Source organism: Desulfospira joergensenii DSM 10085, from assembly GCF_000420085.1.
In the GTDB taxonomy this organism is placed as follows: Bacteria; Desulfobacterota; Desulfobacteria; order Desulfobacterales; family Desulfobacteraceae; genus Desulfospira; species Desulfospira joergensenii.
This window is the reverse complement of the sequence record NZ_ATUG01000003.1, coordinates 57672-115342: the sequence shown is the minus strand read 5'-3', so window position 1 is coordinate 115342 and position 57671 is coordinate 57672. Positions and strand designations below refer to the sequence as shown.

50 protein-coding genes, 3 tRNA genes and 1 other RNA gene (2 of these 54 cut by a window edge) are annotated in these 57671 nt (G+C 48.6%); 25 read left to right on the top strand and 29 right to left on the bottom strand.

Annotation, left to right across the window (positions count from 1 at the left end; all coding sequences use genetic code 11):
* The 3 genes in view from F608_RS0124715 to F608_RS0124705 are tightly spaced (at most 42 nt apart) and all read right to left on the bottom strand, a layout consistent with a single transcriptional unit that may run on beyond the window.
* Positions 1-971, bottom strand: partial view of a SpoVR family protein gene (locus F608_RS0124715; protein WP_027363094.1) — the 5' portion only. 676 nt of this gene lie to the left of the window's left edge; 971 of the gene's 1647 nt are visible here — the first part of the coding sequence; it begins with the start codon at positions 969-971; its stop codon lies beyond the left edge, outside the window.
* 42 nt (positions 972-1013) lie between these two features.
* Entirely contained in the window at positions 1014-2192 is a 1179-nt protein-coding gene (locus F608_RS0124710) for a DUF444 family protein (RefSeq protein ID WP_022668418.1), read from the bottom strand.
* 11 nt (positions 2193-2203) lie between these two features.
* On the bottom strand, positions 2204-4267 hold the full coding sequence (locus F608_RS0124705) for a protein serine/threonine kinase PrkA (RefSeq protein ID WP_022668416.1): 2064 nt from the start codon (positions 4265-4267) through the stop codon (positions 2204-2206).
* A gap of 363 nt (positions 4268-4630) precedes the next feature.
* Here F608_RS0124705 and F608_RS0124700 point away from each other — a divergent pair, with 363 nt between their 5' ends.
* Together F608_RS0124700 and F608_RS0124695 are read left to right on the top strand one after the other, a co-directional pair.
* The gene (locus F608_RS0124700) at positions 4631-5536 is read left to right on the top strand and encodes a nitroreductase family protein (RefSeq protein ID WP_022668415.1); all 906 of its coding nucleotides are present in this window, start codon (positions 4631-4633) and stop codon (positions 5534-5536) included.
* 69 nt (positions 5537-5605) lie between these two features.
* A complete protein-coding gene (locus F608_RS0124695; RefSeq protein WP_022668414.1) occupies positions 5606-7054 on the top strand; it encodes a MerR family transcriptional regulator in 1449 nt (482 codons plus the stop codon).
* 147 nt (positions 7055-7201) lie between these two features.
* Here the strand turns inward: F608_RS0124695 and F608_RS0124690 are convergent, their stop codons facing one another.
* The 11 genes from F608_RS0124690 to hisB form a co-directional block, all read right to left on the bottom strand.
* Positions 7202-8140: an ABC transporter substrate-binding protein gene (locus F608_RS0124690; RefSeq protein ID WP_022668413.1), complete on the bottom strand. Its 939-nt coding sequence runs from the start codon at positions 8138-8140 to the stop codon at positions 7202-7204.
* A gap of 314 nt (positions 8141-8454) precedes the next feature.
* Positions 8455-9183 carry a 2-C-methyl-D-erythritol 4-phosphate cytidylyltransferase gene (gene ispD, locus F608_RS0124680; RefSeq protein WP_022668411.1) on the bottom strand — a complete coding sequence of 243 codons (729 nt, stop codon included), beginning with the start codon at positions 9181-9183 and terminating at the stop codon, positions 8455-8457.
* Positions 9184-9220: 37 nt separating this feature from the next.
* A complete protein-coding gene (locus F608_RS0124675; RefSeq protein ID WP_022668410.1) occupies positions 9221-10528 on the bottom strand; it encodes an HPr family phosphocarrier protein in 1308 nt (435 codons plus the stop codon).
* A 26-nt stretch (positions 10529-10554) separates the two neighbouring features.
* Positions 10555-10929: RNase P RNA component class A (rnpB, locus tag F608_RS35495), an RNA gene on the bottom strand.
* Between the two features lie 22 nt (positions 10930-10951).
* A complete protein-coding gene (locus F608_RS0124670) occupies positions 10952-11674 on the bottom strand; it encodes a zinc ribbon domain-containing protein (RefSeq protein ID WP_022668409.1) in 723 nt (240 codons plus the stop codon).
* A 9-nt stretch (positions 11675-11683) separates the two neighbouring features.
* The gene (locus F608_RS0124665; RefSeq protein ID WP_022668408.1) at positions 11684-12502 is read right to left on the bottom strand and encodes a Nif3-like dinuclear metal center hexameric protein; all 819 of its coding nucleotides are present in this window, start codon (positions 12500-12502) and stop codon (positions 11684-11686) included.
* A 217-nt stretch (positions 12503-12719) separates the two neighbouring features.
* Positions 12720-12796: transfer RNA gene (locus tag F608_RS0124660), tRNA-Ile, on the bottom strand.
* A gap of 55 nt (positions 12797-12851) precedes the next feature.
* Complete coding sequence (rpoD, locus tag F608_RS0124655) at positions 12852-14660, bottom strand: RNA polymerase sigma factor RpoD (protein ID WP_022668407.1); 1809 nt, start codon at positions 14658-14660, stop codon at positions 12852-12854.
* A gap of 23 nt (positions 14661-14683) precedes the next feature.
* Positions 14684-16459: a DNA primase gene (gene dnaG, locus F608_RS0124650; RefSeq protein WP_022668406.1), complete on the bottom strand. Its 1776-nt coding sequence runs from the start codon at positions 16457-16459 to the stop codon at positions 14684-14686.
* Positions 16460-16534: 75 nt separating this feature from the next.
* Positions 16535-17257 carry a 1-(5-phosphoribosyl)-5-[(5-phosphoribosylamino)methylideneamino]imidazole-4-carboxamide isomerase gene (hisA, locus tag F608_RS0124645; RefSeq protein ID WP_022668405.1) on the bottom strand — a complete coding sequence of 241 codons (723 nt, stop codon included), beginning with the start codon at positions 17255-17257 and terminating at the stop codon, positions 16535-16537.
* 44 nt (positions 17258-17301) lie between these two features.
* Positions 17302-17889 carry an imidazoleglycerol-phosphate dehydratase HisB gene (gene hisB / locus F608_RS0124640; RefSeq protein ID WP_022668404.1) on the bottom strand — a complete coding sequence of 196 codons (588 nt, stop codon included), beginning with the start codon at positions 17887-17889 and terminating at the stop codon, positions 17302-17304.
* 254 nt (positions 17890-18143) lie between these two features.
* Here hisB and F608_RS0124635 point away from each other — a divergent pair, with 254 nt between their 5' ends.
* Positions 18144-18845: a putative metalloprotease CJM1_0395 family protein gene (locus F608_RS0124635; protein WP_022668403.1), complete on the top strand. Its 702-nt coding sequence runs from the start codon at positions 18144-18146 to the stop codon at positions 18843-18845.
* Between the two features lie 8 nt (positions 18846-18853).
* On the opposite strand, the gene F608_RS0124630 is transcribed toward F608_RS0124635, so the two are convergent.
* Positions 18854-19393: a hydrolase gene (locus F608_RS0124630; RefSeq protein WP_022668402.1), complete on the bottom strand. Its 540-nt coding sequence runs from the start codon at positions 19391-19393 to the stop codon at positions 18854-18856.
* 328 nt (positions 19394-19721) lie between these two features.
* On the opposite strand from F608_RS0124630, the gene F608_RS0124620 reads away from it, so the two are divergent.
* The 4 genes from F608_RS0124620 (at position 19722) to F608_RS0124605 (ending at position 21931) form a co-directional block, all read left to right on the top strand.
* Complete coding sequence (locus tag F608_RS0124620; RefSeq protein WP_022668400.1) at positions 19722-20075, top strand: flagellar basal body rod C-terminal domain-containing protein; 354 nt, start codon at positions 19722-19724, stop codon at positions 20073-20075.
* Positions 20072-20569 (top strand): LEA/WHy family protein, encoded by a 498-nt coding sequence (locus tag F608_RS33290; protein WP_022668399.1) that lies wholly within the window; start codon positions 20072-20074, stop codon positions 20567-20569. The genes F608_RS0124620 and F608_RS33290 overlap by 4 nt, the downstream gene beginning before the upstream one ends.
* A 19-nt stretch (positions 20570-20588) precedes the next feature.
* The gene (locus F608_RS0124610; protein ID WP_022668398.1) at positions 20589-21128 is read left to right on the top strand and encodes a C40 family peptidase; all 540 of its coding nucleotides are present in this window, start codon (positions 20589-20591) and stop codon (positions 21126-21128) included.
* 140 nt (positions 21129-21268) lie between these two features.
* Entirely contained in the window at positions 21269-21931 is a 663-nt protein-coding gene (locus tag F608_RS0124605; protein WP_022668397.1) for a YajG family lipoprotein, read from the top strand.
* 261 nt (positions 21932-22192) lie between these two features.
* Here F608_RS0124605 and F608_RS35330 read toward each other — a convergent pair whose 3' ends face one another.
* Together F608_RS35330 and F608_RS0124595 are read right to left on the bottom strand one after the other, a co-directional pair.
* Entirely contained in the window at positions 22193-23404 is a 1212-nt protein-coding gene (locus F608_RS35330) for a GGDEF domain-containing protein (protein WP_022668396.1), read from the bottom strand.
* 209 nt (positions 23405-23613) lie between these two features.
* Positions 23614-23698: transfer RNA gene (locus tag F608_RS0124595), tRNA-Leu, on the bottom strand.
* Positions 23699-23992: 294 nt separating this feature from the next.
* On the opposite strand from F608_RS0124595, the gene F608_RS0124590 reads away from it, so the two are divergent.
* Both F608_RS0124590 and F608_RS0124585 read left to right on the top strand, forming a co-directional pair.
* The gene (locus tag F608_RS0124590; protein WP_022668395.1) at positions 23993-24259 is read left to right on the top strand and encodes a DUF6812 domain-containing protein; all 267 of its coding nucleotides are present in this window, start codon (positions 23993-23995) and stop codon (positions 24257-24259) included.
* 111 nt (positions 24260-24370) lie between these two features.
* Positions 24371-25048 (top strand): uracil-DNA glycosylase, encoded by a 678-nt coding sequence (locus tag F608_RS0124585; RefSeq protein WP_022668394.1) that lies wholly within the window; start codon positions 24371-24373, stop codon positions 25046-25048.
* Positions 25049-25234: 186 nt separating this feature from the next.
* Here the strand turns inward: F608_RS0124585 and F608_RS0124580 are convergent, their stop codons facing one another.
* Entirely contained in the window at positions 25235-25669 is a 435-nt protein-coding gene (locus tag F608_RS0124580) for a Cif family virulence factor (RefSeq protein ID WP_022668393.1), read from the bottom strand.
* 711 nt (positions 25670-26380) lie between these two features.
* Positions 26381-26467, bottom strand: a tRNA-Leu gene (locus tag F608_RS0124570).
* 114 nt (positions 26468-26581) lie between these two features.
* Here F608_RS0124570 and F608_RS0124565 point away from each other — a divergent pair.
* The 10 genes from F608_RS0124565 to F608_RS0124520 all read left to right on the top strand — a co-directional run bounded on the left by F608_RS0124565 (position 26582) and on the right by F608_RS0124520 (position 37004).
* Positions 26582-27526 (top strand): bifunctional riboflavin kinase/FAD synthetase, encoded by a 945-nt coding sequence (locus tag F608_RS0124565; RefSeq protein WP_027363093.1) that lies wholly within the window; start codon positions 26582-26584, stop codon positions 27524-27526.
* A complete protein-coding gene (def, locus tag F608_RS0124560) occupies positions 27513-28046 on the top strand; it encodes a peptide deformylase (protein ID WP_022668390.1) in 534 nt (177 codons plus the stop codon). Before F608_RS0124565 ends, def begins: the two co-directional genes overlap by 14 nt.
* Positions 28043-28987 carry a methionyl-tRNA formyltransferase gene (gene fmt / locus F608_RS0124555; protein ID WP_022668389.1) on the top strand — a complete coding sequence of 315 codons (945 nt, stop codon included), beginning with the start codon at positions 28043-28045 and terminating at the stop codon, positions 28985-28987. The genes def and fmt overlap by 4 nt, the downstream gene beginning before the upstream one ends.
* Entirely contained in the window at positions 28984-30351 is a 1368-nt protein-coding gene (rsmB, locus tag F608_RS0124550; RefSeq protein ID WP_022668388.1) for a 16S rRNA (cytosine(967)-C(5))-methyltransferase RsmB, read from the top strand. The genes fmt and rsmB overlap by 4 nt, the downstream gene beginning before the upstream one ends.
* Positions 30348-31400, top strand: coding sequence for a PASTA domain-containing protein (locus F608_RS0124545; protein WP_022668387.1), 1053 nt, complete (start codon positions 30348-30350; stop codon positions 31398-31400). The genes rsmB and F608_RS0124545 overlap by 4 nt, the downstream gene beginning before the upstream one ends.
* Positions 31391-32041: a ribulose-phosphate 3-epimerase gene (gene rpe, locus F608_RS0124540; protein ID WP_022668386.1), complete on the top strand. Its 651-nt coding sequence runs from the start codon at positions 31391-31393 to the stop codon at positions 32039-32041. The genes F608_RS0124545 and rpe overlap by 10 nt, the downstream gene beginning before the upstream one ends.
* Positions 32042-32048: 7 nt before the next feature.
* A complete protein-coding gene (locus tag F608_RS0124535) occupies positions 32049-32603 on the top strand; it encodes a glycine cleavage system transcriptional repressor (RefSeq protein WP_022668385.1) in 555 nt (184 codons plus the stop codon).
* A 63-nt stretch (positions 32604-32666) separates the two neighbouring features.
* Positions 32667-34037 carry a PFL family protein gene (locus tag F608_RS0124530; protein ID WP_022668384.1) on the top strand — a complete coding sequence of 457 codons (1371 nt, stop codon included), beginning with the start codon at positions 32667-32669 and terminating at the stop codon, positions 34035-34037.
* A gap of 118 nt (positions 34038-34155) precedes the next feature.
* Complete coding sequence (locus F608_RS0124525; RefSeq protein WP_022668383.1) at positions 34156-35322, top strand: MFS transporter; 1167 nt, start codon at positions 34156-34158, stop codon at positions 35320-35322.
* Positions 35323-35372: 50 nt separating this feature from the next.
* Positions 35373-37004 (top strand): B12-binding domain-containing radical SAM protein, encoded by a 1632-nt coding sequence (locus F608_RS0124520; RefSeq protein ID WP_022668382.1) that lies wholly within the window; start codon positions 35373-35375, stop codon positions 37002-37004.
* A 239-nt stretch (positions 37005-37243) separates the two neighbouring features.
* Here the strand turns inward: F608_RS0124520 and F608_RS0124515 are convergent, their stop codons facing one another.
* The 4 genes from F608_RS0124515 to F608_RS33270 all read right to left on the bottom strand — a co-directional run bounded on the left by F608_RS0124515 (position 37244) and on the right by F608_RS33270 (position 41824).
* A complete protein-coding gene (locus tag F608_RS0124515) occupies positions 37244-38032 on the bottom strand; it encodes a hypothetical protein (RefSeq protein WP_153307602.1) in 789 nt (262 codons plus the stop codon).
* A gap of 43 nt (positions 38033-38075) precedes the next feature.
* The gene (locus tag F608_RS35325; RefSeq protein WP_022668380.1) at positions 38076-39497 is read right to left on the bottom strand and encodes an inorganic diphosphatase; all 1422 of its coding nucleotides are present in this window, start codon (positions 39495-39497) and stop codon (positions 38076-38078) included.
* 99 nt (positions 39498-39596) lie between these two features.
* Complete coding sequence (locus F608_RS0124505; RefSeq protein WP_022668379.1) at positions 39597-40637, bottom strand: hypothetical protein; 1041 nt, start codon at positions 40635-40637, stop codon at positions 39597-39599.
* Between the two features lie 362 nt (positions 40638-40999).
* Positions 41000-41824 carry a hypothetical protein gene (locus tag F608_RS33270; RefSeq protein WP_022668378.1) on the bottom strand — a complete coding sequence of 275 codons (825 nt, stop codon included), beginning with the start codon at positions 41822-41824 and terminating at the stop codon, positions 41000-41002.
* Positions 41825-42293: 469 nt separating this feature from the next.
* Between F608_RS33270 and F608_RS0124495 the strand changes: the two genes are divergently transcribed.
* Both F608_RS0124495 and F608_RS35320 read left to right on the top strand, forming a co-directional pair.
* Positions 42294-43637 (top strand): OprO/OprP family phosphate-selective porin, encoded by a 1344-nt coding sequence (locus tag F608_RS0124495; RefSeq protein WP_022668377.1) that lies wholly within the window; start codon positions 42294-42296, stop codon positions 43635-43637.
* Positions 43638-43957: 320 nt separating this feature from the next.
* Positions 43958-45889 (top strand): methyl-accepting chemotaxis protein, encoded by a 1932-nt coding sequence (locus F608_RS35320; RefSeq protein ID WP_051148653.1) that lies wholly within the window; start codon positions 43958-43960, stop codon positions 45887-45889.
* Positions 45890-46190: 301 nt separating this feature from the next.
* Here the strand turns inward: F608_RS35320 and F608_RS0124485 are convergent, their stop codons facing one another.
* The 3 genes from F608_RS0124485 to F608_RS0124475 are packed head-to-tail and all read right to left on the bottom strand — an operon-like array spanning position 46191 to position 48634.
* Complete coding sequence (locus F608_RS0124485) at positions 46191-46823, bottom strand: hypothetical protein (protein ID WP_022668375.1); 633 nt, start codon at positions 46821-46823, stop codon at positions 46191-46193.
* The gene (locus tag F608_RS33260; protein WP_022668374.1) at positions 46817-47974 is read right to left on the bottom strand and encodes an inorganic phosphate transporter; all 1158 of its coding nucleotides are present in this window, start codon (positions 47972-47974) and stop codon (positions 46817-46819) included. Before F608_RS33260 ends, F608_RS0124485 begins: the two co-directional genes overlap by 7 nt.
* A 9-nt stretch (positions 47975-47983) precedes the next feature.
* Positions 47984-48634 carry a DUF47 domain-containing protein gene (locus tag F608_RS0124475; protein WP_027363092.1) on the bottom strand — a complete coding sequence of 217 codons (651 nt, stop codon included), beginning with the start codon at positions 48632-48634 and terminating at the stop codon, positions 47984-47986.
* 155 nt (positions 48635-48789) lie between these two features.
* Between F608_RS0124475 and F608_RS0124470 the strand changes: the two genes are divergently transcribed.
* From F608_RS0124470 to F608_RS0124455, 4 genes are all read left to right on the top strand, one after another.
* Complete coding sequence (locus F608_RS0124470) at positions 48790-49734, top strand: LysR family transcriptional regulator (RefSeq protein WP_022668372.1); 945 nt, start codon at positions 48790-48792, stop codon at positions 49732-49734.
* A gap of 274 nt (positions 49735-50008) precedes the next feature.
* Positions 50009-51097, top strand: a complete 1089-nt coding sequence (locus tag F608_RS33255) for a DHH family phosphoesterase (RefSeq protein WP_022668371.1) — start codon at positions 50009-50011, stop codon at positions 51095-51097.
* A gap of 341 nt (positions 51098-51438) precedes the next feature.
* Complete coding sequence (locus tag F608_RS0124460; RefSeq protein ID WP_153307600.1) at positions 51439-52659, top strand: hypothetical protein; 1221 nt, start codon at positions 51439-51441, stop codon at positions 52657-52659.
* Positions 52660-52826: 167 nt separating this feature from the next.
* Positions 52827-54410: an SLC13 family permease gene (locus tag F608_RS0124455; protein WP_022668369.1), complete on the top strand. Its 1584-nt coding sequence runs from the start codon at positions 52827-52829 to the stop codon at positions 54408-54410.
* An 890-nt stretch (positions 54411-55300) separates the two neighbouring features.
* Here F608_RS0124455 and F608_RS0124450 read toward each other — a convergent pair.
* The 3 genes in view from F608_RS0124450 to miaB are tightly spaced (each overlapping or abutting the next) and all read right to left on the bottom strand, a layout consistent with a single transcriptional unit that may run on beyond the window.
* Positions 55301-56047, bottom strand: a complete 747-nt coding sequence (locus F608_RS0124450; RefSeq protein WP_022668367.1) for a lysophospholipid acyltransferase family protein — start codon at positions 56045-56047, stop codon at positions 55301-55303.
* Positions 56037-56918: a type I methionyl aminopeptidase gene (gene map / locus F608_RS0124445; RefSeq protein WP_022668366.1), complete on the bottom strand. Its 882-nt coding sequence runs from the start codon at positions 56916-56918 to the stop codon at positions 56037-56039. Before map ends, F608_RS0124450 begins: the two co-directional genes overlap by 11 nt.
* Positions 56915-57671, bottom strand: the 3' portion of a protein-coding gene (gene miaB / locus F608_RS33250; protein WP_022668365.1) for a tRNA (N6-isopentenyl adenosine(37)-C2)-methylthiotransferase MiaB. It continues 629 nt past the right edge of the window; only the last 757 of its 1386 coding nucleotides appear in the window; its start codon lies off the right edge, out of view; its stop codon occupies positions 56915-56917. Before miaB ends, map begins: the two co-directional genes overlap by 4 nt.

The following is a 57671-nucleotide window of genomic DNA, read 5'->3' as shown; positions in this document are numbered from 1 at the left end:
ACGGCGGCATTGACCTTGGCGTAATCCGACTCGTGCCCGCTGATTCTGTCGTCCCTCATGAAAAGGGTGTCATGCCAGTAGCTGGCCCATCCCTCGTTCATGATCTTGCTGCGGACCTGGGGCTGGAAGTAGAGGGAGGTGTTTCGGACAATCTGAATAACAGACTTTATCCATTCATTCTCCTCCTGTTTGAGAAAAGAGGAGTATCTTAAGATATACTCCATCACATCAAGTTCAGGCTCGATCTTGGACTCGCTTTCTTTTTTATACAACTCCTCAAATTCCGGATAAAGGCCCTTGATCAGATCAAAAAAATCTTCATCGGTTTCCCGGCAACGATTGTACCGGGTGATCTCCTTGAGATAGGTGTTGTGGGGAACCTTTTTTATCCTCTGGAGAAAAATATCAAAATAAAAATCAATCCGGCTGATCCGCCTTTGTTTCTCTTCTGAAAAGATCCGATTCAAGTGGTGATGGTATCCCACCAGGTTGTCCACCGACCTTGAGAATTCAATGGCATAATCGACCCATCTACCCTTTTCAGACCGCAGCCTGGCAATCATGCGCTTGTCGGCCAGGGCCTGGCCCGTAATATCCACATCCCAGGTGTTTTTAAAAAAAATATTGTTCTGGAAGAAATCGATGTGTCCCAGGACATGGTAAAAGATCATGACGTTGAGCCAGTCCGGGTTGTTGTCGTTGTAATAGGAGATGGCCGGCCGGGTGTTGATGACGGTCTCATAGGGATTGGAGGGATATGCCTCGTACATCCCCTTGCCGGACAGCACTTTTACGTCATGGACCCAGTAGTCGTAGAGGGTGGGAATCATGACCTTGGGGGAAAGCTCGATCATATCCCGGTTGGTCACGATGTACTCAAGGGTCTCATCGTCAAAGCGCAAGCCCGCATCCCTGGCCCGGAGTTTACACTCTTCCATTATGCCTTTGACATGCTGACTGACAAGTTCCATTTCCAACTCTCTTTCCGGGCCGGGTGCCGGGTTAGGGAATCATCAGGAAATCAGATGTTTTATTCCCTGGATAATTCTGGAATCATCCACATCCTCTTCCATGACATCCATTTTAATCAGGTTCTCATGCTTGGTTAATATGTTCGAGGCCCTCAGATATTTTTCCACTTCAGTCTTTTTTTTCCCTACATACCTGTGCTTGACAATGGTGATGCCCACCCTTGCGGCATAGCTGAGCATCCTCTCCATTTCCTCAAGGGTCTGTTTTCCGTCCTTGTCCCAGTCATCCCCGTCCGTACCGTGGAACACATAGATGTTATAATCCCGGGCCAGGCTTTCCCTTTCCACGATGTCGTTGACCAGCTTAAACGCGGTAAAGACCTTGGTTCCGCCGGCCACCTTATAGGAGTAGTACTTGTAAAAATCCGGGACCTCCCTGGCTTCGGTATCATGGAGGACAAACCGGGTCTCCACCTGTTTGTCATATTGATAGACCAGCCAGGAGTAGAGCATGACATGCTGGGACACGACAGCCTCGGTAACCTTCCCGCTCATGGACCCGGAATAGTCCCTCAGGAAGAAGACCAGGGCCTGGGACTCGTACTCCTTTTCCCGGGAGAGTATCCTGTAGATCATATCCCGGGGAGAGATGATGAACCTTGTGGTATCGATGTTTGAGACATCGGGAATATTGCCCAGGGTGATATTGGTTTCCACAATTTTCTTTAAAGTGGCCTTCTTGTCCAGGACCTGGCCGACTCCCTGGTTCCGGTCGGTGAGGTCATATATATATCTTGCCAGGGCTCTTTTTTTCCCCTTGTCTTTTAAATTGGGGAGTTGAAAATCCTGGGACAGGACCTTGCCCAGTTCATAGGCATTGGCTTCGAATTCATGTTCTCCGCCCTGGCCTTCCCCAGGGCCTTCTCCCTGGCCTTCCCCATCTTCATCTCCTTCCCCCTGCTCCGGGCGGACCGGCTGCTCTCCGATGACATCGCCCTCCTCCCCCTCTCCGGTGCCTCCGGTGGGCTCTCCCTCCCCCGGTTCCTGGTCGGGATCAAATTCATCATGGACAAATTTCTCCTCCACCGTGGTGGGCACAACAATGATCTTTTCCTTGCCCCCGGTTCCGGGTTTGACAATCCTTCCGATACGGATCTTGCGTTTAAATCCGTCTTCCTCTCTTTTCCGGTCCCGTTCAAGGAGTTCATCCAGGGTAATCATACCGCGCCTCCCTATTTGTCATCTTCCTGGGAACAAAAATACTCGATGGTCTTCTGGGCACAGGTACGGCAATATCCCAGTTTGTCGTGCATGGTGGAGATCATCCGGTCATACAGCTTCTGGTTTTCCTCGTTGGTCCGGTTGGCCAGGGCTCCGATCAAAGATCCGGCCCCGGCAATATCAGACTTGAGGCGGACATCGGTGATGGCCTTGACCAGCTCCAGATTGTCCATGAAATCATAGTTGGCATCCACGGACAATTTCTGCCCGTAGATCTTTCTAATGGAATTTCTGAAAGAGGCCTTCTGCTCCTCGGTTTTCAGACCCAGTCTTTCTTCCACGTTCTTGATATACCGTTCGTCGATTTTAAGGGCCTTGAGTTCACCGGTCTGGGGATCCTTGTACTTCCACATCATGTCCGGCCCCAGATGTTCGGCATCCACCCCGATGATCATGTTTACGTAATTGAGAACGTCTTTTTTAATGGCCAGGGGCTCATCCATATAGGCGTTGAACATCTCCGTCATGATCCTTTCCCGGTAGAGGCCCCGGGCGATCTTAAGGTCCTCCATAAACTTGGCCCGGTCTGCCGGTTCATGGACATAGTCCAGAACCGTGCGCTCCAGGGCATTGAATATATCCAGGGCAAACATGCACCGGCCCTCGTTGGTTTCCGAGCTTTCCAGCAGCAGCTGGACCGCCCGGCCCAGATTCCTCTGGCCCAGGCCTTTCTGGCCGAACCGCTTGGTGATGTCCGTATCCTGGTTCAGGGAATCAATGAGCTCGGCCAGGGTCTTGAGGCTCTTTTCCCCGGCCACTTCACCGGCGGCCAGTTTCATGGTTTCCACCGGTGTCAGCTTCTCCGACCTGGGCAGCCGGGTCAGCACCACGCCCACGGAGGTGGCATAGTTGAGGTTGGGGTCCTGGTGGAGCACCTCATGGTCCAGGGACCGCTTGATATCGGCGCCAATGGCGTATTCGGTCAGGGTTTTCTGGATTTTGTAATCCGTGTTATGGGCCACATAACAGATCCTGCACCGGTCCACAATGGGCGCCTCTTCTCTTTCCGACAAAAAGGTGTCAAATTCCGAATTGTTGCTGGTGGCGATGATCAGGGTGTCAATGGGCCATTTGAAGCCGTCCAGTTCGATCATCCGGTTCTGGATCACCCCGAGATAGACCTGGACCAGATCTTTTTTATTTTTATAGATCTCGTCGCTGAAATGGATCCCGCCTCCGGCCACCCGGGCCAGGGCCCCCCTCCTGAGATCAAACCGGTAGGGGTTGTTGGAGTCTGAGATATGAAGCAGTCTCTGGATGGACTCTTCTCCCATGAGGTCCACGGCCGAAGAGGTGATCTTGTCCTTGGCCGGATATTTCCCGGTGATGGTGCCCAGACTTTCGATCAGGGGAACCGGAGTCACCTCGATAAAGGAGAGCATTTTCGTGACATCGCCGTCACACACCTCCCGAATCTGGTCCCAGATATAGGCGGAACAGGCGCCTAGGGGACGGTAACTGGCGTAAAGGCTTTCCAGTTGGGCTTCCGTGAATCGGTGTTTCTTGGCAAGATAGGCCATGGATTTTTCCCGGGTTTCTTCCATGTTCATGGCCAGGATCATGGGATCTTCATAGGTCTGGGACTCGATGAATTCGATTTTACCGTATCCGCCCAGTTTCTTGAGATTGATGAATTTAAATGTGTATTTTCTGTTTTCCGGAATGCTTAAAAATTCCCGGTAGCGCGCGCACAGGTATTCCACAAAAAAGGTCTTCCCGTTTCCGGGCTCCCCCACCAGGACAAAGGCCATTTCCCTTGACGATCCCCCTTCTGAGGCGTCCTTGACAAAGGAAACAAAGGAGTTGATTTCGTCATACATGCCCACCAGATGTTTTTTCCCCTGGCTGAACAGATCAAACCGGTAGGTGGTTTTGCCCTTTACCGTGATCTTGCGAATTCCGGCATCCAAAATCATTCGCGACACGCCCTGAAAGGCATCCTCAAACATTCGCTGCCCTTTTTTGACTCCGTTAACGTGGTCTGCCAAACTCTTTGGGTTTGTTTTCACTGCCATTTTCCCCTCCTATGGGCAGCAAAAGAGGTGAATGCTGCCGGTCAAGATTATACTAAGGCTAGCTTGTGCTGTATGATTGAATTCAGGCTGTTTAAAAGGGTATTGGTTGTATGATCCGTTTGTAAGAATGAACAGCCTGCTAAAGTTAAAAGTAACAATTAAAAAATAGGGTGTCAAATTCTTTTGATCCTTTAATCGCCTTATCCAAGAGAAGGCAAAAGGATTGCATCTGAGCCGAAGGACGATTCTAAAACCTATAAAATCCTCTTTTCGGTTCTTTTGATTTAAGAAATTTCTATTAATGGATATTTACTTTGGGCCATGATATTTTGGGATAAAAAACATCGGACAAGGAAATTCTCCATGGCCTCCAGAACGGTTACAACGATTATCGATCCTGAAAAATGCACCGGGTGCGGCCTGTGCATAAAGGTGTGCCCCTGCCATACCCTTACCCTGAAAGACGACATTGCCATGGTCACGGGCAATCAATCCCTGGGCTGCGGCCACTGCATGGCAATCTGCCCCACCGGGGCCGTTCAGGTCAAATCCCTTGATCCGGACATGACCTGTTTTGAGACCTTCACACTTGACCGGGCCTGGGTCGGTTTCAAGGATTTTCCCGTTACAAAAATTGCCGGGCTCATGGCATCCAGGCGCTCCTGCCGGAATTTTAGGGACAGGCCCCTGGAACCTGAACGCTTAAGGGACCTGATCAAACTGGCAGCCCTGGCCCCTTCCGGAACAAACAGCCAGGACTGGCGGTTTTCCGTTCTGGGTTCGAGACAGGAAGTTCTCCGGCTCGGGGGATGGATTCAAGAATTTTTCCAAAATTTAAATTCAAAGGCTGAGAATCCGATCCTAAGAAAAGGGCTTCGGCTTTTGGGGATGAAAAAACTTGACGCCTATTTCAGAGAGTATTATGAATCGGTAAGGGAAGCGATCCAGGACATGGAAACCAGAGGAATTGACCGGCTCTTCCATGGGGCCACGGCATGTATACTGATCGGGTCAGGTCCGGATGCCAGCTGTCCTGTGGAGGATGCAATCCTGGCAGCGGGAAATCTCATACTGGGAGCCCATGCCATGGGCCTGGGCTCATGCCTCATCGGTTTTGCCGTCCAGGCCATGAAACAGGACCGGTCCATTCAAAGGAAACTGAACCTTCCTGAAGAGGAGGAGATTCATGCGGTTATTGCCCTGGGCGTTCCCGACGAAAAATACAGGACCATTACCGGCAGGAAAAAGCCCATTGTCAGATTTTTCTAAAATTCTTTGCAATCCTGGCCGGAAACCATTAATTAAGATGAAAAGGTCTGAAACAATAAAGAGGGTAACATGATCCAGGAAAAGGCGTTGACCATAATTGAGATCTCCCGGGAATTAAATGCCGGAACTGCATTCACTAAATTTCTTCTCAAGCGTTTTGGCAGGTTCCTCTCCCCGGAAACCTCGAGTGGACGGCAGGTTTACCCCCAAAAGGATGTTCATCTCCTGCTGAAAATCAAACATGGGCTCGACTCGGGTATTCTTCCCTCACAGATCGATGAGGACCTGGACCGGGCAGTTTCCGAACCAGGGACCGGAACGGGTTCCGGCGATGAGGCCCCGGATCTTCTGGGCATTGCAGAACAATTTCTCACCGGTCCGGATGAGGACATCCGTGTCAGCAAAGACGGATTAAAGCTGATAAAATCCCTGGTCAGTGACATCGGTGAGCAGCAGAAGCGCATCGCAGCGGCCCATGAAAAACGGGCCGAGGCCGAGGAACGCAAGGCCGCGGCCATTGAAAAGCGGGCCGAGGCCGAGGAAAAAAAGGCCAATGCCATGAACAATATCGCCAATGCCCTCCAGGAGATGAACCGGCTCAAGGTTCATGATCCAGAGACCGTACGGATCGCCCACCATGCCGCCAATATCTTTGATGCGGATAGCGGCCTCCTTGAGAATCCTGAGCCAGACTCTTTTGAAGATATTGAAACCCGACAGGAATCCGAACCTTATGAGGATGACCTCTCAGACCTTCTGGATATAGATGATATTGACGCTGACGGGAGTTCCCTTGTGGACGAGCCGGTTGAGACGGACGATCTCAATTCCCTGATCCAGGATCAGGGGGTCCATATCAGCGATGATCTCTCCACTCTTCTGGAGGAAGGACAGAACCGGGGAGGCTCGCCTTTCAAACCGGATCCCCAGGATGATTTGAATGAGTTGATCGATACGGTTTCAAAGGAGACCGATGGGACAGATAGCCTGGATGATCTCTCATTGCTGATCAAAGAAGAGAAAAAAGAGGAGATCCCTGACCTGGATGATCTTTCCAGGCTCATCGACACGGATGCCGATCAGAAGTCCCCTGCCCCGGAAATGGTGGACGATCTCAGCCTACTCCTTGATTCGGAACAGGAAACGACTCAGGGGAAGACTTCCGAACCGGTTGACATGGATGATCTCTCCCAGCTTATCCAGGATAAGGAGACAGGGAATGATACAAAAGATCCATCGGAAAAGGAAGGAACCGGAGAGGAACGGTCCATGGACGATCTTTCATCTCTGATCGACGAGACTCCCTCCCTCAGGCCTAAGATCACTCCCCAGGATGATATTGAAGCTTACAAGGCAGAGGTCATGAAGGTTATCATCGAGTTAAAGTCCCAGGGAACAGATGCCCATGAGGCGGCCCGGCGGCTGAACCAGGACAAGGTTCCCACCCTGTCCGGAAAACCGGAATGGAGTGTGAAGGCCCTGGAACAAATCTATACATTTATTGATTCGGCGAAATAAGATTTTAGGCCGCTTCTAATAATTTCCTTTTATCCCGATTTCTTCGTTGCATGAAATTTTAATCTTCAGAATAGTCTGTATATTCTTCCGGTTAAATTTTCATGCTCCTTGAACTCGAACCCAAATTCTGATTATTAGAGATATCCTTTATTTGGCGCCGGCTTTTTCGGCAAACTGGGTATCCACAAACTTATCCAGATCCACCAGGCTGGTCATGATCTTCATCTCATCCATCATGTATTTCTGGATCCGTTCCAGGTCTTCCTTGATGGGAAAGAGTTCACCAGTCAGGATCCGGTCAGGAGGATCCATCAGAACCTTTTTGATGAGATCCTTGTCCTGGGAAAGAAAATCTCCGCCGATGACCGAGGCAGGCTCGGGCTGGTCATCAATGGCAAGCCCGGATCTTACGAAACTGGTGCAGATCTCCTGGATGGCTTCCGGATGCTTCTCAATGACCTCGGAACGCATGACAAATACGCAGCAGGGATGGGCCGGCCACAGATCCTTAGAAAGGAGGAACTCTTCCCCGTGTCCCTGGGCCACAACCTGGGAGCCGAAGGGTTCGGCCACGATAAACCCGCCGATCTCGCCTTCATCGTCATACTCTATGGCTTCGGGCATCTGAAAAGGTGCCACCACTTCCAGGGTCACATCGATACCGGGTTCGGTTGCCCGGCCGGGTTTGAGTCCCTTCTCAGAGAGAAGCTGATGAAAGAGCATATTATGAATGGACAACTGGTAGGGAATCAGAACGGTTTTGCCCTTAAAATCCTCCACTTTTTCTATATTGGCCTTTTTGCTTTTGACCAGGATGCTTCCTGATTTATGGGCAAAGAGCAGCAGTTTTAAATCAACACCGGACTTAAACAGATCCATGGCCGTGGGGGCGAGCACCAGGGCGCCGTCCAGGGATTTAACAGAAAGGGCGTCTGCTACCTCATTCCAGCCGTTCTTTACCACAGGCTCCAGGGTGCAGTGTTCAAATTTCTCCATGCCCTTTTTGAGTTTTAGATCTGTGACGCCAAGAACCAGGTGATCAGTAATTTTAAGATAGCCAATCTTGATAGCTGGTTTTTCAGCCATTGAGATACCTCCAATAAGCGTGGATAAAGGATGTTCTGTCTATTCTCTATTCTGCTTCCCTTATTTCAAAGTCAATACCAAAAAATATTGACAAACCAGAAGCGCAATTCCCTAAAGGTTTTGTCTGTGAAATGTGACATAATTTAGGGGTAAAGTAAACCTAAAATCAAATAAAGGATTGCCGGGACAATTGAAATAATGGCCGTTGTCAAAATTGGACTCCCCAAAAAAATCAGGAGCAGGGGCCGCCTCCGGATAGCAGATCATTTACCCCCGCCCAGGCCATGGATCAGAATGACCCATCCCCCTGTTTTTCAGATAGAATCTCTTTTCATCAGGAATTCGGCAAACTCAAGATCTTCCCGGGTGGTGATCTTGATGTTGAACAGGTTTCCCTGGACCGTATAAACGGGCAATCCGGCATGCTCCATCAGGGAGGCATCGTCCGTGCCTGTGAAGCCGGTTTCCCTGGCAAAATCAAAGGCCTTTAAAATCAGATCCAGCCTGAAAATCTGGGGAGTCTGTGCCCTATAGTACCGGCTGCGGTCAATGGTTTTCAATATCTTTCCGGCCAGATCACCATCCAAATCCGCCTCTTTAATGGTGTCGGAAAGCTCAATTACCGGGATGCAGCCTCCCTTTTCCACGGCCCTGGCCAGACAGGTGTCAATCAACGGATCCGGGACAAAGGGCCTGACCCCGTCATGGATCAGAACCATGGTTTCAGATGAATTTTCCGTATGGGACTTTGCCGCAAGCAGTCCCCTGAAAACAGACTCCTGCCTTGAGTTCCCTCCGGACACAAGGGAAAGGGGCTTGGATCCACCAAGGCCGCCAATGATCTTTTGGGTACAAAATTCCATATCGTCTTCGGGAACGACGAGAATAATTTCATGAACATGTCTATTCCGGGCAAAGCAGGTCAGGGTCCGGGACAAGACAGACTCTTTTCCCAGGCTCATATACTGCTTTTTCTGCCTGGACTTCATTCTTCTGCCGGTCCCGCCGGCAACGATAACGGCTATGGAAAAGATTGAATCCATCTGAATCAAACCGTGGTTCTAATGGAAATAAGCATGGTCAACTGAGATAGGACAGCTCTTTGGGCAGGGGAATGCCCTTGCCCATGGCGTCTTCGCCGTAGTTTACCCCGGCAAGGATCTCCAGGTCATGCAGGGCCCTGGAGTCACCGATAAAGGATACGGTTTCGATTTCTTCTTTTTTGATCTTTCCCCCTGCCCATTGAATATCCAGAACCGAGGAGGCATCAAACTCATCCCCGGCCACCTGCATCTTAACCTCCCCGCCGTAGTGCTGGACGATTTTAGCCACCAGAAGGCTGGGCCGGCTGTGGAATCCCCTGTCCTTTGGTATGCCGACCCGGACGACCGAGGTCTCCATGTTTTGATTTAAAACCCGGATGGCCACTTCCTTGCCCGAAGATAAAAACCGCCATGCATAAAAAAGACAAAAATTAACGGCCCGGTCCAAGAGGACATCCGGATCAATGAGATTGGTCAAAGATTCACTGACCTGTTTGTAAACATCCTTGAAACCGACGTCGTAGAGATGTCTTTCGTAAAAATGAAGCAGCCTGCCCATGACCTGGAGGATATGGAAAACAATGGAAAAATGGCTCCTGAGCTGGTCAAGAACCATATTTTCCTCGGACTGGGTGTAAACCACATAGGAATCAAAGGAGGATTGAATATTGTGGACCTGCATCTCAAAACTCCGGATGATGACTTCATTGATCTTTTCAGGAACCAGTTCCCGGATCTTTTTTAAATCATATCTCTCGTAAAAGGAAAAGGGCTCGAATTCCTTGACCACTTCCAGGAATTCACTGGAAATCCGGGTCAGACTTTTCCGCTGATGGTGTTTTTCATTAAAATCATCAATATTATGGATCAGATGCTTGGAAGAGGATATGCCGGGAAAATAACTGATATCATATCCTTGACTCGGCAGGGCAATGTTCAATCGAAGGGCTTCCTGGATGATCACCGGCGCCGCCAGCTTCAGGGAGTCCTGGATAATCCGGATGGTGTCCAGGGCTTCCAGCCGGAAGGTGTTGTGATGACCATTTTCAAACCGGTAAAAATCAAACCGGTTGATGATATGTCTCTGGGAATAACAGGCCAGGGAAAGATGCCTGATGGTGGCGCACAGCTCCCGGTATAAAACCCATTCGGTGTTTTTTTTTGCGCCGTGAAAATCAAGGAAGTCTTCAAGAATATGGGAGTTGATAATCAGTTTGGAGAAGAGTTTTTTTGTAAAAACATACTCATTGTCTTCAAGGTCGTTGATGAACAACAGACATTTTAAATATTCAAAGGAAAAGATATTTGCCTTTTCCTCAAAAGAGATATCACAACTCAGATTCATCCATGTTTCCTGAAAAAATAAAGTTTCGGTCTGACCGGCCAATAAGCCGAATTCTGTTGCCTGTACAGATTACTCTGGACAGGCCAACGATCATTCATCTGGGATGCACGTTGCCGTGCACCTCACGCGACCTACCCGGAAACTCGGACGGACAGCCCTCAAGCGTTTCCCTATTTGGTCTTGCACCGGACGGGGTTTACCAAGCTTTTCCGGTCACCCGGAAAACTGGTGCGCTCTTACCGCACCGTTTCACCCTTACCCGGCTGTCGGACAGCCGGGCGGTCTACTCTCTGTTGCACTTTCCTTCACGTCACCGCGACTCCACGTTATGGAGCGTCCTGTCCTGGGGTGTTCGGACTTTCCTCCAGGTTGAAAACCCAGCGATCGTTTAGTCCGGACAGACCGAAATCCCTGTCAAGGGATTTATTTCTCTTTTATATGATAGAGTATTCTACTGCATTGGGGACATGAGATCAATGAGGTTCCCCGCTGAACCTCAATATAAAGCTGTGGTGGAATATTCATGAAACACCCCATGCAGATCTCGTTCTTCACCCTGGAAACGGCAAGTCCCTGGTTCATCTTTGAAATTTTCCTGAACCTGTCAATCAGAAAAGGATCCAGGGTCTTTCCGATTTCAGCCTGGCGGGACTGGAATTCCTCAAGACTGGCCCGGTCGTCGGAGGATTGTTTGTCCAGTTCTGCCTGTTCCGCCTTTGTCTGTTCCTCCAAAAGGTTGAACTCTTTTTCACTTTCACTGACAATGGACTCAGATTTTTCTCTTTCATCCATCAATTCAAGGAGTTCGGTTTCAAGGGCGTCCTTTCTCTTTTTATTGTCATCCACTTCCCTCAAAAGGACCTGATACTCTTTGTTGGTTTTCACCATTCTCAGGGTTTCATTGCTCTTAATAATCCTTTGGTCTACCGTTCTGATCTCCTCTTCAACATCCCGGCACATCTTAAGATTTTTTTCCAGCTCTTCCCGGTTCTGGTCCAGAGCCGTCTTGAATTTTTTGAGCTTTGAGCCAATTTCAGCCTTTTCTTTTTCTACTTTCACGAGTACGGCCTGAAGCCTCACAATTTCAGTTTCAGCTTCCTGCAGTTGAACAAGGGTCTCTATATCCTGTTTTACAATTTCCTTCATGACTCATCCTTAAACGATTATAAATGGATCTTTTTCTCTGTTAAATCCTTTGACTTCCATGCTGGTTCCTCGCTTCCGACCGGCCTGTTCCAGCTGTTGTGTTAAAAGGTCGACCGCGATTATTTCCGAACCGAAATGTCCGACATCCACCGAGGCTTTTCCTCCTGCCTGGATCTGTCTGGCATCGTGGTATTTCAGATCTCCCGTAATATAGAGTTGGGCCGACGAGTCCAGAAACTCCTGGACCAGGGATCCGCCGGAACCTGTGCAGACGGCCACCCGGCTGATTTCCCCCTCCAGATCGCCCGTAACCCGTGCCCTGTCAAGGCCGAGTCTTTTTTTTACATCTTCAACCAGATCTTTGAGGCGGATATTCTTTCCCAGGTCCCCGATTCTGCCGAGACCGGCAGGCTCTTCTTCCCGGGGGAAAGAACCGGGTGGGGAATAGAACGGGACCAGGTTTTCCAGGCCGATAATTCCGGCAAAATGATCGTTCAGCCCGTTCAGGGCCTTATCAAGATTGGTATGTGCGGAAAGGATGCAGATCTTCTCCCGGGCCGAGATGGCAATTGCCTGTCCGGGCATTGCCCCGAAATCAATCCTTTTTTCAGGATTCATCATGAGCGGGTGGTGGCTCAAAACCAGATCCGCCCCCCAGGAAGCGGCGGCCTCCATGACCGGAAGGGTAATATCCAGGCTGACCAGTATCTTTTTTACGGGCCAGGCCAGATTCCCTGACTGAAGGCCTGAATTGTCCCAGTTTTCAGCCAGATCAAAGGGTGCAAAACCGTCGACCATGGAGAGTATGTCCCTGGCGGTCAGCCCCATATTTTCATCCGGCCGTGTCTGAAATAAAAAAAGCGTGGTAAGCTACCACGCTTTGGTTTATTTTTCCACTGATGTTTTGCCTGCGCCATCATATATGATCGGACAATCCTTCTGGCCTGTTATGGCCTTTTAAGGGGGTAAGGCCCTGGGGCATTTTCCAGATCGATCTCTTTCTAAAACATACCATACTGCCTGTCGGTCCCTATCTCTTGTTTTATGGTGGGCCCACCTGGGTTCGAACCAGGGACCGACCGGTTATGAGCCGGTGGCTCTGCCAAACTGAGCTATGGGCCCCACGCCATTAAAAAAACTTAAAGAATATATAGAAATCAGGCTCCCGAGTCAAGATTTAATTCTCAATAAAGGTCTTGAGCTTCTTGCTTCTTGTCGGGTGTCTCAGCTTCCTGAGGGCCTTGGCTTCAATCTGGCGGATCCTTTCCCGGGTGACGGTGAAATCTTTTCCGACCTCTTCCAGGGTATGGTCGGATTTCTCGCCTATGCCGAATCTCATCCGCAGCACCTTTTCCTCCCTGGGGGTTAAAGTGGCCAGGATCTTGCGGGTCTGTTCGGCCAGGCTGAAATCAATGGCCGCTTCCGAAGGAATGGAGAATTTCTTGTCCTCGATAAAATCACCCAGATGGCTGTCTTCTTCCTCTCCAATGGGGGTTTCAAGGGAGATAGGTTCCTTGGCAATTTTCAGAACCCTTCTTACTTTTTCAATGGGGATCTCCATTTTTTCGGCGATCTCTTCGGGTGAGGGTTCCTTGCCCATTTCCTGGACCAGGTACCTTGAGGTCCGGATCAGCTTGTTAATGGTCTCAATCATATGGACCGGAATCCGGATGGTCCTGGCCTGATCGGCAATGGCCCGGGTAATGGCCTGGCGGATCCACCAGGTGGCATAGGTGGAAAACTTGTATCCCCGCCTGTATTCGAACTTGTCCACCGCCTTCATCAGGCCGATATTGCCCTCCTGAATCAGATCCAGGAACTGAAGTCCCCGGTTGGTATATTTCTTGGCAATACTGACCACCAGGCGCAGATTGGCCCTGACAAGCTCCCGTTTGGCGGAATCCGCATTTCTCCGGCCCTTGTCAATCCCTTTGACAATGGCGCGCAGATCATCGGCATCCCCTTTGAGGCTGTCGTTTTTTTGGGAGACCTGTTCCGTGATGGCGATGATGTCATTGTACAGGACAATCGCCCTTTCTTCGGATAAATGGCTCCTGGCAACGGCCCAGCTCACAAACTTCTCCTGGTCAGACGCCTGTTTGAGCATGGTGTCCTTTAAAACATTAAAGGTTTTGGCACATCTTTCCAAAAGGGTGTTGATGGTGTCGAACCAGGTGATGGTGTTTCTGATGCTCTTTTCAATCCCGTCGATGATGCTGGCCTCGAACCGCCAGGGCTTGAGCTGCTCAAATATGGTCTCGGTATTTTCAAAGATCTCCATGGACAGGGTTTCATATTTTTTTGTTCTTTTCTTGGTCTTTCGAAGCTCTTCCCGCTTATCCTGGTTTTTCTCATGGATCTCTTTGATGATGGTTAAAGAATCGAGAAATTTTTCCTGTTTGGACGCTTCATCCACCACACCGTCTCCCTCATCCACATCCCGGAGCACATGCTTGGGGCGCATGAGTTTCTTTTCCATCTTTGCCCCGTACATGAAAATGGTGGTCAGGGAGATGGGGCAGTCCAGCATGGCCCTGAGCATGTCCCGTTCGCCCAGTTCGATCTTTTTGGCGATTTCGATCTCCCCTTCCCGGCTCAGGAGGGTAACCATTCCCATTTCCTTCAGGTACATCTTAACAGGATCGGTGACTGCACCGAATTCCAGATCTGATCGCTCCTTTTTGGGAGCAAAAGGATCTTTCTTGGCTGTTTTTTTCTCCGCCTGCACCACCTTTTTTGTGGTTTTGGCAGCAGTTTTCCCCTTTTTTTTCTTAGGTTCTCCCATATCCACAAGCTCAATCCCATGCTCTTTGAACTGAAGGATAATATCTTCTATCTGATCAGAGGATGATAGATCATCTGAAATGGCTTCGTTGATTTCGGCAAAAGAGAGATTTCCGGTTTTTTTACCCTTTTTAATGAGTTTTTTTAATATGTTATCACTGATAACCACATTCTCTCCAGACTGGTTTGTCTTATCTGCCATAAATTGCCTCCCAAGGCTTAAAGTTATCGGCTGTACTCCTGGATTTCCTGCTGTTTCAATTTCAGCAGTTCCATCACATCGGCATCACCGCCCCTTTCCGCACTGATTATTTTGGTTGTTATTTTATTTTCATTCTTTTTGCGGACCCTGATGAAGCGCTTGATGATATCACCAGCAGTCTCGTGTATATTTTCAACTTTCTCTTCCTCTTTTGCCATACTGCCTTTCATGGCAAGGGACGCAATCAGTTCCTGGTCGGCCTCACCCCCGACCCTGCCGAGGATTTCGTTTACCAGACCCGAATCCCCCGGGTCTGTTCGAGAGATCAATTGGGCAATTTTTCTCAACCGGTCAGATTGAAAGAAATCAAATACCTTGGCCTGGATCAGATCGGGTATGGTTTCAGGAAAATTAAGCATCATGGACACCAATTGTTCCTCCAGGGGATCCGACTCCTTTGGTATCTCCTCTTCCAGTCTCCCCCTTGGGGCATGGCTCCCTTTTCTATTGACCTGATCCCTGACTTTTTCAAGAACCGCCTTTTCATCGATATTTAGGGTTTCGGAAAGCTCCTTAACATAGAGGGATCTCAGGGCGCTGTCTGAAATTTCCGCCAGGTAGGCTTTCATGTCTTCCAGGATCTTCACCCGGCCTTCCACGGTCAGCCCGTGGGTCTCCATGGACAGGTGGAGCAAAAACTCCATTATGGTTTTTGCCCCCTTTGCCACCCCGTCCCAGGCATCTCTTCCCCGGGACATGACAAAGGAATCCGGATCATTGCCGTCGGGCAGCACCAGAATCCTTGTGTCCACTCCCTCTTGCATGAAGATCTTGATACTCCTCTTGGCCGCATTGATCCCTGCGGCATCAGAATCAAACACCAATACCATTTTCGAGGCATACCCCTTTAAAATCCGGACATGTTCCGAAGTAAGAGCCGTGCCCAGGCTGGCCACGCAGTTTTTGATCCCGTGCTGAAACAGGGATAGAAAGTCAAAGTAGCCTTCAACAATATAGACGCTTCCCTCCTGCCGGCAATGCTGCTTGGCCGCATGGAGGCCGTAAAGAATCCGGCCTTTACTGTATACCGGGGTTTCAGGAGAATTCAGATACTTGGGCATGGCATCATCCATGACCCGCCCGCCAAATCCGGCCACCTGCATATTAATATCAAATATCGGAAACATGATCCGATTCCTGAACCGGTCGTAAAATCCCTGGCCCTGTTTTCTGGGCAGGATCAGACCCGAGTTCAGGGCGGTTTTCCGCCCCACTTTTTCTTTGCGCAGAAACCCTACAGCCCCATCCCATTTATCGGCGGAGTATCCCAGACAGAACCGGTCGATGATATCCGGATGGGTCCCTCTTTTTTCCAGGTAGGCCCCGGCAATCTTCCCGGCAGGATCCTCTTTTAAAATCCCGGAATAATAGGACATGACCTTTTTATTGAGTCTGAAAAGGGATTCCCGGGATTGAATCTGCTGTTTTTTGGCCGGATCAAGATCTTTGGTTTCAATGGGAATATTGTGTTTTCTGGCCAGCATTCTGGCTGCTTCGGGAAACCCGATGCCATGGTATTTCATGACAAAGGCAAGGGCATTCCCCCCTGCCCCGCAGCCGAAGCAATAGAAGATCTGCTTATTGGGATTGACTGAAAAAGAAGGGGTCTTTTCTGAATGGAACGGGCAGAGACCGAAAAAATTTCTTCCTGACTTTTTTAGGATAACAGATTCGGATACGAGTTCTACAATGTCCGAAGTGTTTAGGATTTCAGAAATTTTTTCTTCAGGAACGTACATCTTTGGTGGCGCCGACTCCAAAACTTTGGTTTAATAGATATAAGAATAACTACTTAAAAAAACAAGTCAATATTACTATTTTGAAATCTTGATGGCCTCTTTGAGGTCCAGGGTCCCCTCGTAGATCGCTCTCCCCGTTATCACCCCGGTGACTCCCAGATGTTCGATCTCCAGGAGATTCTTGATGTCCTGGAGGGTGGAAACCCCTCCCGAAGCGACCACCGGGATGGATACCGCCCTGGCCAAATCACCGGTTTCCTGGATATTGGGACCGGTCTGCATGCCGTCCCTGTGGATATCGGTAAAATTAATGGCTGCGACCCCGCAGGACTCAAATTCCCTGGCCAGGTCAACGGCCCGGGTTTCAGATGTCTGACTCCATCCTTCCACTGCCACCATCCCGTTCCTGGCATCGATGCCAACGACAATTTTCCCTTCAAAGGAACGGGCCGCCTCCTTTACCAGGTCTGGATTGTACAGGGCTTCGCTTCCGATGATGACCTTTGAGACCCCGGCATTGAGAAGGCGTTCAATGGTCTTCATGTCCCGGATACCGCCCCCCACCTGGATGGGCGTCTTGATATTTTTCAGTATCTCCCGGATGCTTTCAAAATTTGTAACTTCTTTGGCAAAGGCGCCGTCCAGGTCGATCACATGGATGAGCCGGGCGCCCTGCTCTTCCCATTTTACGGCCATGTCGGCAGGGTTATCTGAATAATGGGTAGCCTCTTCCATTCGGCCCTGGAGAAGCCGCACGCACTTGCCCTGTTTGATGTCGATTGCAGGTATAATAATCATGGTAGAATTTTTTTCATAAACAAAAAGTGAAACGTGAAGGTTTTTTACAGACTGCCCTTGCTGGAAAGTATTCCGGTTATCTTATCATTTATCCGGCTGGCCCCATGCAGGGCCCTGCCCATGGACTTGAATACCGATTCAAGCACATGGTGCTCATTGGAGCCGTAATTCACATTGATATGCAGGTTGAAACACCCCTTTACGCTGAATGCCTGGAAAAATTCCCGGGCAAGATAGGCATTAAAAGGGCCGCATGATGTAAGGTCGTCAGGAAAATTGTATACCAGAAAGGGCCGGTTGGACAGGTCAATATTGGTTCTGGAAAGGGCCTCGTCCATGGGCACGCAACTGTCACCGAACCGGACAATTCCTTTTTTGGACCCAAGGGCCTCTGCCACGGCCTGACCAAGGACCAGTCCCGTATCTTCAACCGTGTGATGATAATCCACATCAAGATCTCCCCTGGCCTTGATTTTAAGGTCAAAGAAGCCGTGGACGGCAAATGCGGTGAGCATATGATCAAAAAAAGGAATCCCTGTGGAAATGTCGGCCTGCCCTGTTCCGTCTAAATCCATGTGAAGATCGATCTGGGTTTCTTTGGTGTGCCTGGTAACGTCTGCTTGTCGACCCATAAGATTATCCTTGAAAACGAACTCGGTCTGTTATAGTATCAGCCAAACCTCGTTCCGGCCAAGAGAGTGTGGAACGAATCCTGTTACAGTACAGCATCTTCCTTTTGTTGTCAAATATTTAATTTCACGAACCCCTCCCCGGATTCCGGAATCCGAGCCCCGAAAAAACAAATTGAAAAAAGGCCTGAAAATACTTATAATAATGTTCTGAGGCACAAAGATAATTTTATAAGAGTTTTATAGGCTTTTTGCCCATGAATATCCAGACCAGCCCATATAGCACGCCATATCCGGGATTTCAGACCCAATCCATGCCCGGAGATAGGGACGACAAGGTTCAAAAAAATGGAGCCTCCCGGGTCCCGGTCAATTCAGCCGGAGAAATGATTCAGCCAGAGCCGGTGGGAACCGAGAGCGCAAACAAAGCAGAATCCGGGGAAACCGCAGTTGATCGCACCGGAACCGGTTCGGAAACGGCCGAGAACGGCCTGACCCAGGCTGAACTCAGACTGGTCACGGAACTCAAGCAGGCAGATTCGGAAGTCAGAAGACATGAAATGGCCCATATTGCGGCCGCCGGAGGACTGGCCCTCTCCGGAGCCAATTTCACCTTTCAGCGGGGACCGGACGGTGTAAATTATGCCGTGGCCGGAGAGGTGAGCATTGATACGGCCCCTGTTCCGGGAGACCCCAAGGCAACCATCCAGAAGATGCAGAAGGTGAAAAATGCCGCCCTTGCCCCGGCCAACCCTTCTGCCCAGGATGTCAAAGTCGCTTCAAAGGCAAGCGCAATGGCCTCAAAGGCATTGTCTGAACTGATGACCTTGCAGGCCGAGGAACAGGCCCGGGCCAATGAAGAAACAGCTTTCGGCAGTTCAAGGGAAGCTTCAGAGGCCTATGTCCGGGTCAAAGGCCTGCCGGAGAAGGCCACCCATTCTTTTCAGCTTGCCGTGTAACCCCTTCCCTACTTGAGGAAAGCAACGATCTGTTTAAAGGCATCTCCTTGGGCCTTTTTCATCAATTCAAAAAAGACCATCTCAAGACAGGTGAGCTGCCCCCCGGATTGAACAATCCGGTTGAGTCCGATTTCTTTATTTTCCAGGGTCCGGGAGCCGACACAGTCGGAAACCACCTGGACCTCACATCCCTTTTCGAGAAGGTCAAAAGCGGTCTGGAACACGCATATATGGGTTTCTATGCCCGAAATCAGCACCTGGTTTCTGCCAAGCCCGTTCAATCTATCCATGAATTCAGGCTCACCGCAGCAGGAAAAAGAATTTTTTTCAATGGGACGCTCTTTCTCCATGATTTTCGAAAGAGAGTCAATGGTCGGGCCGAGCTTGGAAGGGATCTGCTCCATCCAGATAATGGGCACGCCGAGAATTTTCATTCCTTTGACCAGGGTTTCAAGGGATGTGAACAACCTCTCCTTTTCGTACATCAACTGGGCCAGGCGTCCCTGAACGTCAACCAGGACAAGCACTGAATTTTCAACGCAAAACATGAACAGTCTCCTCTGCATAAGGGGTGGTGCACAAAAGAACCGCCCCGATGTGCGGCGGTTCGCTGCCTGGAAAAATCTACCAGCTTGACATGAAAAAACAAGCCTTTTCATTCCCACACTCCAGGCATATGATCCTCCCGGGCAACATTTTTTGTCCATTTTTGATACAAAATTGGTCAACTCTCATCCAGGAACCAGACCCCGAAATCGAACAAAAATCTCATAACCCTTCGATTTTACAGCATTTTCGCATAATATTGATAATTGAGCACGTTTTTTGCATAAATTTCAGGGACCAGAAAAAAAGTGTTTTACGGAGGTAATAAAAATGATTTCGTCCCTAAGCAATTCCGTTTCCGCCCTTCAGGCCTTTACCCGGCAGATGAACACCAGCGCCAACAATGTGGCCAATTCCCTGTCCGATGAATTCAAAGCCAGCCGGACCCGCAACATTGAAGGGGAAAACGGAGGCGTCACCACCTATACCACCCAGGATACGAGCTCAGGCCCCCTGGTGGAAGATCCCCTGAAAAACGACGGTTCCCTCAAGGAATTGTCCAATACCGATATTGCAGAAGAATTTGTCCAGCAGATCTCGGCCCAGAACGGGTTTGAAGCCAATGCCAAGGTGATAAAAACCACGGATGAGACCCTTGGCTCGGTGATCGACATCATCGGATGAATCAAAAAATCCCTATACTGAAATTATTTCTCGGTTCCGGGATCCTTGTTCTCTTCCTCTGCTGTACGGCCTGCTCTGTTTTAAAACAGGATTACGAGACTCCCGTGGTCAGCGTGACTTCATTCAAAGCCGTTCCCGGCCAGGGAATGGCCCCGGGGTTTGAGGTCGGACTTCACGTGGTCAACCCCAACCGGTCCGACCTTGACCTGGTCGGGATCTCCTATACCCTCAGCATTGAAAACCATAAGATCTTCACCGGTGTTTCCAATGATCTGCCCCTTGTGCCCGGCTACGGAGAAGAGGATATCCTTTTAAAGGGATCATTGAGTCTTCTGGGCAGTATGAATCTTTTTTCCGACCTGATCCGGGGTGGATCCAGGGACAAACTCAGCTACCGTTTGGACGTCAAGCTGGACACCGGCGGCTTCAGCCCCATGATCCGGGTGAGCAAAAAAGGAGAGTTTTCCTTTCCGGCCGGGGGCGGCCAGAATTGATCACCATCCCGGGCCATCCGTGAAATTCAAATTCGACCATACCCGTCCCATCCTTTCTCTTCTCCTCTGGGCCACTCTTTTTTTAACGGCCTGCTCCACCCACCAACCAGCCGCCACCCACATCCCGCCGAAAGAACCTTCCATTACCCGGGGTTACACACCCCAGGACCTTTCCAACCCGAGAAAAGCAATCTTTTCCCATGCCCTTCAGAGCATCGGCACTCCCTATGCCTGGGGCGGCCATGACCCGGCCCGGGGATTTGACTGCAGCGGCCTGGTCTACTACACCCATGGCTCGGCCGGCATCCAGGTCCCGAGAACCACCTCTGCCCTGTTTAAAAACGGCAGACCCGTCCCAAAAGAGTCCCTTGTCCCGGGTGACCTTGTCTTTTTCAGCAGTCCCAAAAAGAAAGCCGGACTTCACGTCGGCATCTTCATCGGCAATGGAAAATTTGTTCATGCCCCCGGACGGGGCAAGACCGTCCAAATTGCCTTTCTTGACAATGTCTATTTTAAAGATCATTTTCTCGGAGCCCGGTCTTATATTGAACCCCGGTGATCTGTCCCAAATCCAGCACCAAATCAGGGAACTATGGAATTTACCAGCCAATTCGCTGCCTTTCATTGGGGTTTACACTTTGGCCTTCTGCTGTTATGAGTACGGATCGAAACCACATTTTCCAGCAAGGAGATTTTCCCATGAACCACTTTTTGATTCGAACCAATTTACCCCGTCTTTTCACACAACCTGTTACATTTCTTCCGGCCCGGTATCTGATCCTGCTGATCTGCCTGGTTCTGCTGGGGGGCTGCGCCGCTTCGGGTCCCAAATTCATCACCCTGGCCTATACCGACTCACCCAGGGCCACTGCCCAGGGAACACTGGCCCTGGCCCGGTTCATTGACCAGCGCGGCCAGACTCCGGCATCGGAAATCGGCCACCGGGTGCTGAATGACGATTCCAGGGAGGTTTTCCTGGTCCGGGGCACAGACCTTGCCCAGGCTCTCACGGACCAGACAAGGATCTACCTGGAACGGAAAGGACTCAAGGTCTATCCGGCCCCGGCCTGGTCTCCGGACCTGAAGGGCCTTGCCGGCACAGAGGCTCCGGTGGATACCCTGTTGACCGCCCGGATCAACACCTTTGACCTGCGCGCCGAAAAAAGCGGGGTCGTGACCAAAATGGTCCTGGACCTGGACATCACTTTTTTCCTGGGAAAAAAGACCGCCAAGGAACTGGAAACCATCCCTGTGGCCCTGACCCTGGAACGTACTGAGGTCCACTTTACCCGGGAAAAGGTGGAAGGCTTTTATAACAAAACCCTGGCCGAGGTGCTGGCAAAAGCCCTGCCCTTTGATTAATTAGACCGTCCTTCCAATCAACACTGCTTTTTTATGATTTCCCCAGCCTGATCCGGCTCTTTTCCGGGTCAGGCAAGGACGGCTTTGCTCTGACAGGCCAATGGCATGGATATAAATTCTCAGACCGGATGACTCCTTGGTAAAACGGGTTGGATGGCAGAATCTTTATTCTTAAAAAGGCTTTGAAGTTTGAGAATTGTCGAATGAAACAAAAATCCTGAACAAAACGTTGAGAAACTGGATGCCGGCCGGCGTGGACAGTTACAGGGAATATGCGACCATCCGGTTCCTCCCCTCCTCCTTTGCCTGGTACATGGCCATGTCCGCCTGCCTGAGCACCTTTTCCATATCTGTTTGATCCTCAACTTGGGCCACACCAAAGCTGAGGCTCAGGGACTGGCCAAAAAGAGCACGGGTCTCTGCTCCTTGACAGGTAAATATGTTTCTCAGCTTCCGGGCCACCTTAACAGCATCATCAAGCCCGGTCTCAGGCAGAAGGATCAAAAACTCCTCTCCTCCCCACCGGCCGGCAGTATCTTCCGCTCGGATATTTTCTCTTAAAATCTCTGCCACCCGGATCAGGGCCTGATCTCCTTTGGTGTGGCCGCAGCGGTCATTGATCTGTTTAAAAAGATCAATGTCACCAAGGATGAGTGAAAAAGCCCGGCCATGACGCCGGAAGCGTGAAAATTCATTTTCCACAAGTTCGTTGAGCTTTCTTCTATTGTACAGGGTCGTCAATTCATCCTGACAGGCAAGTCTTTCCTGAACCCGTGCATGACATTGGGTCAGGTTTAACAGTCTGCTGTTGATCATCAACTGGAGGGAATGGGACAGCAGCACAATAAGGGCGATCAAAAGGGATTGAAACAGATGATCCGGCATTCTGTCATACAGATAATTCTCGGGTTCAGGGAAGAAAAAGGCAATTAAAAGCCGGATCAAAAAAATGATAAAAAAGAGGAGGATGGTTATTCCGGTATTAAAGGCGTGTCTTCGTTGATCCGGCGCTGCCTTGAAAAAAATCATCCAGAGAAGGTGCACCTGTATGGGAATCACACTCCCGGAAAAAATCATGATCCGAATGCGTACGTCGGGATTCACCATTGCAAACCAGACGTAAAGCAGGATAAACACCATGAATAAAAGGAAATAGTAGCTTCTATTCATGAAGACATTCAGGAATCTGGCCATACCCCCTGCCAACATGACCATCCCGGCAAACATCAGGGCATTTACCCCCACAATGGTGATCAGATCTGAAATTTGGCCTTTAAACAGAACCAGGCTAAGACCCAGGGCAGTCAAGCCGAAATAACCTGTAAACCCTCCGATTCCTTGGAATTTTCCCTGGATCCGCACCCAGGTGACGGCCATTATATAGGTGGAAATATAAGTGACCATCAGGGCCACCAGGATAATTGTCCTCATATCAAGGGCATTGAGCCAGTTTACGCCTGTCATAACGGACATAGGGTTCTCCCTATATCTTTACGATTTAGAAAATCTAAGGAGAAAAACCGGCAGAGAACCCTGAAACAATCCGGGGCGGACCCTGGCAGCCCCATTAAGGAAACAGGTTTGATAACTGTTTTCCTGGTTAAAAAAACAACATCCATCTCCAGCACCGTCTTTTAATTCCATAAAAAAACGGGAATCATAAATGATTCCCGTTAGTTATTTGGTACCGAAGAGAGGACTTGAACCTCCACGCCTTGCGGCACTAGATCCTAAGTCTAGCGTGTCTACCAATTCCACCACTTCGGCAAATATTCACTCTGTTTAGCGTTGTTCCATCCTGCGGTTCAATTCAACCAAATTAGTCCGAACAGCAGGACAAGAACCTATATAAAAATTGGGTTAAAATGTCAAGAAAAAACCTCCTTAACATCAGTCCCTTGATTTGATTAGAATTGCAGGAACAGTCAAATTATTCGCAAAACCATGCCGCCGATTCAATGCCTTGCTTCCTGCCACCCATTCCATTGACAATCCCCTCTCCTGCCTGTAATCCTATCAATGCACTTCCCCTTATCATTCTTTCAACAGGAGGATACCGGTATGGACAATAAAATCAGGGTTACCGAATATCGTATAATCATGATCAAGCTTGTTGACGGCACAACGATAAACGGGCAGGCCAATATTAACCAGGAACATGGGTATGACCGTCTTTCCGATCTTGTGGGAAGCAAAAAAGAAGAATTTCTTGTTCTAAATGGCGCCACCGTGCATCAGACCGGCCTGAAAAAAGCGATTGACCATCCTGTTCTCTTCGTAAACAAACGTCACATCATCTGGTGCTCACCCGATGAGAATCAAAAATAAATGGCTGTGATTGTGCAAACAAAACCCAAAAAGAAAATGATGCCCGGGAGATGTTCACCGGGTCGTGAACGAAATTAGTGGAATTAGAACTTTGGATAGCCTGCAATTATAATGGATTCATTTTTTAAACTACTGAACAGGGAAGAGAGCCCCCTGGTTTTTAATCCATGGGTTGATTCTGATCCAGAAAATGACGTTGATAGAACTGCCCCAAAAAAAAGATTATCAAATCTAAAGGCCTATCTGAATGAACGTACAAATGCAGAATATCTCCTGCTGGCAGAGGCATTAGGATATCAAGGTGGCCATTTTACCGGCATCCCTATGACATCAGAGAGGATTATCCAGGGTCACAAGGTAGATCAAGGGATTCTGCCACACCATGTATCTAAAGCCACACTCCACAGAACAAGCAATCAGAAAAAACATATGGACGGTTTTAATGAACCTACAGCCACAATAGTTTGGGGAAAACTGATTGATGAAAACTTGGATACAAGGAATTTTGTTTTTTGGAATGCTTTTCCGTGGCATCCCTATAAAAATTCAAAAAACATATTGTCCAACAGAACTCCAAACACATCTGAATTAAAAGAAGGAGAAGCTGTTCTCAAGGCTTTAGTACAATCCTTTACCTTCAGAAAGATTATTGCTTTGGGAAATAAAGCAGAATCTATCCTAAAAAAGATGGATATTAAAGCTGAAAAGGTCAGACACCCAGCAATGGGTGGAGCAGAATTGTTCAGAGAGCAGTTCCTTAAAACTATACGCCATAACCAAAATGGCTGACAACCTGATCACCATAGGCTAAACACTTAAAAAATATTAGGATTTATTGAGTTTTGTTGAGTTTGGATTAAGATCAGCGTGGACTAATTAAGGAGTATGACCCTCCCGTTAGATAGGGAGGGCCTGTTTTTTTCAAGGAAAAATAATACGATAGTAAGTTGATCATGATGAGATTTTTTTTATTGGTTACCATTTATCAGAAAGAATTAACCAAATACCATTGTGTTTGACAAAATCAAATTGCCAGGGATAAGGCCCTTTCCCATTAAATTTATATTTCGTTTTTGCAACCGCATTAGTCCCATTAACCGTTATTTTTTTTGAAACCAATATAAGTTTATCTCCTTCAGCGATGGATTTTGCAACATTCGCTTTGTATTCCTGTTTTGACATAAAATCCTTGCCAGAGCCTCTTGAAACCTTAGCATTTTCATGCCAAAATGACATATAAGTTTCAAGGTCGCGATCTACAAATCTGGCTTTAACCATTTTATCCAAAGCCATATTAATTGCTTTTTCATCTGGAGACATCTTTTTGGCTTGTTTCTCACCGGCTACACATCCCATCATCAGAAGAATAGTAAATAGCCAGGTTAAAATAATTTTTACAGACACGTTCATAATTTTCTCCTTTTTTGTTTAAAAGGGATCACTCTCAAAAATCAATTGAATTGAGAAACATACTGATTTCACCCTAATAAATTAAAATATGAATTCACATTGAACACAGATTCATAATCAGATCACTGGGAGATTGTTGGTATGAAACATGATATAACTGTAATAGAATAGACAAAGACAAACATTTCACTATGAATTATAATGAATCTGTAAAAATAAAAATAACCACAAAGTGGTATATGTAAAGAAAAAAATATCCTAAAAGTACAGTTGAAGATTATCCTGCATTAACTATAGAAACTATAAAACTGGACTCAGAACTAACCCTGATAAAATCCCAATATACCAAATCAAAGCCCAATGGAATTTCAGATTAAATGCTATTCCAATCACCAGAGAGAAGAGATCCCCCGGTCAATTTTTATCCGAGACAGGGAGATCCGGATGGATCAAATCTTTGACATGTGGCATACCCCGGATCACCGATATTTTAACTTCCTGGGATCAGACAGAGGGGAATATATCATCAGGCATGATACAGAGACTTCTTCCTGGGAATTGACCTATGCTTTTCCAGATAAGATAAGAAGGGGTGTTGCCTGTTCTCATTTTCAGTCCTCATTTGTGCAGGGTGTATGGCAAATGAAGAAATGAGGTTTACAGGCTTAGAAACCAAAAAAGCCGCTGTTATCACAGCAGCTTTCCAGTGGGTGGTGCCGAAGGGGAGATTCGAACTCCCACAAGCGTGCGCTCGCTAGTCCCTGAAACTAGTGCGTCTACCAATTCCGCCACTTCGGCACTTTATTCACGTCCCTCAGCAGCCAATTAAGGATTGCTTAAAAACGATGGTTAGGCTATATATATTTGTTTGTGGCTTTTGTCAAGAATATTTATTCCAGAGAAACAGGAATCATGGAGTTAATCGAGAATATTGATCAGATCAGCGGCTCGTATTCAAATGCTGTTGTTACCATAGGAAATTTTGACGGTGTTCACAAGGGACACCAGGCTCTGCTGCACCAGGTGATGGAAAAGGCGGATGAGCTGAACGGCACCTCCGTTGCCATAACTTTTGAGCCCCATCCCTTGCGGGCCCTGGGCATTGCAAGCCCCCCCCTGATTACCCGGCATGATCAGAAATTTGAACTCATAAAAGAGTCCGGCATTGATGTTCTGATCTGCATCCCCTTTACCAAGGAGTTTTCCGCCATCCCGGCCCGGGAGTTCATCAAGGAGATCCTTGTCCGCAGAATAGGCATGAAAGCGATTATCATCGGTCCGGACTATTCATTCGGCAAGAAGCGGGAAGGCAATGTAAGCCTTTTAAAGGATATGGGTCAAGATCTCGGGTATGAAACCATTGTATCTTCATGGATCAATGATACCGATACCGGGCAGGGAAGGATCTCCAGCACCAAGATCCGTGAAATCGTCATGGACGGAAGGGTGGAGCAGGCCGTAAAATACCTGGGTCGGCACTACCAGATCCGGGGAAAGGTGGTCAAGGGAAGAAAAAGGGGGGGCAGTCAGCTCGGCTTTCCCACAGCCAATATCAAACTCCATGATGAGCTCTGCCCGAAACTGGGAGTCTATGCCGTTACCGTTGAGACGGTAAAGGGGAACTTCCCGGGGGTGGCCAATATCGGGTTTTCACCGACCTTCGGAGACCAGATGTTTACCATTGAAGTCCATATCCTGGATTTTCATGACGATATCTACGAAACCCGGATCCGGGTCAATATGGTGGCCCGGCTCAGGGATGAAAAAAAATTTTCCAGCCTGGAAGAGCTTTCAGATCAGATCAGGCAAGATATAAAGACTGCAAAGGAAATTCTGAAGAAAAATGGCCGTACTTGAAATTTTAAAATATCCTGAAAAATCCCTGTCCCAGCCGTCTGTAAAAGTGGAAACCATTGATGAAGAGATCCGGGAGTTTGTCCGGGACATGGGAGAGACCATGTTCCATGATTCCGGTGTGGGGCTTGCCGCTCCCCAGGTCGGGGTCAACAAGCGGATCATCGTCTATGATTCCCATGCCCAGGATCCTGAAAAAGAGGATTCCGTAAGGGAGGTTACCGCCCTGATCAACCCGGAGATCATCGCATCTTCGGGCAGTTTTACTTCGGAAAACGAGGGCTGTTTGAGTGTCCCGGATTACCGGGCAGACGTCAAGCGGTACGAGCGGGTTACGGTCCGGGCATTGAACCTGGAGGGTAAAAAGCTGGAGTTTGATGCGGACGGAATTATGTCCGTGATCATGCAGCATGAAATCGATCATCTGGACGGGATCCTGTTTATTGACCGGATCTCGTCCCTGAAACGAAATATGTACAAGAAAAGAATCCTCAAACAGATGAAAAAGGATGAGCAAGATTGAAAGACCCTGTCCGGATCATATTTATGGGCACCCCGGATTTCAGCGTTCCGGCCCTGAAAGCCCTGGCTGGAAGAAATGATTTTCAGATTCCCCTGGTTATCACCCAGCCGGACCGTCCCCGGGGACGGGGCAAAAAGCTAGGATTTTCTCCGGTTAAGGAAGCAGCCCTGGATCTCGGCCTGGAGGTTTTCCAGCCGGACCGGCTGAACAATTCTGAAAATGTTGCCCTGCTGGCCTCGCACCAACCTGACTTTTTCGTGGTTGTGGCCTACGGCCAGATCCTTTCCCAGGAGATCCTGGACATTCCAAAGGTCTACCCGATTAATATCCATGCCTCCCTTCTTCCCAGATACCGGGGAGCCGCCCCCATCCAGGCCGCCGTGATGAACATGGACAAGATCTCGGGGGTGACCACCATGGTCATGGCCAAGGCCATGGATGCGGGAGATATCCTGCTGAGTTCGGAAACGTCCATAAGCACAGAAGATACGGCCCAGGATCTTCACGACCGGCTCTCGGCCATGGGTGCCGGCCTTATCCTTGAAACCATCGACCAGATCCTTGAAGGCCGGGTCGAACCGGTTCCCCAGGATCATTCCCAAGCCACCTACGTCACCATGCTCAAAAAAGCCGACGGCCTCATCGACTGGACCAGACCGGCTAAGCAGGTCCGGGCCCAGATCAATGCCATGACCCCCTGGCCCGGGGCCTTTACCTTTTTAAACAAAAAGAGAATCAAAATCTTCAGGGCCGGGGTGAGCCTGGAAAAGGGAGAGCCCGGATTCATTCTCCGGATCTCCGACCAGGGCATCCATGTAGGAACAGGGGAGGGAAGCCTGATCATCCTTGAACTCATGGGATCATCGGGAAAGCGGCTCAGGGCAGATGAATTTCTAAGGGGACACAGGATAGACCTGCCGGCCCGCTTTACGGCGGAATGACACCGGATCCCCGCCATATAGCCCTGGTCCTTCTCCAGGAGTCTCAAAATATAAAAACCACCCTGGACCATGTCCTGGATCATTTCCAGGACCGGCTGGATGCCATGTCCGGTCCGGACCGGAGGCTGTGCCATGCCATCGTGTTCGGTGTACTCCGCCAAAGGGCCTTTCTGGACCATATCATTAAAACCTTTTCCGATATGCCCTTTAACCGCCTGGACACCCGGGTGATTATTCTTTTACGGATCGCCCTATTCCAGATGATCTTTCTGGACCGGATTCCGGATTTCGCCGCCATCAACACATCTATTGACCTGGCAAAAAACCAGGGACTGAAAAAGGCCTCGGGATTTATCAACGCGGTCCTGAGAAATGCCGCTGAAAATCATTCCAAAATCCAGATTCCCCATAAAAAGAACTCTCCGGCTCATATGGCCGTATCCTTTTCATTTCCTTCCTGGCTGGTGCAGAAATGGAGATCTGCTTTTGGAGTAGATCAAACCCGAATCCTCTTCAACATCATCAATGAGATTCCTCCCCTCACCCTGAGGGCAAACAGTCTGAGATCCACCAGAACGGATCTCGGGGCAGCCCTCAGATCCTCGGGACTGGAGATAGAGCCGACCCAAACCAGTCCTGACGGGATTCAGATCCTAAGCCGCGGAGTCCGTGTCCAGGATCTTCCCGGTTTTGACCAGGGCCATTTCCAGGTCCAGGATGAGGCAGCCCAGCTGGTGGGAAGGATCCTGGATCCCCGCCCGGGGGAAACGGTTCTGGACGCCTGCACCGGCCTTGGGAGCAAAGCCTTTCACCTGGCCCAGCTCATGAAAGACCAGGGCAGTATCCTGGGAATGGATACGGTAACTTCCAAACTCGCCGGCCTGGACCAGGAGGCCTTACGACTGGGGATCACCATTGTCGAGACCCGGCACGCAGACCTTCTCAAGACGACCCTCAAAGATTGTAAGACTTTTTTTGACCGGGTCCTGATCGACGCCCCCTGCTCAGGCCTGGGGGTGATGCGCCGGAACCCGGATACCAAATGGAAACGGTCCCAGAACGATGTGATCCGGCTTTCAGGCCGGCAGAAAAAAATGCTCAATGCCGCTGCAAACCTGGTCAGGCCCGGAGGCGTTCTGGTCTATGCGGTCTGCTCCTGTGAAAAAGAAGAAAATGAGGATGTGATCGATTCATTCCTGCTCAAGAGAAAGGATTTCACCCTGGATAAAAATCCTGATTTATCCTTTGCCTTACCCGGGATTCTCAATCCCCAGGGTTTTTTTAAAACCTATCCCGACCATGCCCACATGGACGGTTTTTTTGCCGCCAGGCTCATCCGGTCTCCAAAGGGAAAAGGTTCATGAAGATCTTACTCAGATACCTGCTCATCTTCTCCCTGGTTTTTGCCCTGGCCGGTGCCGGGGGATATCTGTTCATCACCCTGTTTACCAAGAGTGCAAAAGAGGTGGTCCTGCCCCAGCTCAAGGGAAAAAACATCATCTATGTACTGGAGACCCTGACCCGGATGGGCCTGAACGCCAAGCTACTTGGAAGCCAGTATGATCCGGCCATCCCGGAGTACAGCATCACCTTCCAGGATCCGGCCCCGGGCGCCCTTATCAAAAAGGGGAGAGACGTGATGATCTATATATCAAAGGGCCGGGAAGAGATCCTCATGCCGGATCTGAGGCAGCTGCCCCTTGGACAGGCCGGCCTCACCCTGGAAAGTGTTGGATTGAAACCGGCTTCCTTAAGTTTTGTCCACTCCCCGGACACCCGAAAGGACCATGTCATCGCCCAGTATCCCAGGCCTTTTACCCAATCTTCAAAAGAGGCCCCATGCATGCTTCTGGTCAGCCGGGGACCCTCGGCTCTCCCCATGGTCATGCCGGATCTCACGGGCAGCCTCCTTGCCGATGCTGTCCAGGTTCTGGACGGGATGAACCTGGAACCCGATTCCATCACATCCCGGAACAGTCCCAATACCCGGCCGGGCATTGTCCTTTCCCAGAATCCAATATCCGGACATCCGGTCCTTTCCGAATCAAAGATCGAACTTCTGGCCAGCCACAGCCGGCAAAACCTGGAGATGGACCCGGACAATCTCAAAGGGGTGATCCTGGTATCAACTCCCCTTTCTCCGGGGTTTTTAAAAAAACACGTCCGGGTGGAAATGACCATGGGCGGTCTCACCCTGGACCTGTTCAACGAATATTTCTCTCCGGGACAAGATATTAATATCTTGATTCCTGCGGGAATAAAAACTATTATAGACGTTTTTGTTGATCAAAAACATGTTAAACACAGAACCCTGGATCCATGGACCCGGGAGGCCGAAGACCTGCTCTGGGCAGAGTCCCGGCTCCCTTCATGGACCCGGTTGCTCACCATAGGAGAAAACCCATGGGATTAATCGCACCCTCCATTCTTTCCGCTGATTTCACCTGCCTGGGAAAGGAACTTGAGGAAATTGAAAAGGCCGGGGCAGACTGGATTCACATCGATGTGATGGACGGCGCCTTTGTGCCCAACATCACCTACGGCCCCATCATTGTGGAAGCCTGCAAACGGGTTTCCGGTCTTGATCTGGACGTCCACCTCATGATCGAAAGACCCGACCTCATGATCCCCTCCTTTGCAAAGGCAGGGGCGGATCTGATATCTGTCCATGCAGAGGCCTGCACCCACCTCCACCGGAGCATCCAGCTCATCAAAAGTTTGGGAGTCAAGGCCGGGGTGGCCCTGAATCCGGCAACCCCCCTGGAATCGGTTCAATGGGTCCTGGATCAGCTCGATTTCATCCTGATCATGAGCGTTAATCCGGGATTCGGAGGACAAAAGTTTATTGAGTCCAGCGTTGAAAAGATCCGCCTGCTGTCAAAGATGCTGGAAGAAAAAAATTCCAAGGCGATCATCCAGGTGGACGGGGGAGTGAACCTGGACACCATCAGGCAGATATCAGATGCCGGAGCCTCATGCTTTGTGGCCGGATCCGCCATCTTCAACACCCCGGACTACAAAGAAACCATATCCCAACTCAGAAAGGCCATGTAAAAGAACCATGAACAAAATGATTATCACTGTCCTGGGCAAGGACAGACCCGGCATCATCTCCCATATCTCCAATTTATTGTATGAGCTGGAGTGCAACCTGGAAAACGTCAATCAGATGATCCTCCAGAACCAGTTTGCCGGATTTTTCATTATCGAGCCGCCTTCGGGAGTCGATGAAACCCTTCTCAGAAAACGTCTGGATGAAAAAAACGGAACTTCAGGCCTGACCATCCACATCAATACCCTGGGCAATGACCTGGAAACCGGTAATGATCCCGGGGGAGACATCTTTTTGATCACCACCATCGGGCCGGATCAAAAGGGGCTGGTGGCCAGAATTTCCAAAATTATTGCCGGATTCAACGCCAATATTATCAATCTCAAGGCCGTGTTCAAGGGCGGACTGGACCCCAGGGCCAATGTCATGTCCTACCAGGTCCAGATCACCCCTGATGTGGATGCCGGAGCCATGTTCGACGCCCTGAAACAAAAGGCCGCAGAGCTTGATCTCGACATCCGTATCCAGCACAGAAACATCTTTGATGTCATCAATAAAATATAGATCCGCTGAATGGTCTGATTCTCATCTTTCCAGACTTTCACGGAAAAACCCTTAGGAAAAATCATGTTTAACGACCAAGAAATCATCTCCACCATAGAGATGGTAAAAAATGAAAATTTAGATGTGCGTGCCGTCACCCTGGGGATCAACCTCTTTGACTGCATCAGCCATGATATTGATATCTTTAAGCGCAATGTGAGGGCAAAGATCCTGAAACATGCCGCCCGCCTGGTCCCTGTCTGCGACGCCGTCGGGGAGAAATACGGAATCCAGGTGGTGAACAAGCGGATCTCCATCAGTCCCATTGCCCTTGTGGGGGCTTGTTTTTCCCCGGAACAGATGGTGGAGATCGCCCTTGAGCTCAACGACATTGCCAAAGAGGTCAATATCGATTTTATCGGCGGATTCTCCGCCCTGGTGGAAAAAGGGATGGCAAAAGGGGACCGGTCCCTGATCAGCGCCCTGCCCCGGGCCCTGGCCCAGACCCAGCGGGTCTGCGCCTCGGTGAACGTGGCCACCACCAAGGCCGGCATCAACATGGATGCCGTTCTGGAGATGTCCCGGGCCATCAAAGAGGCAGCGGCCCTGACCGCTGAAGATGACGGCCTGGCCTGCGCCAAACTCTGCGTATTTTCCAATATCCCCCAGGATATGCCTTTCATGGCCGGGGCCTATCTGGGCGTCGGCGTGGCCGATGCGGTGATCAACGTCGGGGTCTCCGGACCGGGCGTGGTCAAGCGGGCCATAGAAAGGAATCTGGAAGACCGGGACATGACCCTGGGAAGTATTGCCGAAATCATCAAACGGACCGCCTGCAAGGTCACCCGGGTGGGAGAACTCATCGGCAGGGAAGTGGCGGAAAACCTGGGGATCCGGTTCGGGGTTGTGGATCTTTCCCTGGCCCCCACCCCCACGGTCGGGGACAGTATCGGTGAGATCTTCCAGGCCCTGGGACTGACCCATATCGGGGTCCCGGGCTCCACAGCAGCTCTGGCCATGCTCAACGACGCCGTGAAAAAAGGCGGGGCCTTTGCCAGTTCCCATGTAGGGGGACTCAGCGGCGCCTTTATACCGGTGAGCGAGGATCTCAACATCGCCCAGGCCGCCCATGGGGGATTTTTGTCCATTGAAAAGCTGGAGTCCATGACCTGTGTATGCTCCGTGGGACTGGACATGGTTCCCATTCCCGGAGACATCACCGAGGAATGCCTGGCCGGAATCATCGCAGATGAAATGGCCATCGGCATGATCAATGCCAAGACCACGGCCACCCGGCTGATACCGGTTCCCGGAAAAAAGGCCGGGGACAAGGTCTTTTTCGGCGGACTTCTGGGGGAGGCCCGGATCATGGATGTGCCCCATCTGGATCTGAAAGATTCTTTTGTCCGCCACGGCGGGAGGATTCCGGCGCCCATACACAGCCTTAAAAATTAACAATGGATAATGAAGAATTAATAATTGAGGATGCTCCGCCCCATTTTATAAATCCGGCGCCCAAAGGGCCGTCCACAACTATTAATTGTCAATTCTCAACTATTAATTGATAGATCCCATGTCTGATCAAACCGATTCAACCCGGGTCAATTACAGGCTCATCCTTGTCCTGACCCTGGTTCATTTTACCGGAGATTTTTACTCCTCCTTTTTTACCCCGCTGCTGCCGGCCTTTGTGGATCGCCTCAGTCTGAGCCTTGCCCAGGTGGGGCTGATCACCGGACTTGTCCGGTTTATATCCTTTATCATCCAGCCGGCCGTGGGATATCTGGCAGACCGGTATGAGACAAGGGGGTTTGTCCTTTCCGGGCTGTTCCTGGCCTTTTTTTCCATTCCCTTTACCGGAATGGCCCCGAATTTCTGGGTTTTGCTTCTTCTGCTCTGCCTGGGATCTGTGGGCTCTTCCATGTTCCACCCCTCCACCACGGGAATGATTCCTTTGTATTCAGGGAATCGGACGGGATTCTGTCTTTCGATCTTCAACACCGGCGGAACCCTCTCCTTTGCCCTGGGTCCCATCTTCATCACCTGGTATGTGGCCCGGTTCGGTCTTTCCGCCATGCCCTGGACCCTGGTACTGGGCCTTATTTCCTTTCTGTTCTGCCTGCGCTATCTGCCCCGGCCTGTGAGTGAAAACCTGGCCCACCTTGGATTTATCGGTGCCGTCAAGGACTCCCTGGGAAAGGTATACAAGGCCATTTTCCTGATTTGGATTGTCATGGTTCTGAGGGCCGTCACCGGTCAGGCCTTTATGACGTTCATGCCCGTATTCCTTGCCAAACAGGGTCATGCCCTGACCTCGGTGGGCCTGATCGTCTCCCTGTTCATAGCGGCCGGCACTCTGAGCGGACTTCTGGGCGGATACCTGGCAGACCGGATCGGTTTTAAGATTGTCTTTTTTCTCTCCCATCTCCTGATGTTGCCCGCACTCATGCTCTACCTCTACCTGCCCGGCCCCTATCTATATATCGGGGCTTTTCTGGCGGGATTCTCGGTGCTGGCCCCCCTGCCCCTGGGAGTGGGCATGGCCCAGAAACTTGCCCCCAAATCCCGGGCCATGGTCTCCAGCCTGATGATGGGATTTGCCTACGGCCTTGGGGGAGCCTTTTCCCCCCTGGTGGGAAAGCTCGCCGATATCTACGGAATCGAACAGGTCCTCTTTTATATTGCTTTTCTCCCCCTGATTTCCCTATTTTTTATTGCCAGATTCCCCAAACTGAAATAGTTTAGGGCATGAGTCCCAGTGGAAAATCTTTCGATATAGAAAAGAGGGCTGTGTCTGATTCAATTCTTCTGGTCCAGCCGCCTGTCCAGGATTTTTATCTCACCCGGAAACGGACCGTGCCTTACGGCCTGGCCTCCATTGCTTCGGCCCTGGAAGCTTCGGGGTTTGAACCGCAGATTTTGGACGGACTGGCCACGGATAAATCCAAGTCCATGCCTTATCCCCCTGAATTTTCCAATTTAAATCCCTTTTACGGCAGATCCGATATTTCCCTTTTTTCCCTTTTCCATGATTTTTGCCATTTCGGGTACAGCTTTGAACATATCGGTAAAATTGTCCGGGACCAGAGGCCTTTTCTGGTGGGCATTTCATCTCTTTTCACCCCATATGCCGACCAGGCCCTTGCCACGGCCCGGACCGTTAAAAAATTCTTTCCCCGGACCCTAGTGGTTCTGGGCGGCCACCACCCCACCCTTTTCCCGGAACAGGTCCTGGTAGACGAGGCCGTTGATTTCATCCTTCGGGGGGAAGGGGAAATCAGCCTGCCCCTTCTCTGCCGGGCCCTGACAGACGGATCCGACCTAAAGCAGGTTCCCGGTATCGGTTTCAGGGAAAAGAGCGGGCCTTTTATCCATCCCCCGGTGTGGATGAAGGATCTGTCCGATTATCCCCTGCCCCAGTCCCGCCTGATCCGCCAGGATTACTACCAAAGAAAAAAAAAGGCTGCCATATCTGTTGTAACCAGCCGGGGCTGCCCCATGCCCTGCTCCTATTGTTCCGTATCCTCCAGATCCAGCCACGGAAGATTCCGCCAAAGGGATGTAAAAGAAGTACTCAAAGAGATTGAAGCCCAGGCCCTTGTCCGGGACATCGGGTTCATCGATTTTGAAGACGAAAACCTGACCCTGAACAAAAAGTACTTTATGACCCTTCTGGACGGCCTGGATAAAATTTTCCCGGAAAACAGGCCTGAACTGAGGGCCATGAACGGCCTCTTTCCCCCTTCCCTGGATCGGGAGATGATCCGGGCCATGAAAGAATCCGGGTTCCAGACCCTGAACCTGTCCCTGGGCTCCACCTCCGGGGAGCAGCTCAAGAGGTTCAACCGGCCCGACGTTAGAAACGCCCATGATCTGACTCTGGATCTGGCACAAAAATCCGGTCTGTCTGCGGTTTCCTACGTTATAGCCGGCGCCCCCAATCAAACCGCAGCCTCGTCCCTGGAAGACCTCCTTTACCTGGCCCAAAAAAGAACTCTGGCCGGTCTCTCCGTCTTTTATCCGGCACCTGGCAGTTTGGACTGGGATCTGTGCAGAGAAAACGATCTCCTGCCCCAGACCTTCTCCCTGATGAGATCCTCTGCCCTGCCCCTGGATCACACCACTACCCGGCTTCAAAGCATTACACTCTTAAGGCTGACGCGGATTCTCAATTACATGAAATCCCGGATAGACGCGGGCAAAACCCTGCCCCGCCCCCGGCCCTTCAACGGACAGACAAAAATAAAACCTTCCCTGAACCGGGAGAAGATCAGTGAAAAACTGCTGGCATTCTTTTTGAGTGACGGGTCTGTCTTTGGTGCAAACCGGGAAGGGAATCTTTATGAACACCTTGTTGACAAGGCTTTAACCCAGAAATTTCTCGAAGGCTTGAAACAAACGTCTGTCAGGGGAATTTTGTAGCACCCCGGAATATACATCTTTCCGCAGATACCGCAGATCCTCTGACGTAGATTTGCTCAAATTGTGGTAATAAACCTCTTTTTACAATGGAATTTGCAACCGAACAATGAGCACGGATAACGGAGCAGTCATCGTTTGTCAACAAGAGTTACAAAAATTCAGGGCCCAGCAAATGCGTAGAAGAATGAGCTGGGTTTCAACAATCTTCAAAGCTTTCTGTTATTAGGTTTGCCTATTTTTCACCAGTCCTGATCCAATAACAGGTAGGGCCGGCCCCTGGTCTTGGGGTTGCCGAACCGGAGTTCTGGATTATGTTGCTCCCGAGCTTTCAATGATTCGGGTGCATAATTCAAAAGATAGACCACCGGTCCCCAAGCCTGTCCTCCAGGGTCAACCACAGCGTGAATCAAGGCTGCTGCATTACCCAACTGATTGGGAAAACGATCTATATTCTCCTTGGAATACCGACCGGATTTATTATTGATGACCCATGTTTTATTTTTATAATCATTGACAATTTCTCCCCCGATACGACCGGGAGCTCCGGCAAGTGCGGATACATGTCCATATCTTTCCACATATCCTGGACTGTTTGTGTATCCGTCTTCCGGCCGTGTATAATTGCCTGAATAAGTGCGGCCCCTGGGGTGCGGAGCCACGGCAATGATTCTCAACTTCCCATGGGCGTCTATGACCCAGCCATACACCGGAATCTGGGTATTCAGTACGGCTTTATGTCTTCTTGAGGCAACCTGCAGGTAAGGATTGAGCATGACGCGATCCTGATTGTCAACCTCATAGTATTTGATGTGCCTGGGCAGGGTGGGAATGCCATAGAGACGGTCCAGTTTCGTGGGGTGGGACCATGCCATCTTCACAGGGCAAAAAAGGAGGAAACTGACAAACAACAGTATTTTTATTCCCCCTGTGGCATGATGACATTTTAATGGCTGTTTCATAATAAGCAAAAAGGGTAGCCGGAAATCCGGGTGTGGGAAGATTAAAAGGCGGGGCAATGTATTTTCCATGCCCCGCCTTTACGACTCTACTATTGGTTTTCAAATTGCCATGTTATTTAGCAGGGTCAACCAGGATATAGGGTTTTTGTTTTTTCTTGGGCTTCAGATATTTGACTTTATCGCTGCCTTTATAGGCTTTCTGGGCCTCTTCATTGCCGTATGCCAGGCGATAACGGACTTCACCCCAGGGTTTGCCCATGGGATCGCAGGTATCCATGATCAGCTTGGCGACATTGCCCAATTGTTCAGGGGTACGGTCAAGATTTTTCTTGGAGTAGCGGCCGGATTTGTTGTTGATGATCCAGGTTCCGTCTTCAAAAAGGATTTCACCGCCGAGACGGGCAACTGAACCTGCTACCCCGGAGGTATGGCCGAATTTTTCTTTCGGATATTTCTTTTTGCCTTTTTTGACCTTAACTTTCTTCTTCCGGCCGTCTTCCGGGCGGATGTAGCCATTTTTGTACTTTCTGCCCATGGGATGTCTGGCTTCCTGAACAACGGCCACATTGCCATCGGCATTCACGATGTAGTTGTAGACGCCGATTTCCGGATCAAGGACAGCACGATGAGCTTTGGTCGCTACCTGGAGGTAGGGATTGAGCATGATTCTGTCCTGTTTGTCAACTTCATAGTATTTGATATAAGAGGGCAGTGCCAGGGTGCCGTACAGCTTGTCCAGCTCGCTGTTGCCAATGGCAGGAACGCCGGCGAATTTATGGCCGTTGTTTTTTGATGCCGGCCAGTAGTGAAGCTGGGGATTTCCGTCTGCCTTCAGGGGGATCTTGTCGGCATCTGTGACCCGGGCATTTTCAAAGGCCAGGATGGAGTCTCCAATAAGCTGAATAGCTGCGGCTTTTCCCAGGAAGCCCTTGGCCTCCAGTTTGAAGTTGCCTTTTTCGTCACGCCCCTTATAGGAGGTAAACCAGGTCTTGACAATGGTGGTCACGCCGGGAAATTTTGCGTCAAGATCTTTTACGTTATTGCAAACCGCCATGGGAGTGCCTTCCTGAACCATCAAGATTTTATAGTCTTTTTCACCGCCGTCGAGCAGGTCAAGAACGCCTAAGGGGCGGGCCTTTACAACAGAACCGATCTCAGTTGATGGGCCGAGCACGATTACGTCCATGGGATCACCGTCGCCGCCCTGTTCTTTGGGCAGAATGGTTCTGGGAATCATTCCGTAGTTTCCAGGATAGCCAACATATTTCACAAAACGGGGTTTGCCGTTTTTCTGTTCTAACTCGAGCATCCCTGTTTTTTTATTCACTTCGTACTTGGCTGTATGACCTGCTGGAATCTCAATGACAACGTTGTAGGTACCGTCGACATTTAATGCAGAATAGCCTGTTAGGTAATTTTTCTCTCCCTGGAGCACCGACGCATTAGGCGTGACGGTAGCCTGGGCGCTGGTCAGGGTGAATCCCACCACTGCTGCAGCTACGACCAAGGATGCTAAAGACTTTCTTATGTTCATTGAATCCTCCTGGTAAAATATTGAAACACTCTGGTTATGGATGATTGCTGCCCGGTCCCATTGTCAAACCGGGGTCGGACAGCATGATGAAGCCTAAAATTATGACGGGTCGTCATTAAAAGAGATGGTCCCGTCCTTGCCTTTTTTCGGGGGTTTATAGGATCTCATTTCAAGATTTTTAATCCCTGTGTACTCGGGGAAGGTCAGGCCGCCCTTGCGCAGATATGTTGCCTTGGAGCCTCGCCATTGGGCATTTTGGGGCAGGCCGATCTCTTTGTCCATTTTCTGGTATATCTTCTGGATAATATTTTCAGCCGCCGTATGGGTTTTTGACATGTCATAGTAGTCTCCAGTGGGGTAACCAAAGGAAAAATCATATACAAAAGCCTTTTCACCGCTTTCTACAGGCAGCCACGCTTCCATGGAGATCCCTGCAGGAAAGGGCATCCCCGGCAGGATAACAAAACCGGGTTTCATGCGGATGCTGTAGGCTCCAATACCGACCAGTTTGGTCTTGGGGTCCAGCCCCAGGGTTTTAAGGTGAGGAACAAGGGCGGCAAAATCTGCAAGGGTAACCGGGACATCGGTAAGATCCACATCAATCTTGGTGGCTTTTTCAAGATAGGTGTCCAGAGTATAGTTGGCTGCCGGCCCGACGTTTTCCTCGATAGAGGCATCTTCTTCATCCGGCATTGCGTCAAAAACCCGCTCAGGATTGTCACGGTCGATAAATTTCACAGTCAATGCGGCTGAAGCCGGTTTCCCGCCAAAATACTTGGTGGTGATTCTGACCACATATCCGAGTTTGGTCAGATCTCCTTCTGGCGTATCAAAATACACCTTGGTTGAATAGGTGAACCCGTCTGCATTAAATTTTTTTTCTTTGAGGACGATGTTTTCCTTTTTTGCAAACGCTTTGATTTTTTTCCATATCGTTGTCAAGCCTGTTTCCGGATCAAAGCCGACCTTTGCCGGATCGATCAAAAACTTCATTTCCCTTGCTTCAACGATTTCAAGGGCTTCAGGGTGCTTGGCAATCTGAACCTTGTGGGGATGTGATTCCTTGGCACCGGCTGACAAGGCCGCAAAAGAAAGAAAAATAAAGGACAATCCCAGCATCAGGGACAATCTGTTTTTCATTTGATAACTCCCGCTTTTTATTGATTTGATTTAAAAAACTACATTCCAATTCTATTCCAACGTCTTTAAATCCCTCATTCCGGCAAACTTAAAATTTGACTCTATACCTGAATGACACACCATTGTATTCAATGTCCAATAAGGTGTGCTTATCGGCTTTATATTAATTTTTTATCAGGTGAAAAGCACATCAAAACAATGGGTTAAAGAGGATCCGGGATAATCACAAAAGAGTTCTGGCAATCAAGAATGAATTAAAATAAGCCGGCTAAAAAGGAAAATCAGATCAATGAAAATTCAAACATAAAGAGGGGAATACATGAAGACCGGCCCCTTGACAGACCAGGGGCCGGATCAAAAGCTTAATTGAAATTCGGGCTTAGCCCGAAGGTGGTCTTGGTTTTGGACAGATTGAAATCAGAGTCAATGCCCTTTTCTTTCAAGGCGTTTTCAATTCGCTGGGCAACCTTTCCCAGATTATCATCTGATGTGCGCCCTTTAAAGGAAATTTCTGATACAAACGTTTTTGGATATCTGTAATAAGGACTCCAGACGGCATACTCTGCTTCAACTTTGCCTGAAATTTCTGTGACAAGGCCTTCCCAGGACAGGGCCCGCATGACAATGGTCTGCTGGATCTGGTCCGCGTACTGGGAGAACACCGGTTCCACAAGGGTCCAGGCCTCTGAATTGCCCTTCCGGATCAGCTCTGCAACGGCTTTCACATCCACCTTTCGCACATCAATTTTGGTGGGATTCATTTTAATATCATAGCTCACGCTGTATTTTTTTTGTCCGTTTACAATATCGATCTCAGCTTTTTTATAGTTCTTCAGATCACCAAACTGTTCGGGAGAAGGGGCTCTTAATTTTACCGTGATCTTGCTTTTCCACGGTTTTTTCAGGTCTTCCCTCACCCGGACAATCAAGGCTTTTTTGCTGAACTGCCTGTCAGGCGTATCCAGGTAGGTCACAAGCTTTTCTTTGCGTTTTGCTTCAAAGTCAATAAAGTCATAATCGTCCGCCCGTTCGCCTGCCAGTGATTTGGGGGCCATCTCAAAAGTTTTGGGCTCATTGATGCCAAATGCATATTCAACCTGGTCAAAATCTTTTTTATCCAATGCCTGGGCGGGTAGTGCAAAAAAAACAGACGCCAAAAACAAGGTGCAGCATGCAAGTACTCTCATGTATTCACTCCTTTTGTTCCGGTATAGTTTAGAAATCTTACCATTTCCATTCAAATAATTATCATGGACGTTGATCCTTGATAAAACTCAATAAACGGCTAAGGTACTACACCAGATCCCGAGAGACTAATTAAGTCTGCTTATGAAATCTATTTTTATCTATTATCGGTGCAGCATAGGCTTAATATTATTTTCATGTAATATCAAGTCGTTGCCGATAAATAAATCCCATGGGCGTATAACGATTTCCCATGACCCCTCCCTTTCTTTGGGACCATAAAATTTCCTTATCTCCATTATGGCCAAAACTAATTAGACAAATTTTGTAGTTTAAGGTCTTTTTACTACATTGGTAAACAATGTTTTTACTACATTAGTAAACAATGTTTTTATTCAGGGTTTTTCAGGACCGGCGTGTTGCCGGTAACAAATTTCCCTCTAAACAAACAAAGGCAAGAGGAGATTAAGCATGAAAAAAGGGTTTATCACCGCAGCAATCTGCGCACTGGCGATTCCTGCTACCGCCATGGCTGCTCCCAGCAATGAAGAACTGCATCAGATGATTATTGAAAATCAGAAACAGATCACTGATGTTCAGACCGAGAGTACCAAGCAGGGTAGCCACATCGAATTTTCTAAAAAAACAGGGGCCCCGGAGTGGAAATCCCCAGACGGCAGATCCTCGTTCGCGATCGGCGGCCGGGTAACAACGGATATCGCCAACTTTGATGATATGTACAAGGGCGGCAAAAAAAGCAAGCTGACGAGAAGCAACACATCAAACGAAGTTCGCAAGTTATACCTGTCTGTGGAAGGCACGTTTTCCGAGTTCTGGGAATATGAAATCCAATGGGATTTTGCTGAAGCCGAGGTGGATCTCAAAGACGCCAACCTGACATATACAGGACTCGAAAACGACGAGTTCACCCTGGGCTGGCAGAAAGTACGCTACGGCCTGGAATCCACCACCAGCTCCAAGTACACGAACTTCATGGAACGTGGCCTGACCGATGTCTTTTCGCCTGAACGCGGTATCGGCGCTCTGTGGACTCACAGATACAGCAAAGGTATCACCCAGGTGTCTGCCTTGTATTCAAACGGGTATGCCGAGCAGGATCTCGTTGATCACCAGGCCGATGCTGCCACTTTCCTGGGCCGGGTGACCTATGTCCCGGTACTGGACAAGGAACGCGGCCAGGTTTTTCATCTGGGAGCCAATATCGGACACTTTAACTATGATTATGCTGATGATGCTGATGATGAAGATGGGGATCAGGTCCTGGAATTTGAAGCCAGACCCAATGCCCATCTGGCTGAAAAACTAGTTGGTGTGGATTTCGAAAATCCTGAAAAAGACTGGCGCTATGCCCTTGAAGCCGCCTATTCCGGCCATGGTTTTCTAATTTCTGGTGAATATGCCGGTGTAAGGGTGGATGATGCCGACAATAACGAGACTTACAACTTTGACGCATTTTACCTATCTGCCTTTTATATGCTTACCGGAGAGTCCCACAAGTATAAAAAGTCCTCCGGGTATTTCAAAGAGGTCAAACCCTTTAACCCTGTCTCCGAAGGAGGATACGGTGCCTGGGAAATTGGCGCCCGGTATAGTGCCATCAGTCTCACCGATGGCGACAAATTCGGAGGCGATATGTCCACCATCACCCTCGGGCTCAACTGGTATCTTGAGAACAACCTGAAATTTGTCCTCAACTATGTACATTTCGATGCAGACAACTATGAAGATGATCCTGACTATGTCGACAGCCAGCGCGGCAACATTGTCATGGCCCGCATCCAGTACTACTTCTAATTCCATTTTTTAAGAAAGCGCCAAACCGAAAAGTGCCCGGAGACATAACTCCGGGCACTTTTTCCCAATTGAATCGGTAACTAAAGGCAATGATGCGGCCGTTAAGGCCGCGAAGACAGAGCCATTATCCTTTCCGCCATGGCTGCAAAACAACAGGGAATCAAATCCAAAACAGGGACAAAGTAGCTGTCCACTGTTCTCATATTTGAATGAAGTCGTCTAAGCCAAACAGATAGAAGCTTTTTATCCTGCATATTATCAATATGAAAGCAATATAACACCGGGGTGATGATAAAAAATAATACTATAAGAAAACTTAAATGAAACTTGTAGCGTTCAATAACATGAAACTTGCAGGGAAACTTATAGGCGGCATAGGGCTGGTGATTCTTTTATTCGCCTGCGCACTGGGCACATTTTATTACTCCAATAATTTTACCATAACAAAATATGATTCTATCTGGCATATGGACAAAGCTATTGCAAACGATTCACTGGAGATCATTGGTCTGCTCAATGACAGCCGCAATGATGAAAAAAATTATTTGGCACGGAAGAAGATAAAATATATTGGCAAATTTGAAAAAAAAACAAGCCGGATAAAAAGCAAGGCTATCGATATTGCAAAGATTGCTGAAATAATCAAAAACAAACACTTTAAAGAAAATGCTGAAAGAATAATACAACACTCGGATCGGTATAGGTCTGCGTTTCATAAAGCAGTATCTCTTTGGGATAAAAGGGGGATAAACCACGAGTCCGGCTTCCAGGGCGAGTTCAGGAAGGTCGCGTTGAAATTGATGAAACAGGCTGAAGAAAGTAATGAAACAGAATCCCTTGTTTTGCTGCTGACTTTGAGAAAAAATGAAAAAGACTATCTTTTGAGGGCGGATAAAAAGTATGTCGAAAAAGTGTTGGAAACAATCGACAAACTCTTGACCAATCCCGGAATATCGCAGGAAGATATTAACAAATATAAGAAACATTTTCTCTTGCTTGTTGAAGCAGATAACCAGATAAAGGCTGCTATTAAAGATTTAAGCGATGTCATAGATGTAATAGAACCCATTATTGAAGAAAATTACAATCTTGCGGTAAAAAATGCAGAAGCGAAAATGGAAGCTGCAGGAAAACGTAGTGCTTTTCTGGAACGCATCGCCATCCTTATCTCGATGATTGCTTTTTTGCTTGGATTGTTTATTACGATCGCCATTACACGCAATATCACAGGATCTGTCAAAAAAGTTGTCTTGCTTGCCAAGGATATGGCAAACGGAAATTTAACCCAAGAGCTTGATATAGAGCAGAAAGATGAAGTCGGATCCCTGGCCGCTTCCATGAACAGCATGGTATCACGGCTGAACAAAATGATCAGGGATATTAACGATGGCATCTATACTCTAACATCCTCATCCACAGAGCTTTCTGCCATATCAAGCCAGATTGAATCAAACTCGGAAAATACCAGCACAAAAACAAAAAATGTATCTTCTGCTGCTGAAGAAATGAGCGGCAATATGAATTCCCTAGCTGTCGCCACTGAACAGGCCACAACCAATATTCAGATGATTGTGGCAGCTGCCGAGGAGATGACGGTAACAATTCAGGAAATTGCCAGTACTGCGGCAAAAGGAAGTGAGACTACCACCCATGCTGTGGGCAAGGCAAAGCAGATGTCTCAAAAAATTAACGCCCTTGGAAGTTCTGCATCACAGATAAACAAGGTGACGGAAACCATTTCAGATATCTCCGAGCAGACCAACCTTCTGGCCCTCAATGCCACCATTGAGGCCGCCAGGGCAGGCGAAGCTGGCAAAGGCTTTGCCGTAGTGGCAGGAGAAATCAAGGCCCTTGCCCAGCAGACAGCAGTCGCCACTACCGAAATCAGTGAAAAAATATCAAGCGTGCAGGCAAGTACAGATGAATCAATCACTGTTATAAAAGAAATTATAGATGTCATTAATGAGGTAAATGGCTTTGTAACAACAGTTGCATCTGCCATTGAAGAGCAATCTGCCACCACACAGGAAATTTCAAATAATGTTAGCCAGGCTGCTTTAGGTCTGCAGGAAGTTAATGATAATATAAACCATGCAAGGTCAGTTACAGGGAAGGTCACAAATGATATCGCCGAAGTTAATCAGGCGGCCGGGGCAACAAATGCCGGCAGCAAACAGGTAAAAAAAAGTGCGGCAGAACTTTCAAGACTTGCAGAGGATCTTAATGAAATGGCAAGCTGGTTCAAAATTTAAAACCGACCCTTAAAAATCATATCCCGGTGGCAGGCACACTACAGCCTTCCACCGGGATATATAACTTGGATTCGGCATCTTTCTTGTCGATCACCTATAATCCCGTTTGAGTACAGCCATAAATTCTATCTGGCTTTTTGAGAAGAGACGACCCTATTTAGGATAGACAAAACAGGATGGCCAGAATCGGGTGGGGCTATGGAAAGGGGAATGAGGAGAGAAAAAGCATTAAAAACAAGCTGCCCGGGTCAAAGAGAGACCCAATGGCAGCTTGTCTGGCGGCAGGACTGTGGTCAGTAAACTACATCTTTAAAACGCTTTTGGCTGCTTTCAGGTAGTTAACATTTTCCAGCCCATCAATTTCCAGGGCCTTTATGGCTTTTTTCATGCCCTCATAATCTTCACTTTCCACGCAGGCTGTTTCGATGAGGGCGCCGTTGAAAAGGACTTTTCCATATTCACAGATCATGCCGTCAACGGAGAAGCCGTATCTTTCTTTCTGAACGTCAACGGCAGACAGGTCTGCATCGGCATCCACCATGGAAATGAATTCGTCAAGGGTATAGGTATCCTTATCCAGAACGACATCAGCCTGGAGGTTTTCAAAGATTTTTCCCAGTTCTTCCTTGTTGACCGGGAACTGGAATTTTCCCCTGGGCTGGAAAACTTCGTATCCGTCCGCAGTCTCGCTCACCTTGATTTTGATATCCAGCAACCCGTCACGGATCTTTACATTGGCCTCATTGGTGAGTCGGGAAACAATATATATTTCGCTGCTGGTCCTTATTTTAAACAGCTTGGCCTGGGCCTTCCACATAGACTGGGTGACAATGTCCAGAATATTTTGTCCAAATACCCTGAATTCAGCTCTGGGTACCAGTTTTTCCGCATCTTCCGCGGAAGTGGCGGCGTTTTTTTCAAATACATCTACCATGATTTTAACTCCGTTATTATAATTATGGGGTTATTTTTTAGGCCCTCTGACACTTCTGTCCGGGCCAGCTTTTTTTCTATGGCAGGGGGGGAGGATAGAGCCTTTTGGGATGTATACACCTCCTGCTGAAATACGTTTTGAATAAAAAATAAAGATATAAAACTCACTACTGCGGCAATGATGGGTGTGGTAATCCATCCGCTGGCAATTCCGCCGACCATTTTCCACCTCACACTCCAAAAGCCTTTCTTTAACAGGCCGATGCCGATGACAGCACCCACCACTGCCTGGGAACTGGAAACCGGAACCAGGGGAATTGACGGCAGACCGTTGTTGATCAGAAAGGCTTCCAGGGACTGGGAGGAGAATACGAAAAGGACAATGGCATGGGCCCATACCACAACGCTTGCCGCAACAGGGGTAAGCTCCACAATGCCTTCGCCCACGGTCATCATTACCTGTCTGGAATAAGTGAAGACGCCCAGGGAAATGGCGATGCCGCCGATAAGGAACAATTGCTGGGCCGGTGATAATGAAAAGGGGCCAATAAAAAGCGTTTCAAAGGGGGATACCGGCAGAAACACGCCCATGACATTGGCGATATTGTTGGCTCCCAGAGCGTAGGACCCGCATATACCGGCAATCAAAAGGGACCACCTTGTATACAAATCCAGCCGGAACATGTGGATTTTGCATGTATTGATAAAAAGGGCGGACAACCGGTACAGAACAACGGCGATGATACCGGAAAGCACAGGACAGACCAGCCAGGTCATGGCAATCTTGGTCAAAGCGGTCTGGTCCACGGACGATCCTGAAAAAAGGTTCCATCCGACGATGGCCCCCACAATGGCCTGGGAGGTAGACACGGGGAATCTGGCCTTGGTCATCAAGTAGACGCTCAAAGCTGCTGAAAACGCCACAATAAACGCACCGGCAATGGCATTGACAGCCCCCAGTTTGCCCAAAATGTGCGAGGCCCCTGCCCCGCTGATCACGGCACCTAAAATTACAAATATACTACAGCATATGGCTGCAGTCCTAAACCTGACCATTTTGGATGCCACTGCCGTACCAAACACGTTGGACGCATCATTTGCCCCTAAAGACCATCCCAAAAAAAGACCACTGGTTAGAAAAAAAGCGAACATAGATATTCCCTATAATGTACGTTTAATGACATAGATATTCATCCGGTCAGCCACGTCCTCTGCCCGATCAGATATTTTCTCAATATGCCGAACCAGATCGCTCAGGAGCATGCGATGGCTCAACCGGATATTCTCCTTGCGAAAAATTGCGGTTCTCAGACGAGTGGAAATTTTGTCGCATTCGGTTTCCCAGAAGGACACTTTGTGTAGATGGTCCCTTACGGCTGCAATATCAGTAAAAAAGGCTCGGGAAGATTTAACAATAGATTCAACAGCCTCGACCACGCCTTTGATCAATTCCTGGAAATCTTCGACAAACTCAGAATCAATATTGGGCCGTTCAATTTCAAATCGCCAGAGCGCCCCCTTGAACCTGTCCAAAAGTGAATCCATATTCTCCAGCAGTTCCAGGACATCCCCACGGGATTCGGGGATAAGGGTTTTGGTATGAAGGTGCTCGATGATGGCCCGCTTCAATTCGTCACCCTTATGTTCTATCGTTGAAATATCGGCCAATACTCTGTCGAAATTTTCATACTCTCCCTTAAGATAAAACCGGGCACCTTCCTGAAAGACGAGTCCAGAACGGCTGACCTGGTCCATGAAGTCATTGATCTGTTTTTCAATACCGGTTTTTCTGCTGATAATATTGAATTTCATAACGACGGCCCCTTTTCGCATTAAATCTGACACGAGCTTTCAATTGACCCTTACAGAAAGTTTATGTTAAGAGTTCCAAGTAAGTGGCCATTTTTTAACACGCTCCGATCCGAATTTTAAATCATCATTGAAAATGGAGGCCATAAGCATTCATTATGAATCTCATGAACATTGACCATCTGAAATCCTTTTTTATGGTCGCCAAGATCGGCAATTTCACAAAAGCAGCAAGGGCCCTGTTCTTGACCCAACCGGCTGTGAGTCAGCACATCCAGGCCCTAGAACATTTCTATGATACAGTCCTCTTTGACAGAACCGGAAAAAAAATTATGCTGACCCGCCAGGGAGAGATCCTCTTTGAGCAAACAGAGGAACTGCTTGCAAAATTCCAAGAAGTGGAAACCATTTTCATGGGCATGAACAACATGAGTCGTGGCCGGCTTGACATCGCTTCATCCGCGGTGATCAGCGCCTATATGCTTCCAAAAATCATCGGCAAGTACCATGGCACCTATCCAGACATCGAACTGAATTTGCGGGGGGGCAACACCCACAAGACAACCATTATGGTCCTTGAAGGCCAGGTGGATTTTGGGTTTGCGACAGGGCCTCCCAGCCGGTATCCTGAAGTTGAAGCTGTTGGTGTTCACCATGAAGAGATGATTGCAGTGGTGGCTGGCGACAGCCCCCTGGCAAAAAAAAACCTGATATCCATATCCGATCTTAAACGCATCCCATTTATCACTCGGGAGCACGGCACACAAACCCGGCAGTTTGTTTCCACCTGGTTTTCTGAATATAAAACCGATAAATCCGATTTAAAATTTATAGAGCTTGAAAATGTTGAATCGGCAAAACGAATCGCTGAAGAAGGATTCGGCATCACCGTCATTCCAGAATCCGCCGTTAAACGGGAACTCGCGTCAGGCCGGCTGGCCCGTGTAAATTTAAAGGGGTTCAGGGGGGATGCAACTTTTTATCTTCTCTACCATAAGGCCAGAAAACTTTCCGTGGTCGCCAAGGCCTTTTTATCCATGCTGTCTGAAGCCTTTGATTGTGAGGATACCCTGACTTCAAAACTGAACATTCCCGCCCGCTAAAGAGTCCTTTTCTAAAAAAACTGCGGGGGGGCAAATGAACGGGATCACTGCCGTGAGATTGACTCTCCAGATAATAAATTTTGATCCCCAAAAAACGCATGCGCCAGTCAGTATTGCGGCGAATCCAGATCCATAAGAATCGGTTATGTCATCCATAGCGAATTCGAATTTGACCGGCCGGGGCCCCATCTTTTATATTCTGCTTTTATAGTTTGTTTTATGAAAGCCCCACAGCGACGCATTTATTATTTTAAAATAGCTTACAGGAGAAAACATGCCCCAATCGATCAACCAATATCTTCTCAGTGCCAAAATAGATATCAACGACAAACCCATTGACCTCATGGTCATGGGGAACGAGGCTGCCGATCTTGACTCAATGGCCTCTGCAATAGCTTTTGCCTATATCCGATCCCAGGTGGAGCCCGATAAGAATATTGTCCCTCTCATGCCCATCGTAAAAGAAGATTTCAAACTTAGAACTGAAGCCGTATATGTGTTTAAAACGGCCCAAATTGACCTGGACAATCTGATTTTTCTGGATAAAATGCCCCAGTCCTTCATGGAGCGCGTAAACAACCTGGCCATTGTGGATCATAATAAACTGTCCGGCACCTTTGAGGACTACGGCGACAAGATCAGGATAATCCTGGACCACCACAAGGAAGAAGGGCTATACAAAGGGGCTGAACGCCGAGTCATTGAGCCGGTGGGATCCACAGCCACCCTGGTGGGCGAGATACTGATCCGGGAGCATGCCCGGCTCATGCACACTCAGTTGGCTACACTTCTTACGGGCACCATTCTTCTGGACACGGTGAACCTGGACCCTGCAGCGGGGCGGGTCACGGAAAAAGACAGTGAAATTGCTGTCAAACTCATGGAGTACTTCCCCCTTGACCCAAATAATTATTTCAGGGAAGTCCAGAAAGCCAAATTTGATACCGCCGGCCTGTCGACCATTGATCTTCTCCGCAAGGACTACAAAGAATTCAAATTCAATGGTATCAGTTGCGGCATTTCTTCCGTCCTGCTGTCCATGGCGCAGTGGACCAATAAAGACAATGAACTCTGCCTGGGGTTTGAGACCTATGCCAGCCGCAGGAATCTGGATGTGCTCCTGTCCATGAACGCATACACAAATCCGGATTTTAACCGGGACCTTGCCGTCTACTGCAGGGACGCGGCGATCCACGACAAGCTGATTTCATTTCTTCAGGAAAAGGGCCTCGACCTGAAGGACCTCTCATTTGAAGGCCAAAAGCCCTGTCTGGAAGGCAAACTCACCTTTTACTCCCAGGCAAATCTTGGCATATCAAGAAAAAAACTGTCCCCCATGATGGATGAACTTTTTACCAATTAGCCTCCGCCAGGCCCTCGGATACCTGTTGTCCGGGGGCATTTTTTAATACCCGGAGTACCCATCGGCTCCTACTATCCCCTTGCTTTTCCGCTAAAAAAATGATCCAGGAATTCATAACCATCCATGGCAGGTTTCAATTTGAAATTAAGCAGAAACTGCTTTTCCGTCCTTCAGAAAAAAAGAGAAAGTATGTCATAGAGACCTTTTTTTTTATCCCCAATTCCTTAGGTATAAATGAACGGACCTATACCAAGCAGATGTTCTACAGCCGTCTGAAAAATTACATTCGGTTAAGAATCCCGGACATGCCAGGCTCCTGTACACCAGACCCCAACGTCTTCATGGCAAAGGTCATATTCGCCCTAGACCGGATCAATGAAAAAGATAGCAGGGCCACCCGGGCAACCTACTGCAATGCCGTAAAGATATATGCCTTGATGGTAAAAAAACAATTGAGAATGAATGTCCTTAAAGGAAAAGCACTGCCTGCTAAGGAACTGAGCACTCTCATTCATGATACCCTGAATAAGACAAGCCTGGGCGCCGTTCTTCTGCGAACCCATGAAATAACTCATGGTCGTAAACTGGATAGTGACTCCCATAGGGTCCTGATCTATTGCAACGAATATATCAGCATGTGCCTGGCTTATTATTTGTTCCGATTTCTTGACCTGGCTTCCTGGAATTGTGAGGATGAGGATCACGCAAATATTCGGAAAAAATTATTAAACCGGATCCATAACGAGTTGGACTACCAAAAACAGTTCGGTGACACCTCCGAAACTTCCATCAATAAGAACAGCGAAACACTGATCTATAAATGGAATATATTAAAAAAATATGTTGGCAGTCCCCTTTATCTGGAAATCAGGCATAAAAAAGAAGGCACCGTCCTGTTCCAACTGATCTCGGGCTTGGCCGCTGCCTTGGCCATGTTTTTTGCAACAGCTGTGGCTTTTATTTGGCAGGACACCTACGGGTCGCTTAGCAGGCCGCTTTTTTTGGCACTTGTCATCGGATATGTTTTTAAGGATCGGATGAAAGAGGTCATCCGGAATTTTTTGTCGACAAAACTGAAAAGAACGCTCTCCGACCGGCAGCAGTTTGTTTATCAGAATTTTTCAACCCTCATCGGCAGGTGCCGGGAAAATTTATATTTTATTAAGGATTCTCAGGTTCCAAAATCCATAATAAAACTCAGAAACAAAACACATCTGGTAGATATTGAAAATTCCTTCAGGAGTGAAACCATTATGTATTACCGAAAGAAAATTTTGATAAAAACCAGGGCAATAGGTCAAGCTTGGGACGGCCTTATAGATATCACTCGCCTGAATATCAGCGATTTTCTCAATAACATGGACGACCCCAAGCATACCATGTATGTCTGTGGTAAAGATTCCTACCAAAAGCGGTCAATCGATAAAGTTTACCACATGAATATGATTCGTTGCCACAGAATCGGGAATAAAAAAATATGCAAACGATTCAGGATCGTATTCAACCGAGACGGCATCAAACGCATAGACCACATCATCCCCAATGAAAAGTCCGACACATAAGATATACTTATGTATTCTACAATAGGTTATTATTTGTATTTGCAGCTCATATACGAGATATAGGAAATAGATGAAAAATAGCCCTGACGTGTACAAAGCATATAAGTACCGTAAATAAAAAAGGAACTATAGGCCCATATATTCAAGGGCCGATCAAAGGAGAAAAAATGGGCCCGAAAATGAGGACTGACACACCGGCGACCAGACAATTTGATTCTCTGGATATGAGCAACTATACCCTCGAAAGGCTTCCCGTGCTGCCGATCGGTCCAATTATGGCACTGTTAAAAAGGATCGGCCTGCCAGTGGCAGTTTTATTCTTTTGTTTTTTCCATTTCAGATTTTGCGGATCATTCGAGTCTTTTGAGGTGCAGACCAAAGTGCCTCCCCAAAGCTGCTATACCATGCTCGGCATCTTCGGTGCATCATTGATTCTATGGATCACAGAGGCAATACCCAACTACCTTACGTCCCTCATCCTGATCGTCTTGGTCGTCACTACCGGTATTGTTAAAGAAAAGACAGCCTATGCCTATTTCGGCCATAAGGTAATGATCCTTAACATTGCAAGCTTTATCTTAGCCAGTATGCTTGTCTCCTGCGGACTAGCAAAACGTATCGCGTTAAAATTCATTCTAAGGGCAGGTCACAAGGCAACGCCTGTTTTCTGGAGTTTTTTGATCCTGAACATTATCCTTGGGGCCTTTGTCAGCGCAACAGCTGCAAAAGCCGCACTTTTGATGCCTCTCTTCATGGTTATCAGTGCCATTTACGGAGCAAACGGAGGTGACAACCGTAATAATTTCGGACGAAATCTTGTACTCCAGAACCTGCTCGGCATCAATGTTTCCTGCAGTGCCTATATGACAGGTTCTGCAGCAAACCTTGTTGCGGCTAGTATGCTCATCGGCGCAGGAGCGGAACTTTATTACATGGACTGGTTCATGGCTTTGGCTCCTTTGGCGCTTATCGTCTGCGCCTTAGGATGGTGGTTAGGAACTCGGTTTGTTTTCCCTCTGTCAGAAATCGAAAAATCACCATCCATCAAAGGCGGTCTAGGCCGCTTGCAGGAAGAATTGGACGGCATGGGCCCGTTTTCGGTAAATGAGATAAAATCCACTATTATTTTTCTATGCGTTCTCGCACTCTGGGCGACCGATAAACTCCACGGCATCAGCGCCACCGCTACTGCATTGATCGGTGCAATCGCCGCATTGATGCCTGCTTTTTCAGGATTACCAAGAATCGGATCCATAAATTGGAACGATACTGATATTCCCTGGCATCTCCTATTGTTCAGTTTTGGTGCATATGTATTAGGTGGGGGGATAAAAACCACCAATATTGTTGCAATCGGCATTACCAATCTTTTTGAGGCCTTTGGTATTGGGCAGGATGCTCCCAGACTTCTTATTTTTCTGCTGCTGAGTATTCTGTTTGCCTTTAGTTCCATACTCAATCAGAGCAAGACAGCCAGAACAATTATATTCTTTCCGATCATCATCGGTATCGCCCAGAAGTTTGGATGGGATGTTCTGGGATTTGGCCTGCCCCTGGCCTTTCTCATCAACCAGGTTTATGTTTTATATTTCAACAGCAAACCTGCGACCATCTGCTATCTAAGTAATCATTATTCTAGCTGGGAATCCTTCAAATACGGAATAATCATGCTCACAACTGTCTGTCTGCTGCTGATTCCATGGACCCAGTACATTATGCCATTAATGGGGTTTGACAGTCGGTTATGGTAGGAAAGGCAATTGGAAGCCTTGTGTAAAACCTTTTGAATATTGAATCTGTTCTTTTTGTTTGGCCCAGGTTAATAAAATTGGCATGGGCCAATTTATTCCATGCCATAAGGTTGAAGCCCTTAGGCTTGCAATATGCAAATTCTTTTTTATGGTTAAAACTCAACTTTCTGGATTCATTGAAGCGATCAGTTGAAATGGATAACTTTCTGAATTTATAGTATAAAAAACTTGTTGAGTCTTACCGTTTGATATATAGCGGAGTTGTGAAAAACACAATAATATCAAACAATAAGGACTCAAATGATCCATAGATTGATGCTGAAACACAAGCTGACATTCAAATTCTGGGCAAAATTGATGATTTTTTCAATCAATTTAGCATTGCCACATACCCGCATCGATGTGCGTCAAGAAACGACATGGTCATAGTGTTCCTTCCTTGATTATGGCGATTTTTACACTTCCGTTTTTGGAAAGAACTTTCTTCAGGGGCATTGTGAGCAATGACAATGTATCATTCGGGAAAGGTGCTGCATGCAAAGTTCTTAAGAAAGCAGATCCCACTGGAGAAGGTTGCTATTGATCATAGGCTTGAAACTTTATGATTTTTTAACCGATTACCAGATGATGACCCTGAATCTGTTCTGAGAGTGGATGACAGCCCTTATGATCGATCCCGATCTAAGTCGGTAGAACTTCCTTTCCAGAGTATGGGATCCTAGCAATGGTCGTTCTATTAAGGGATGCAGAATGCTTGCACTTTGCTGGTCCAACGTCAGGATTGATTTTCAGCAAGCCGGGGGGATCAGGCAGGGAGAGGCAAGGGGTTGAAGCGGCTTAAAAGGCCGGGGTTCCGGGACGGTTAAATCCCGGGATAATACCATGCCGGTTTAATTGGCCATGTGCTCCGACACATGGGAGGCAATGAGATCCCGGATCCTGTCGGCCAGTTCAGGGACAGGGATATGCTCAAGTTCGGAATAGGGAATCTCATCCAGCACCCTGACTTCCATGTTGTGCCGTCCGTGAAATTCCAATGAATGCTTGGGAAGGGCGTCCTTTGTATGGTTGAGAACAATGGGCAAAATGGGCTTTTTCATCTCTTTGGCCAGGATAAAGGCACCGGGTTTAAAGGGTTTGACCCGGCCGGTTTCAGACCGGGTTCCTTCCGGGAAAAAGAAGACGGATATGCCCTTCTCCAGAAGGTCCCGGCACTCCTGCATCATCTTTTCCACACTGGACCTCTCCCCTCTTTTCAGTTTGATATAGCCGTTCAACGACATGTTCCAGCCGATAAAGGGGAGGCGAAAAACCTCAGCCTTGGACACCCATCGAAAGGGGAAAAACAGGCGGTAGAGCACCAGGATGTCCAGCTGGGACTGGTGATTGGATACGATGACGTAATTTTTTCGGGAATCCATTTTTTCCCGCCCGAAAATGGTCACCGACCACAGGGGCATGCACCAGGTGTAAAGGGAGGCCCAGAATGAGGTAAAAAGATGGAGAATCAAAAGTTTCCGGTCAAAAGGCAGGGTTAAAATCCGGATCAGAACCGCAAGACAGAACAGAAAAGCGGAACTGATCCCGATGAAGAGGATATAGCTGAGGGATAAGATGCCGTTAAGGCTAAAGCTCATAGGGCGTAAGACTCTCATACCCGTTTTCGGTTACAAGAATGGTCTGCTCAAACTGGGCAGACAGGGAGCCGTCATTGGTCACAGCGGTCCATCCGTCCTCCAGCACGTGGAGTTCCTTTTTTCCCAGGTTGATCATGGGCTCGATGGTGAATACCATGCCGGGCACCAGGACCACCCCCCTGCCCGGGGATCCGAAATGGAGGACCTGGGGCTGTTCGTGGAAATCAATGCCCACCCCGTGTCCCACAAATTCTCTGACCACAGAGCATTTCTGGGCTTCGGCATAGGACTGGATGGCATGGCCGATATCCCCCAGGGTGGCTCCCGGGGCCACGACCTCGATTCCCCTTTTTAAAGACTCGGCTGCCACGGAAACGATCCTCTGCCCGTCAGGGGTGGGGGTTCCCACAAAAAAGGTCTTGTTGGCGTCGGCATAATATCCGTTGAGAATCGGGGTGATGTCCACATTGACGATGTCTCCGTCCTCCAGTACATGGTCTCCCGGTATGCCGTGGCAGATCACCTCGTTGACGGACACGCATACGCTCTTGGGATATCCCCGGTAGTTGAGGGGAGCGGGGATGGCGCCGGCCTCAACGGTCTTTTCATGGACATAGGTATTGATCTCATCGGTCTTCAAACCGGGACGGATCATCTTTTCCACCCCGTCCATAATGGACAGGAGGAGTTCTCCGCATTTTTTTATGCCCTGGATCTGTTCATCTGTCTTTAAGATGATGTCATACCGGTTTTTATACTCCTGACTGACAGAGACCTCTGCTTTCTTATTCCGGCAGCAATTTTTGTATTTTAACCCTGAACCGCAGGGGCAGTCAGAGTTTCTTCCGATTTTAATGGACTTTTTTTTCATTTTATTTTCCGTTCCCAGCATTGGTCTGCCGCGGAGGTTCCCCACAGAGAATGGGGGTATGTTTTTTCAATTTTAATGTCAACCAGATCACCGATTTTAATGCCGTCTGAAGCAAAATGAACAATTTTATTGGATTCGGTCCTTCCTGTCATCTGCCGGGTCTTTGCAGAGGGTTTGACAAACCCGTCCCGCTCCTTGGCGCTGAACCCCTCCACCAGAACCCCAAGGGTTTGCCCGATTTCCGCCCGGTTCTTTTTTTCGGTAAGGGTTTCCTGGAGTTCCAGGAGTTGATTGAGCCGGTCTTTTTTTTCCGTTTCTTCCACCTGGCTTGAAAATTTAGCTGCCGGAGCCGAAGACCGGTCTGAATAGGCAAAGGCAAAGATAGAATCAAACCGGGCCTCTTGAATCAGATCCAGGGTCAGATGAAAATCCTCTTTGGTTTCAAAGGGAAAGCCGACAATGATGTCCGTGGACAGGCCGATGTCCGGGCAGGCCTCTCTCAGGGCCCGGATCCTGGACAAATAGGTTTCCCGGGTATAGCCCCGGTTCATCTTCTTGAGAATTTTATCGGAGCCGGACTGAACCGGAAGATGCACATGACGGCATACCTTGTCAATATCCCGGACCGCATGGATGAGTTCCTCTGAAAGATCTTTTGGATGGGAAGTGGCAAACCGGATTCTCTTGATACCCTCAATCCGGCTGACTTTTTCCAGAAGCCCGGGAAAGGAAAGTCCCTGTTCCCGGATCCCG

Excerpts from the sequence above, each read along its gene's own strand:
- F608_RS0124710 (WP_022668418.1), bottom strand. The coding sequence starts at position 2,192 with ATGATTACCCTGGATGAACTCCTTGAACGGGACCGGAAAAGAGAGGAA.
- F608_RS0124705 (WP_022668416.1), bottom strand. The coding sequence starts at position 4,267 with ATGGCAGTGAAAACAAACCCAAAGAGTTTGGCAGACCACGTTAACGGA.
- F608_RS0124700 (WP_022668415.1), top strand. The coding sequence starts at position 4,631 with ATGGCCTCCAGAACGGTTACAACGATTATCGATCCTGAAAAATGCACC.
- F608_RS0124695 (WP_022668414.1), top strand. The coding sequence starts at position 5,606 with ATGATCCAGGAAAAGGCGTTGACCATAATTGAGATCTCCCGGGAATTA.
- F608_RS0124690 (WP_022668413.1), bottom strand. The coding sequence starts at position 8,140 with ATGGCTGAAAAACCAGCTATCAAGATTGGCTATCTTAAAATTACTGAT.
- ispD (WP_022668411.1), bottom strand. The coding sequence starts at position 9,183 with ATGGATTCAATCTTTTCCATAGCCGTTATCGTTGCCGGCGGGACCGGC.
- F608_RS0124675 (WP_022668410.1), bottom strand. The coding sequence starts at position 10,528 with ATGAATCTGAGTTGTGATATCTCTTTTGAGGAAAAGGCAAATATCTTT.
- F608_RS0124670 (WP_022668409.1), bottom strand. The coding sequence starts at position 11,674 with ATGAAGGAAATTGTAAAACAGGATATAGAGACCCTTGTTCAACTGCAG.
- F608_RS0124665 (WP_022668408.1), bottom strand. The coding sequence starts at position 12,502 with ATGGGGCTGACCGCCAGGGACATACTCTCCATGGTCGACGGTTTTGCA.
- rpoD (WP_022668407.1), bottom strand. The coding sequence starts at position 14,660 with ATGGCAGATAAGACAAACCAGTCTGGAGAGAATGTGGTTATCAGTGAT.
- dnaG (WP_022668406.1), bottom strand. The coding sequence starts at position 16,459 with ATGTACGTTCCTGAAGAAAAAATTTCTGAAATCCTAAACACTTCGGAC.
- hisA (WP_022668405.1), bottom strand. The coding sequence starts at position 17,257 with ATGATTATTATACCTGCAATCGACATCAAACAGGGCAAGTGCGTGCGG.
- hisB (WP_022668404.1), bottom strand. The coding sequence starts at position 17,889 with ATGGGTCGACAAGCAGACGTTACCAGGCACACCAAAGAAACCCAGATC.
- F608_RS0124635 (WP_022668403.1), top strand. The coding sequence starts at position 18,144 with ATGAATATCCAGACCAGCCCATATAGCACGCCATATCCGGGATTTCAG.
- F608_RS0124630 (WP_022668402.1), bottom strand. The coding sequence starts at position 19,393 with ATGTTTTGCGTTGAAAATTCAGTGCTTGTCCTGGTTGACGTTCAGGGA.
- F608_RS0124620 (WP_022668400.1), top strand. The coding sequence starts at position 19,722 with ATGATTTCGTCCCTAAGCAATTCCGTTTCCGCCCTTCAGGCCTTTACC.
- F608_RS33290 (WP_022668399.1), top strand. The coding sequence starts at position 20,072 with ATGAATCAAAAAATCCCTATACTGAAATTATTTCTCGGTTCCGGGATC.
- F608_RS0124605 (WP_022668397.1), top strand. The coding sequence starts at position 21,269 with ATGAACCACTTTTTGATTCGAACCAATTTACCCCGTCTTTTCACACAA.
- F608_RS35330 (WP_022668396.1), bottom strand. The coding sequence starts at position 23,404 with ATGTCCGTTATGACAGGCGTAAACTGGCTCAATGCCCTTGATATGAGG.
- F608_RS0124590 (WP_022668395.1), top strand. The coding sequence starts at position 23,993 with ATGGACAATAAAATCAGGGTTACCGAATATCGTATAATCATGATCAAG.
- F608_RS0124585 (WP_022668394.1), top strand. The coding sequence starts at position 24,371 with ATGGATTCATTTTTTAAACTACTGAACAGGGAAGAGAGCCCCCTGGTT.
- F608_RS0124580 (WP_022668393.1), bottom strand. The coding sequence starts at position 25,669 with ATGAACGTGTCTGTAAAAATTATTTTAACCTGGCTATTTACTATTCTT.
- F608_RS0124565 (WP_027363093.1), top strand. The coding sequence starts at position 26,582 with ATGGAGTTAATCGAGAATATTGATCAGATCAGCGGCTCGTATTCAAAT.
- def (WP_022668390.1), top strand. The coding sequence starts at position 27,513 with ATGGCCGTACTTGAAATTTTAAAATATCCTGAAAAATCCCTGTCCCAG.
- rsmB (WP_022668388.1), top strand. The coding sequence starts at position 28,984 with ATGACACCGGATCCCCGCCATATAGCCCTGGTCCTTCTCCAGGAGTCT.
- F608_RS0124545 (WP_022668387.1), top strand. The coding sequence starts at position 30,348 with ATGAAGATCTTACTCAGATACCTGCTCATCTTCTCCCTGGTTTTTGCC.
- rpe (WP_022668386.1), top strand. The coding sequence starts at position 31,391 with ATGGGATTAATCGCACCCTCCATTCTTTCCGCTGATTTCACCTGCCTG.
- F608_RS0124535 (WP_022668385.1), top strand. The coding sequence starts at position 32,049 with ATGAACAAAATGATTATCACTGTCCTGGGCAAGGACAGACCCGGCATC.
- F608_RS0124530 (WP_022668384.1), top strand. The coding sequence starts at position 32,667 with ATGTTTAACGACCAAGAAATCATCTCCACCATAGAGATGGTAAAAAAT.
- F608_RS0124525 (WP_022668383.1), top strand. The coding sequence starts at position 34,156 with ATGTCTGATCAAACCGATTCAACCCGGGTCAATTACAGGCTCATCCTT.
- F608_RS0124515 (WP_153307602.1), bottom strand. The coding sequence starts at position 38,032 with ATGGAAAATACATTGCCCCGCCTTTTAATCTTCCCACACCCGGATTTC.
- F608_RS35325 (WP_022668380.1), bottom strand. The coding sequence starts at position 39,497 with ATGAACATAAGAAAGTCTTTAGCATCCTTGGTCGTAGCTGCAGCAGTG.
- F608_RS0124505 (WP_022668379.1), bottom strand. The coding sequence starts at position 40,637 with ATGAAAAACAGATTGTCCCTGATGCTGGGATTGTCCTTTATTTTTCTT.
- F608_RS33270 (WP_022668378.1), bottom strand. The coding sequence starts at position 41,824 with ATGAGAGTACTTGCATGCTGCACCTTGTTTTTGGCGTCTGTTTTTTTT.
- F608_RS0124495 (WP_022668377.1), top strand. The coding sequence starts at position 42,294 with ATGAAAAAAGGGTTTATCACCGCAGCAATCTGCGCACTGGCGATTCCT.
- F608_RS35320 (WP_051148653.1), top strand. The coding sequence starts at position 43,958 with ATGAAACTTGTAGCGTTCAATAACATGAAACTTGCAGGGAAACTTATA.
- F608_RS0124485 (WP_022668375.1), bottom strand. The coding sequence starts at position 46,823 with ATGGTAGATGTATTTGAAAAAAACGCCGCCACTTCCGCGGAAGATGCG.
- F608_RS33260 (WP_022668374.1), bottom strand. The coding sequence starts at position 47,974 with ATGTTCGCTTTTTTTCTAACCAGTGGTCTTTTTTTGGGATGGTCTTTA.
- F608_RS0124475 (WP_027363092.1), bottom strand. The coding sequence starts at position 48,634 with ATGAAATTCAATATTATCAGCAGAAAAACCGGTATTGAAAAACAGATC.
- F608_RS0124470 (WP_022668372.1), top strand. The coding sequence starts at position 48,790 with ATGAATCTCATGAACATTGACCATCTGAAATCCTTTTTTATGGTCGCC.
- F608_RS33255 (WP_022668371.1), top strand. The coding sequence starts at position 50,009 with ATGCCCCAATCGATCAACCAATATCTTCTCAGTGCCAAAATAGATATC.
- F608_RS0124460 (WP_153307600.1), top strand. The coding sequence starts at position 51,439 with ATGGCAAAGGTCATATTCGCCCTAGACCGGATCAATGAAAAAGATAGC.
- F608_RS0124455 (WP_022668369.1), top strand. The coding sequence starts at position 52,827 with ATGGGCCCGAAAATGAGGACTGACACACCGGCGACCAGACAATTTGAT.
- F608_RS0124450 (WP_022668367.1), bottom strand. The coding sequence starts at position 56,047 with ATGAGCTTTAGCCTTAACGGCATCTTATCCCTCAGCTATATCCTCTTC.
- map (WP_022668366.1), bottom strand. The coding sequence starts at position 56,918 with ATGAAAAAAAAGTCCATTAAAATCGGAAGAAACTCTGACTGCCCCTGC.